49 protein-coding genes and 1 pseudogene (1 of these 50 running past the window's edge) are annotated in these 56,389 nt (G+C 69.3%); 9 read left to right on the top strand and 41 right to left on the bottom strand.

The genetic code is table 11. The annotated features are described in order from the left end of the window. Positions 1-600: the 5' portion of a cystathionine beta-lyase gene (gene metC, locus ACFPN9_RS23725; protein WP_066723329.1), read on the bottom strand. Its footprint begins 585 nt before the window's first position; only the first 600 of its 1,185 coding nucleotides appear in the window; the start codon lies at positions 598-600; its stop codon lies beyond the left edge, outside the window. Between the two features lie 111 nt (positions 601-711). Continuing rightward, positions 712-1,590 carry a LysR substrate-binding domain-containing protein gene (locus ACFPN9_RS23720; RefSeq protein WP_066723332.1) on the bottom strand — a complete coding sequence of 293 codons (879 nt, stop codon included), beginning with the start codon at positions 1,588-1,590 and terminating at the stop codon, positions 712-714. Between the two features lie 124 nt (positions 1,591-1,714). On the opposite strand from ACFPN9_RS23720, the gene ACFPN9_RS23715 reads away from it, so the two are divergent. From ACFPN9_RS23715 to ACFPN9_RS23705, 3 genes are read left to right on the top strand one after another with little or no spacing between them, the layout of a single operon-like run. Next, the gene (locus ACFPN9_RS23715) at positions 1,715-2,788 is read left to right on the top strand and encodes an ABC transporter ATP-binding protein (protein WP_066723335.1); all 1,074 of its coding nucleotides are present in this window, start codon (positions 1,715-1,717) and stop codon (positions 2,786-2,788) included. Beyond that, on the top strand, positions 2,785-3,771 hold the full coding sequence (locus ACFPN9_RS23710; RefSeq protein WP_066723338.1) for an ABC transporter ATP-binding protein: 987 nt from the start codon (positions 2,785-2,787) through the stop codon (positions 3,769-3,771). The genes ACFPN9_RS23715 and ACFPN9_RS23710 overlap by 4 nt, the downstream gene beginning before the upstream one ends. A gap of 37 nt (positions 3,772-3,808) precedes the next feature. Next, positions 3,809-5,284: an alkaline phosphatase family protein gene (locus ACFPN9_RS23705; RefSeq protein ID WP_066723341.1), complete on the top strand. Its 1,476-nt coding sequence runs from the start codon at positions 3,809-3,811 to the stop codon at positions 5,282-5,284. A gap of 51 nt (positions 5,285-5,335) precedes the next feature. Here ACFPN9_RS23705 and ACFPN9_RS23700 read toward each other — a convergent pair whose 3' ends face one another. The 12 genes from ACFPN9_RS23700 to ACFPN9_RS23645 form a co-directional block, all read right to left on the bottom strand. Next, the gene (locus ACFPN9_RS23700) at positions 5,336-6,898 is read right to left on the bottom strand and encodes an ABC transporter substrate-binding protein (protein WP_066723343.1); all 1,563 of its coding nucleotides are present in this window, start codon (positions 6,896-6,898) and stop codon (positions 5,336-5,338) included. A gap of 64 nt (positions 6,899-6,962) precedes the next feature. Then, positions 6,963-7,730, bottom strand: a complete 768-nt coding sequence (locus ACFPN9_RS23695; protein ID WP_066723346.1) for a glycerophosphodiester phosphodiesterase — start codon at positions 7,728-7,730, stop codon at positions 6,963-6,965. A 2-nt stretch (positions 7,731-7,732) separates the two neighbouring features. Beyond that, the gene (locus tag ACFPN9_RS23690) at positions 7,733-8,611 is read right to left on the bottom strand and encodes an ABC transporter permease (RefSeq protein WP_066723348.1); all 879 of its coding nucleotides are present in this window, start codon (positions 8,609-8,611) and stop codon (positions 7,733-7,735) included. Then, complete coding sequence (locus ACFPN9_RS23685) at positions 8,611-9,552, bottom strand: ABC transporter permease (RefSeq protein ID WP_066723350.1); 942 nt, start codon at positions 9,550-9,552, stop codon at positions 8,611-8,613. The genes ACFPN9_RS23690 and ACFPN9_RS23685 overlap by 1 nt, the downstream gene beginning before the upstream one ends. 88 nt (positions 9,553-9,640) lie before the next feature. After that, positions 9,641-10,453 carry a sulfur oxidation c-type cytochrome SoxA gene (gene soxA, locus ACFPN9_RS23680; protein WP_066723353.1) on the bottom strand — a complete coding sequence of 271 codons (813 nt, stop codon included), beginning with the start codon at positions 10,451-10,453 and terminating at the stop codon, positions 9,641-9,643. 245 nt (positions 10,454-10,698) lie between these two features. Further along, entirely contained in the window at positions 10,699-11,022 is a 324-nt protein-coding gene (gene soxZ, locus ACFPN9_RS23675; protein ID WP_066723356.1) for a thiosulfate oxidation carrier complex protein SoxZ, read from the bottom strand. A gap of 11 nt (positions 11,023-11,033) precedes the next feature. After that, positions 11,034-11,528, bottom strand: a complete 495-nt coding sequence (locus ACFPN9_RS23670; RefSeq protein ID WP_066723360.1) for a thiosulfate oxidation carrier protein SoxY — start codon at positions 11,526-11,528, stop codon at positions 11,034-11,036. Beyond that, the gene (gene soxX, locus ACFPN9_RS23665) at positions 11,491-11,943 is read right to left on the bottom strand and encodes a sulfur oxidation c-type cytochrome SoxX (protein ID WP_245282480.1); all 453 of its coding nucleotides are present in this window, start codon (positions 11,941-11,943) and stop codon (positions 11,491-11,493) included. The genes ACFPN9_RS23670 and soxX overlap by 38 nt, the downstream gene beginning before the upstream one ends. Continuing rightward, a complete protein-coding gene (locus ACFPN9_RS23660) occupies positions 11,940-14,138 on the bottom strand; it encodes a xanthine dehydrogenase family protein molybdopterin-binding subunit (RefSeq protein WP_066723371.1) in 2,199 nt (732 codons plus the stop codon). Before ACFPN9_RS23660 ends, soxX begins: the two co-directional genes overlap by 4 nt. A gap of 89 nt (positions 14,139-14,227) precedes the next feature. Further along, entirely contained in the window at positions 14,228-14,695 is a 468-nt protein-coding gene (locus ACFPN9_RS23655; RefSeq protein WP_066723373.1) for a (2Fe-2S)-binding protein, read from the bottom strand. A 300-nt stretch (positions 14,696-14,995) separates the two neighbouring features. After that, positions 14,996-15,235 (bottom strand): DUF2934 domain-containing protein, encoded by a 240-nt coding sequence (locus ACFPN9_RS23650; protein ID WP_066723375.1) that lies wholly within the window; start codon positions 15,233-15,235, stop codon positions 14,996-14,998. Positions 15,236-15,368: 133 nt separating this feature from the next. After that, positions 15,369-17,936, bottom strand: coding sequence for a bifunctional acetate--CoA ligase family protein/GNAT family N-acetyltransferase (locus tag ACFPN9_RS23645; protein WP_465247897.1), 2,568 nt, complete (start codon positions 17,934-17,936; stop codon positions 15,369-15,371). A 140-nt stretch (positions 17,937-18,076) separates the two neighbouring features. Between ACFPN9_RS23645 and ACFPN9_RS23640 the strand changes: the two genes are divergently transcribed. Further along, positions 18,077-19,531 carry a protein adenylyltransferase SelO gene (locus ACFPN9_RS23640; protein WP_066723380.1) on the top strand — a complete coding sequence of 485 codons (1,455 nt, stop codon included), beginning with the start codon at positions 18,077-18,079 and terminating at the stop codon, positions 19,529-19,531. Positions 19,532-19,679: 148 nt separating this feature from the next. Further along, a complete protein-coding gene (locus ACFPN9_RS23635; RefSeq protein ID WP_377817712.1) occupies positions 19,680-21,278 on the top strand; it encodes a gamma-glutamyltransferase family protein in 1,599 nt (532 codons plus the stop codon). 9 nt (positions 21,279-21,287) lie between these two features. On the opposite strand, the gene ACFPN9_RS23630 is transcribed toward ACFPN9_RS23635, so the two are convergent. The 9 genes from ACFPN9_RS23630 to ACFPN9_RS23590 all read right to left on the bottom strand — a co-directional run bounded on the left by ACFPN9_RS23630 (position 21,288) and on the right by ACFPN9_RS23590 (position 29,630). Next, complete coding sequence (locus tag ACFPN9_RS23630) at positions 21,288-21,632, bottom strand: Rid family hydrolase (protein WP_066723384.1); 345 nt, start codon at positions 21,630-21,632, stop codon at positions 21,288-21,290. Between the two features lie 118 nt (positions 21,633-21,750). Next, positions 21,751-22,878, bottom strand: coding sequence for an NAD(P)/FAD-dependent oxidoreductase (locus tag ACFPN9_RS23625; RefSeq protein WP_066723387.1), 1,128 nt, complete (start codon positions 22,876-22,878; stop codon positions 21,751-21,753). After that, positions 22,875-24,323 carry an FAD/NAD(P)-dependent oxidoreductase gene (locus ACFPN9_RS23620; protein WP_066723390.1) on the bottom strand — a complete coding sequence of 483 codons (1,449 nt, stop codon included), beginning with the start codon at positions 24,321-24,323 and terminating at the stop codon, positions 22,875-22,877. Before ACFPN9_RS23620 ends, ACFPN9_RS23625 begins: the two co-directional genes overlap by 4 nt. Then, positions 24,320-24,616, bottom strand: coding sequence for a (2Fe-2S)-binding protein (locus ACFPN9_RS23615; RefSeq protein ID WP_377817768.1), 297 nt, complete (start codon positions 24,614-24,616; stop codon positions 24,320-24,322). The genes ACFPN9_RS23620 and ACFPN9_RS23615 overlap by 4 nt, the downstream gene beginning before the upstream one ends. After that, positions 24,609-25,742: an NAD(P)/FAD-dependent oxidoreductase gene (locus ACFPN9_RS23610; protein WP_066723396.1), complete on the bottom strand. Its 1,134-nt coding sequence runs from the start codon at positions 25,740-25,742 to the stop codon at positions 24,609-24,611. The genes ACFPN9_RS23615 and ACFPN9_RS23610 overlap by 8 nt, the downstream gene beginning before the upstream one ends. Positions 25,743-25,747: 5 nt before the next feature. Next, positions 25,748-26,548: an ABC transporter permease gene (locus tag ACFPN9_RS23605; protein ID WP_066723403.1), complete on the bottom strand. Its 801-nt coding sequence runs from the start codon at positions 26,546-26,548 to the stop codon at positions 25,748-25,750. Next, positions 26,545-27,411 (bottom strand): ABC transporter permease, encoded by an 867-nt coding sequence (locus ACFPN9_RS23600; protein ID WP_066723406.1) that lies wholly within the window; start codon positions 27,409-27,411, stop codon positions 26,545-26,547. Before ACFPN9_RS23600 ends, ACFPN9_RS23605 begins: the two co-directional genes overlap by 4 nt. Further along, entirely contained in the window at positions 27,408-28,451 is a 1,044-nt protein-coding gene (locus tag ACFPN9_RS23595; RefSeq protein ID WP_066723409.1) for an ABC transporter ATP-binding protein, read from the bottom strand. The genes ACFPN9_RS23600 and ACFPN9_RS23595 overlap by 4 nt, the downstream gene beginning before the upstream one ends. Before the next feature lie 141 nt (positions 28,452-28,592). Next, positions 28,593-29,630: an ABC transporter substrate-binding protein gene (locus ACFPN9_RS23590; protein ID WP_066723411.1), complete on the bottom strand. Its 1,038-nt coding sequence runs from the start codon at positions 29,628-29,630 to the stop codon at positions 28,593-28,595. 121 nt (positions 29,631-29,751) lie between these two features. On the opposite strand from ACFPN9_RS23590, the gene ACFPN9_RS23585 reads away from it, so the two are divergent. Then, positions 29,752-30,669: a LysR family transcriptional regulator gene (locus tag ACFPN9_RS23585; protein WP_066723415.1), complete on the top strand. Its 918-nt coding sequence runs from the start codon at positions 29,752-29,754 to the stop codon at positions 30,667-30,669. On the opposite strand, the gene ACFPN9_RS23580 is transcribed toward ACFPN9_RS23585, so the two are convergent. The 3 genes from ACFPN9_RS23580 to ACFPN9_RS23570 are packed head-to-tail and all read right to left on the bottom strand — an operon-like array spanning position 30,663 to position 36,536. Beyond that, on the bottom strand, positions 30,663-32,141 hold the full coding sequence (locus ACFPN9_RS23580; protein ID WP_082733188.1) for an efflux transporter outer membrane subunit: 1,479 nt from the start codon (positions 32,139-32,141) through the stop codon (positions 30,663-30,665). The genes ACFPN9_RS23585 and ACFPN9_RS23580 overlap by 7 nt on opposite strands. A 10-nt stretch (positions 32,142-32,151) precedes the next feature. Next, positions 32,152-35,295 (bottom strand): efflux RND transporter permease subunit, encoded by a 3,144-nt coding sequence (locus ACFPN9_RS23575; protein WP_066723421.1) that lies wholly within the window; start codon positions 35,293-35,295, stop codon positions 32,152-32,154. A 5-nt stretch (positions 35,296-35,300) separates the two neighbouring features. After that, positions 35,301-36,536: an efflux RND transporter periplasmic adaptor subunit gene (locus tag ACFPN9_RS23570; protein ID WP_082735066.1), complete on the bottom strand. Its 1,236-nt coding sequence runs from the start codon at positions 36,534-36,536 to the stop codon at positions 35,301-35,303. A gap of 90 nt (positions 36,537-36,626) precedes the next feature. Here ACFPN9_RS23570 and ACFPN9_RS23565 point away from each other — a divergent pair, with 90 nt between their 5' ends. Next, a complete protein-coding gene (locus ACFPN9_RS23565) occupies positions 36,627-37,292 on the top strand; it encodes a TetR/AcrR family transcriptional regulator (protein WP_066723424.1) in 666 nt (221 codons plus the stop codon). Between the two features lie 21 nt (positions 37,293-37,313). On the opposite strand, the gene ACFPN9_RS23560 is transcribed toward ACFPN9_RS23565, so the two are convergent. The 6 genes from ACFPN9_RS23560 to ACFPN9_RS23535 form a co-directional block, all read right to left on the bottom strand. Further along, complete coding sequence (locus ACFPN9_RS23560) at positions 37,314-38,747, bottom strand: amidohydrolase family protein (protein ID WP_067254938.1); 1,434 nt, start codon at positions 38,745-38,747, stop codon at positions 37,314-37,316. 37 nt (positions 38,748-38,784) lie between these two features. Then, positions 38,785-39,567: an ABC transporter permease gene (locus ACFPN9_RS23555; RefSeq protein ID WP_066723434.1), complete on the bottom strand. Its 783-nt coding sequence runs from the start codon at positions 39,565-39,567 to the stop codon at positions 38,785-38,787. A gap of 13 nt (positions 39,568-39,580) precedes the next feature. After that, positions 39,581-40,450 (bottom strand): ABC transporter ATP-binding protein, encoded by an 870-nt coding sequence (locus ACFPN9_RS23550; protein ID WP_377817710.1) that lies wholly within the window; start codon positions 40,448-40,450, stop codon positions 39,581-39,583. Next, entirely contained in the window at positions 40,447-41,901 is a 1,455-nt protein-coding gene (locus ACFPN9_RS23545; protein ID WP_066723437.1) for a dihydroorotase, read from the bottom strand. Before ACFPN9_RS23545 ends, ACFPN9_RS23550 begins: the two co-directional genes overlap by 4 nt. An 8-nt stretch (positions 41,902-41,909) precedes the next feature. Further along, on the bottom strand, positions 41,910-42,704 hold the full coding sequence (locus ACFPN9_RS23540; RefSeq protein ID WP_066723440.1) for an SDR family NAD(P)-dependent oxidoreductase: 795 nt from the start codon (positions 42,702-42,704) through the stop codon (positions 41,910-41,912). A 184-nt stretch (positions 42,705-42,888) separates the two neighbouring features. Further along, positions 42,889-43,941, bottom strand: a complete 1,053-nt coding sequence (locus tag ACFPN9_RS23535) for an ABC transporter substrate-binding protein (protein WP_066723442.1) — start codon at positions 43,939-43,941, stop codon at positions 42,889-42,891. A 127-nt stretch (positions 43,942-44,068) separates the two neighbouring features. Between ACFPN9_RS23535 and ACFPN9_RS23530 the strand changes: the two genes are divergently transcribed. Next, positions 44,069-44,992, top strand: a complete 924-nt coding sequence (locus ACFPN9_RS23530; RefSeq protein WP_066723445.1) for a LysR family transcriptional regulator — start codon at positions 44,069-44,071, stop codon at positions 44,990-44,992. Here the strand turns inward: ACFPN9_RS23530 and ACFPN9_RS23525 are convergent. Further along, a complete protein-coding gene (locus ACFPN9_RS23525; RefSeq protein WP_082735067.1) occupies positions 44,970-45,548 on the bottom strand; it encodes an LOG family protein in 579 nt (192 codons plus the stop codon). The two genes, ACFPN9_RS23530 and ACFPN9_RS23525, sit on opposite strands and share 23 nt — an antisense overlap. 158 nt (positions 45,549-45,706) lie before the next feature. On the opposite strand from ACFPN9_RS23525, the gene ACFPN9_RS23520 reads away from it, so the two are divergent. Continuing rightward, positions 45,707-46,648, top strand: a complete 942-nt coding sequence (locus tag ACFPN9_RS23520; RefSeq protein ID WP_066723448.1) for an acetamidase/formamidase family protein — start codon at positions 45,707-45,709, stop codon at positions 46,646-46,648. Positions 46,649-46,723: 75 nt separating this feature from the next. Here the strand turns inward: ACFPN9_RS23520 and ACFPN9_RS23515 are convergent, their stop codons facing one another. The 8 genes and pseudogenes from ACFPN9_RS23515 to ACFPN9_RS23480 form a co-directional block, all read right to left on the bottom strand. Further along, on the bottom strand, positions 46,724-47,173 hold the full coding sequence (locus tag ACFPN9_RS23515; RefSeq protein ID WP_066723451.1) for a Ros/MucR family transcriptional regulator: 450 nt from the start codon (positions 47,171-47,173) through the stop codon (positions 46,724-46,726). A 201-nt stretch (positions 47,174-47,374) separates the two neighbouring features. Further along, positions 47,375-49,171 carry a coiled-coil domain-containing protein gene (locus ACFPN9_RS23510; RefSeq protein ID WP_156446615.1) on the bottom strand — a complete coding sequence of 599 codons (1,797 nt, stop codon included), beginning with the start codon at positions 49,169-49,171 and terminating at the stop codon, positions 47,375-47,377. Between the two features lie 9 nt (positions 49,172-49,180). Beyond that, positions 49,181-50,266, bottom strand: a complete 1,086-nt coding sequence (locus tag ACFPN9_RS23505; protein WP_066723456.1) for a protein-glutamate methylesterase/protein-glutamine glutaminase — start codon at positions 50,264-50,266, stop codon at positions 49,181-49,183. Then, a complete protein-coding gene (locus ACFPN9_RS23500) occupies positions 50,263-51,150 on the bottom strand; it encodes a CheR family methyltransferase (protein ID WP_068072702.1) in 888 nt (295 codons plus the stop codon). The genes ACFPN9_RS23505 and ACFPN9_RS23500 overlap by 4 nt, the downstream gene beginning before the upstream one ends. Position 51,151: 1 nt before the next feature. Next, entirely contained in the window at positions 51,152-51,634 is a 483-nt protein-coding gene (locus ACFPN9_RS23495; protein WP_066723734.1) for a chemotaxis protein CheW, read from the bottom strand. Between the two features lie 63 nt (positions 51,635-51,697). Further along, positions 51,698-53,626, bottom strand: a complete 1,929-nt coding sequence (locus ACFPN9_RS23490; RefSeq protein ID WP_377817709.1) for a methyl-accepting chemotaxis protein — start codon at positions 53,624-53,626, stop codon at positions 51,698-51,700. 79 nt (positions 53,627-53,705) lie between these two features. Continuing rightward, positions 53,706-55,898, bottom strand: coding sequence for a HAMP domain-containing methyl-accepting chemotaxis protein (locus ACFPN9_RS23485; protein WP_377817708.1), 2,193 nt, complete (start codon positions 55,896-55,898; stop codon positions 53,706-53,708). 91 nt (positions 55,899-55,989) lie between these two features. Then, a pseudogene (locus ACFPN9_RS23480) lies at positions 55,990-56,389 on the bottom strand (methyl-accepting chemotaxis protein); the annotation flags it as partial.

The raw sequence follows: 56,389 nt of genomic DNA, 5'->3' as shown, positions 1-56,389 counted from the left end.
CTCGCAGGCGAAATCGGCGCCATGAGCCAGCGGCTTGAAGATCAGCGGCGTCGCCCAGGTGTTGTCGCAGCCGACGAGACAGCCCTTCGCCTTGGCGGCCTTCACGATGGCGGGCACGTCCTGCACCTCCATCGTACCGGAGCCCGGCGACTCGACCCAGACGAGCTTCGTCGTCTCGTCGATCAGATCGGCGATGCCGGCCCCGATCAGCGGATCGTAGACGCCGTAATCGATGCCGCGCGGCTTCAGGTAATCCTCGCAGAAGCTGCGCACCGGCGGATAGACATGGTCGGGGATCAGCACCCTATCGCCGGGCATCAGCACGGCGAGCATGACCATGGTCACGGCCGCCTGGCCCGAGGGCACCAGCACGGTCCGGACCCCGCCATGCAGTGCGGTGAGCTGCGCTTCCAGAGTGCGCGTCGTCGGCGTGCCGTGCAGCCCGTAGGTGTAGCCGTCGAAGCCGCGATATTTGCGCGCCGCGAAGCTCGCCGCATCCTTGTAGACGATGGTCGAGGCGCGGTGCGTCGGCACGGCCAACGAGGCATAGCCCTCCTCGTTGACGGCCGGGTGGTGAACGCAGCGGGTCAGGTCGTGCATGGAAAATCCCTCTCTGGACCCATGCGTAAGCCATCGCCCCTTCGCCGCAATCAGGCGGCGGGCATAAGACGATGCCTGGTTGTTATGCCTCGAGCCGCCGAGACGGCCGGATCATCGCTCGGCCATCAGACAGTCGATGAAATCCCGCACCAGCTGCGATTTCGGCCGGTCGGCCGGCAGCAGCAGCACGCTCTTGCTGTGCACGGCGGGTTCGAAAGGCCGCAGCACGATCCGCGATTGATCGAAGCCCGCGATCGCATAGGGGCTGACAAGGCCGACGCCGACCCCTTCGGAAATCAGCGCGAAGACGGTGGCGGCGTAGATCGTCTCGACGACGATGCGCGGCGGCGCAGCGCCGGCCTCTGCGATGGCGAGGTCGAGCCGTTGGCGCGCCCGGTCTTCCGGCACATAGGCGACGAAATCGAGCCCGGCGAGATCATGCGGCGTCACCAGGCTGTGCTCGGCGAGCGGGTGGCCGAGCGGGATCGCGCAGAGCGCGCGCGGCGACACGAAGGGCTGGTGGACCAGGCCGCTGACATCGACCTCGTCGGCGGCGAGACCGAGATCGAACTCGCCGGAGACGACGCCGTTGCGGACATCGCGCGAGGGCAGCACCATCAGCGTCACCGCCGTATCCGGGCGCCGGTCGCGGAAGCGCCTGACGGCTCGCGGCACGAGCGAGGAGCCCAGTGCCGAGAGCGAGGCGACCCGGATCTGGCCGGCGCCATGGTCGCGGATGCGGGCGGCGGCGGAGCGGATCTTGTCCATACCGCGAAAGGCGGCCTGGACCTCGTCATAGAGCAGACGGCCCTCCGGCGTCGGCACGATGCGGTTGCGCACCCGGTCGAACAGCAGGAAACCGACGGAGGCTTCGAGATCGGCGATGGTGCGGCTGACGCCGGGCTGGGTGACGCCGAGCAATTCGGCCGCGCGCGAGATCGTGCCGGCCTTCATGACGGCGACGAAGATCTCGATCTGGCGGCTGTTCACGGCACGGCTCCGTCGGTCCCGCTCGCGCGGTTCGCTCCACGCAAACCACAGGCGGCGGCGCGCGGCAAATGCGGGATGGCCACCGTCACGAGACGGTCATGGAGCGGGCTGTATCTGCGGCGTCATGACGGTGTTTCCGCAGCCCGCTTCCGATCCTCGCCAGGCTGGCGCCCACGACCCGCTGCTCGAGCTGCGGGATTTCGGCGTCGCCTTCCCCGGTCGCGACGGGCCGGTCGACGTCGTGCGCGGCATCGACCTGACGCTGTCCCCCGGAGAGGCGCTCGGCATCGTCGGCGAATCCGGCTGCGGCAAGAGCGTGACCTGGCTCGCGGCGCTGCGCCTGCTCGGCCGCGGCGTCGCCACACGGGGCGCGGTGCGGCTGCAGGGCATGGATCTCACCCGTCTCGGCGAGCGAGAGATCGCCCGCGTCCGCGGCGGTCGGATCGGCCTGATCTTCCAGGACCCGACCAGTTCGCTCAACCCGGTGCAGCGGATCGGGACGCAGCTCGGCGAGGTGCTGGCGCTGCATCGCGGCCTGCGCGGGGCTGCGGCCCGGGCCGAGGCGCTGCGGCTGCTCGACCGTGTCGGCATCGCCGACGCACAGCGCCGGCTGGGGCAGTATCCCCATGAATTCTCCGGCGGCATGAACCAGCGCGTGATGATCGCGCTCGCCCTCGCCGGGCAGCCCGAAGTGCTGGTCGCGGACGAGCCAACGACTGCGCTCGACGCGACCATCCAGGCCCAGATCCTCGACCTGATCCGCGACATTCGCGCCGAGACGGGCATGGGGCTGGTGCTGATCTCGCATGATCTCGGCGTGGTCGCCGATCTCTGCGACCGGGTGGCCGTGATGTATGCCGGCCGCATCGTCGAGACGGCGCCGACGGCGGAATTGCTGTCGCGGCCGCGTCACCCCTATGCGCGCGGGCTGCTCGCGGCGCTGCCGACGCTGACCGGCCCGCGCCGGCGCCTGACACCGATCCCCGGCACCGTGCCTTCGCCGGAGGCCATGCCGGAAGGCTGCGCCTTCGCGCCGCGTTGTCCGATCGCGGCGGAGGCCTGCCACAGCGAGGTGCCGGCGCTGACTTATGCCGGGCAGGACCGCCGGGCGGCCTGCCTGCGGCTGGCCGAAACGGCGCTGGCCGACGCGGTGCTCACGCCACCCGCCATGTCCGCCCTGGCCGAGGCCCTGTCATGAGCGCGCTGCTGGAAGTCCGTGATCTGGCCCGCCAATACCCGGTGGCGCTCGCGGACGGCCGTCGCCGGCTGCTGCATGCGGTGGACGGGGTCAGCTTCTCGCTCATGGGCGGGCGCACGCTCGGCATCGTCGGCGAGTCGGGCTGCGGCAAGTCGACCACCGCGAAGCTCGTTCTCGGCCTGCTGCCGGCGACGCGCGGGACGATCCGCTTCGAGGGTGGGCCCGTCGGTGCGCAGCGCGACCGGGCCTGGCGGGCGCTGCGGCAGCGCATGCAGATGGTGCCTCAGGACCCGCTCGCCGCGCTCGACCGCCGCCTGCCCGTCGGCGATCAGGTCGTCGAGCCGCTGGCGATCCATGCGCTGGAGGTGAATGTCGAAGCCCGTCGCGAGAAGGCGCTGGCGCTGTTCGAGGCGGTGGGGCTGCGCCGCGACCTGTTCGCGCGCTATCCGCACGAACTCTCCGGCGGGCAGCGGCAGCGGGTGGTCCTTGCCCGCGCCCTGGTGCTGAATCCCGGCCTGCTGGTCTGCGACGAGCCGATCTCCGCGCTCGACGTCTCCGTCGCGGCACAGGTCATCAACCTGCTGCAGGATCTCCAGGCCCGTTTCGGCACGGCCTATCTCTTCATCAGCCATGATCTCAAGGTCGTGCGGCAGATCGCGGACGAGGTCGCGGTGATGTATCTTGGCCGGATCGTCGAGCAGGGCCCACCCGAGGCGCTGTTCCATGCCCCGGCGCATCCCTACACCCAGGCGCTGGTCTCGGCGGTGCCGAAGGCATTGCGCGGGACGCGCGAGCGCATCATCCTCCAGGGCGACCCGCCGAATCCGGTCGACCGGCCGGCCGGCTGCGCCTTCCATCCGCGCTGCCCGCGCGCCGTCGCCCGCTGCCGGGAGGAGCAACCCGCCCTGCGCCCGAGCGCCGACGGCCGGCTCGCCGCCTGCCATCTCGTTCCCGCCGCGCCCGCCGTCGCGGCGGCCGCCTGACCGCCTCGTCTCCTCTCCCCGCCGGAAGCCTCTGCCCATGAACCCGCACGATACTCCTCCCGCCGACCGAGTCGTCGTCGCGGTCTTCGACGGTCTTCGTCCCGACATGCTGAGCCCCGAGGTGACGCCGAACCTGCTGCGGCTGGCCGCGCGCGGCACCTGGTTCCGCCGGGCACGCAGCGTCTTCCCCTCCGTGACCCGTGTCGCCACCACCTCGATCGCCACAGGCGCCCCGCCCGGCGTCCACGGCATCGTCGGCAACGCCTTCCACCATCGCGAGGCGATACCCGAGCGGATCTTCGACACCAGCGACGCCGCGATGCTGCGCCGTGCGGAGGCCCATCACGAGGGCCGGCTGGTCGATGTCGAGACCCTGGGCGACCGGCTGGCGCAGGCCGGCAAGCGCCTTGCCGTCGTCCATGTCGGCTCGCCGGGTTCGGCGCACTTCATCAATTCCCGTGCCCGCGCCAACGGCCACTGGACGTTTTCCGTCCATGGCACGGGCGCAACCCAGACGCCGGAAGCGGTCGAGCAGGCGCTCGCCCTTCTCGGCCCGCTGCCGCCGCGGGAGATGCCCCGGATTTCCGAACTCGCCTATGGCGGCCGGCTGATGAGCGAGCATGTGCTGCCCGTGCTGGCGCCCGATGTCGCGCTGATCTGGTTCAACGAGCCCGACACCACTTTCCATTACCGCGGCCTCGGATCCCCCGAGGCGAAGGCCGGGCTGAAGGAGGCCGATCGTGCCTTCGGGACCATCCTCGACTGGGTGGAGGCGCAGCGGGAAGCCGAGCGCATCGCCGTGATCGCCGCCTCCGACCACGGCCAGATCTCGACCGGCTCGGTCGAGCCCCTGTTCGACGCCGCTGTCGCGGCCGGCTTCAGCCTCAGCGCCACAAAGGAGATCGGCGAAGCCGCGCTCACCGCCACCGGCGGTATCAGCGGTGAGATCCGCCTGCGCGATCCCGCCGACCGCGCGACGCTCGCCCGCATCGCGGCCTGGCTGATGGAGCAGCCCGCCATCGGCCATGTTCTCTCGGCCGACCGCAACGGCGTCGAAGGCCAGGTCGAGGGCACGCTCTCGCTCGGCCTGATGGGGGCGGGCCATGCGCGCCAGCCCGAGCTGATGTTCATCCTGAAATCCGGTCTGGAGGCGGACCCCTACGGCCTGCCCGGCCTGGGCGCGATGACGCCCGGCGATGTGCCGCTGGGCGGCGGCATGCATGGCGGCATCAACCCGCACGAGCTCAACACGGTGCTGATCGTCGCCCGGGGAGACGCGGATCAGCCCGGCACTGTTTCGCAGGAGCCGGCCGGGATCATCGACATCGCCCCGACGGTGCTGGGCCTGCTCGGCGTCGCGCCGGCGGCGACCATGGTCGGCCGCAACCTGGCGAAGCCGGCGCGCGAGGAGGCACATGCCCAGTCCTATTCGGCCGGGCGCGGCGCCTTCAGCCAGACGGTCGAGATCGTCGAGCAGGACGGCCGCCGCTTCATTCTGGGCGGCGGGCAGTGAGGGTAGACGGGCGGCCCCGCGGCCGCCCGTCCCCGTCGGCCGGAACGGTTCTCAGCTCTTGGCGAAGGCGAGATTGTCCGGCCGCAGATCCATGAAATAGAAGGTGGTCGGCCGCCAGGCGATCGAGCGCTTGATCGCGTAGGCCTCACTCGGCTGGTAGAGGATGGTGGCCGGTGCCTCGTCCTCGAAGATGTCGAGCATCTGCGTGAACAGCGCCTTGCGGCGGGTCGGATCGGTCTCCGCCTCGAGCGCGGTCCCGGCGGCGTTGAAGGCGGCGGTCGAGGTCCAGAATTTCGACACCTGGACCTCTCCGGCCGGCCCCCAGGCAACCCAGATCGCGCCGAGCGGATCGGGCAGGCGCGTCGAGTTCGACCAGTTGAAGATCTGGACGCCCGGCCCGCGCATCTGCGCCGAGTTCTCGACGACCTGCAGCGAAGCGTTGAGACCGACCGCCTTCCACTGCTCGACCAGGATCTGCGCCGCCTCCAGCGCATTGGTGTAGTAGTTCGCCATGGTGCGGTAGACGATCGGCTCGCCCTTGTAGCCGGCCTCCTGCAGCAGCGCCCTGGCCTTGGCGGGATCGTAAGCGAGCTTGCGGCCTTCGACGAACATCTGCCCGTATTCGGGGTAGTTGTGGCCAGCCGGCACCTGCGCCGTGCCCTGCCACAGCGTGTCGACCAGCTTCTGACGGTCGATCGCCAGCGACAGCGCCTGACGGATGCGCTTGTCGGCCAGCACCTTGTCCTGCTCGTTGAAGGCCAGCACATGGACATTGGCCAGCACCACGGAACGGACCTCGATGTCCTTGTAGGCGCCGACGACGCTCATCTGGTCGGGCGGGATGTTGGTGATCAGGTCATAGTCTCCGGCGACGAGCCCGGCGACACGCGCGGCCAGTTCGGGCACGCGCCGGAACGTGACGCGGCGCGCCGTCGGCTTGCCCATGAAGTAGTCGTCGAAGGCCTCCAGCACCGTCGCTTCTGCGGCGGCATGCGACACGACGCGATAAGGCCCGGTCGCCACCGGCTTGCGCGAATAGGCCTCGAAGCCCATCGCCTCATAGGCGCGCTTGTTGACGATCCAGGCGCACCAGGAGGCGAGCCTCTGCTCCAGCAGAACGTCGGGCACGCGGGTGCGGAAGCGCACCGTGTAGCGGTCGATCGGCTCGACGCCGGCCAGCACGCCGAAATAGGCCCGTCCGCCCGGGATCTGCGCCTTCTCGCCCCAGAGGCGGCCGTCACGGAAGGTGTAGGCGACGTCCTCCGAGGTCAGCTCGTCGCCATTGTGGAACTTGACGCCCTGGCGCAGCGTCACCACCAGCTCCTGCGGCGAGACCCGCTCCCATGTCGTCGCCAGATGCGGCTTGAGCTGCGAGCCGCCGCCATCGGCGGCGCCGAGGAAGTCGCGCCGGATCAGCGTGTCGAAGATGGAATAGGTGACGCGGGTCCCGACATTGGACAGCTCGCGAGCCGGTTCCAGCGTCGCCGGCAGATCGGCGACGGCGACGGTGAAGTTCGGTCGCCTGTCGGCCTGGGCGAAGGCGAGCGGCGAGCCGGCGAGCACCGGCGCGGCGGCGGCGGCCTCCAGGAAGCGGCGGCGGGAGATCAGGGTCATGGCGGTCCTCGCAGGGGCTGGCGCAGGCCGCCGGCGGCCGCCTGCGCGCTGGTGTCCGCTTGCCTCAGCTTGACGACAGGCCGGTGACAGGCCGGGCCGCCAGAAGCACGCGCGGGTCGTCGAGCATCACGGCATCGGGGCGCAGGGCCAGCACCTGCTCAAGGCCTGCCGCATCAATGCCGCCGACGCCGAAGGGCGGATAGCCAGGCTCCGGCCGCGTGCGCGGCTGGCCGACCATGATCGCGACCTTCAGCCCCACCGCTCTGGCGGCTGCGATGCGCCGGGCGCTGGCCTGGCCCTGCCAGAGCCGGAACCAGCCGGCGCCGGCCCGGCGGGCCGCCTCGGCGCCGTCCGGATCGGCCAGCAGGCCGAGGATCGCGATGGCAGGATCGAGCGCCCGCGCCGCCGCGATCTGGCCAAGGTCTCGGAGCCCGAGGACCGCGCGTCGCCGTGCCCCGCCCTCCTCCAGCGCCGCCAGGATCTCGGGGACAAGCGCGGGATCGGCCGTCTTCACGTCGAGCAGGAGCCCGAGCGGGGCGGACGCGGCGATCGCCTCCGGCAATGTCATCAGCCCCGGCACCAGGAGGCGCAGCGTTGCCAGATCCGTCTCGGCGACGCGGCGCGGGTCCCCCGCGAGCCGCAGCAGATCCGCATCGTGCAGGCAGACGAGCGAACCGTCTCTGCTCCGGCGAAGGTCGGTCTCGACCCAGTCGGCCCCGATGGCGGCGGCGCGTGTGAATGCTGCCGCCGTGTTCTCGGCTGCGAGCAGGGCGCCGCCGCGATGGGCGATGGCGAGCGGGCGGGACGGCGGCGCCGCGACGGAAGACGGCATGGTCAGGTCCGCTGGGTGGTGGGGTCGAACCGGTCGCGCAGCCAGTCGCCGAACAGGCTCATCGACAGCGTCGTCAGGAAGATGGCGAGGCCCGGAAAGACTGCGATCCACCAGGCATTCAGCAGGTAGCGCCGTCCCTCGCCCAGCATCAGGCCGAGCGATGTCTCCGGCGGCTGGACGCCGAGGCCGAGGAAGGACAGCGAGGTCTCGAGCAGGATCGTACCGGGGAAGTTCAGCGTCGCCTGGACGACCAGCGCCGCGACGATGTTCGGCAGGAGATGACCGAGCATGACGCGTGCCGTCGAGGCGCCCAGCCCCTCGACGGCGTTGATGTAGTCGCTCTCCTGCTCGGAGATGACGAGACCGCGGGCAAGGCGCGTATAGCGGTCCCAGCCGTCGATGCTCACCAGCACGATGAAGAGCAGGATGTTGTTGCCGAAGAAGGCGAGCATGGTCAGCGCCAGGAACAGGGCCGGGATCGCCGCCTGGGCATCGACCGCCATCATGATCGCCTGATCGACGAGGCCGCGGCAGCGGGCCGCGAGGAAGCCGAGCAGCGTGCCGAAGACGGCACCGATCAGCGTGCCCAGCACGGCGATCAGGATCGAGGTGCGGATCGCGAAGATCAGCCGGCTCAGGATGTCGCGGCCGAGCTGGTCCGTGCCGAGCCAATGGGTGACGCCACCGCTCTCGAACAAGGGAGGCTTGAGCCGGGCTGCGAGGTTCTGCGTGGTGTAGTGGATCGGCGCCAGCCAGTCGGCGAGCAGCGCGACGACCACCACGGCCGCGAGGAAGCCGGCCGACAGACCGACGACGGGGGACATCGGACGGTGCAGACGGCCCCCGGAGGCCGGGAGGGAGACGGCGTCGAGGCTCGCCATCAGGCCGGCTTTCCGGTGACGCGGGCGAAGCCGCCGAGGCGCGGATCGATCAGGATGTGAAGGATGTCGACCAGCAGATTGGCGGCGACCATGATGACCGTCACCGTCAGGATCACCGCCTGCACGACGGCGAGATCGCGCGTCGAGACCGAATCGACCAGCAGCCGGCCGATGCCGGGCCAGGCGAAGATCGTCTCGACCACGGCGCTGCCGGCGAGGATGCCGCCGATCTCGATGCCGAGGAACATCAGAAGAGGCACGGCCGCATTGGGCAAGGCGTGGCGCAGGATCACGGCAAGCGGCATCACGCCCCGGCCGCGGGCGGCGCGGATGAAGGGCTTGCCGAGGACCTCCAGCGTCGAGGTTCGCGCGAAGCGCGCCAGGCGCCCCGCCAGCGGCAGCGCCAGCGTGACCATGGGCAGCACCAGATGCCAGGCCGTCTCCGAGCCCGCCGAGGGCAGCACCCGCAGCTTCAGCGCAAACAGCAGGATCAGCAGGATGCCGAGGAAGAAGACCGGGATCGCATAGCCGAAGACGGCGGAGGCCATGGCCAGCCGGTCGATGGCGCTGTTGTGCCGTAGCGCCGCCAACACGCCGAGCGGCAGGCCGATCAGCAGCGCCAGCAGCAGGGCCGACCCGCCGAGCAGAAAAGTCTTGGGCAGCGCCTCGCGCACCGCCTCGAAGGCCGGGCGGTCGTCGCCGAAGGAGAGGCCGAAATCGCCCTGCGCGACGGCGGCGAGATAGCGCCCATACTGCTCGATCAGCGGCCGCTCGAGCCCCCAGAGCTCGCGGTAATGGGCGCGCACATCGGGCGGCGTGTCGATCGAGAGCATGATGTCGGCCGGGTCGCCCGCCAGCCGCAGCGCGAGGAAGACCGCGGACACGCAAATCAGAACGGTCAGCAGCGCACGGGCAGCACGCAAAGCGAGGAAACGCAGCATCGGCCGGGGAAACCCGCTGAAACAGGATCGTCACCGCTTGTGACGACCGGTCCATGACAGGGCGATGACGGGACCCGGGCTAGACCGATCAGCGCCGCATGGCTGGCGTCTCGACGGGAAGGCCTCTCGCGCGGGCGGCGAGGAAGAGCTCCAGCGCGAGATATTCCGGCCCGCCCGCGTCGAACTGCGTCGCGCGCACGCCGAGCGAGCAGGCCCGCAGGCGCCGGTGCAACGAGCCGACCTCGTTCCATTCCAGCCGGTAGGCGGGATAGCCGGTGCCGGCGCCATGGCTGATCGTGTCGCCGCGCAGCTTCTGGCCGACGAGCCCGTCATGGCATTGCTGGCAGGAGAGGTTGAGCTGGCCCTGACGGCGCTCGAAGAAGGCCCTGCCGGCCTCGTAGAAATCCTTCGCCGGCCCGTCGGTCGTGACCTGCATCGGCAGGCCGCGCGAGAGCGAGGCCAGATAGGCGGTTAGCGAGAGCAGTTCCGGCGTCTCGTAGCCGAAGGCGGACTGCGCCTGCCGCTCGACCCGGCACTGCTCGATCCGGCCTTCGAGATTCAGCAGCCGGCCGGTGGCGGCATCGACCTGCGGGTAGCGCGTGGCAGCCCCGCGCAGACTCTGCTGCGGCTCGACATGGCAGGCGATGCACGCCTGCCCCTCGCCCGCCGGCCGTCGCGTGAACAGTTCGCGCCCCTGCTCGACCCAGAAGAAGCCGGGATTGCGCGTCTCGTCGGCCTGCTGCCGGCGCAGTTCGGGCGAGAGGAAGTCGGAGCCGGATTTGATCTCGGCGCGGGTGGGCGCGGCCTGAAGGAGGAGGCCGACGAGCGCGACCACGAACCCGATCGCGCCCCAACCCAGCGGGTCATCCCGGACGCAGCGCAGCGGAGATCCGGGATCCATGCCTGAGCCCATCCGAGACAGCGTTCCGGAATGGATCCCGGGTCTCCCTTCGGTCGCCCGGGATGACCCGCGGGTTATCGGGACCAGGTTCGCAACCAGTGTCCTCGAACCACAACCCTCATCCTGAGGAGCAAGCGAAGCTTGCGTCTCGAAGGATGCTCCAGCGCGCTCTGGACCATCCTTCGAGACGCCGCTGGCGCGGCTCCTCAGGATGAGGGCCGGGAACAATCGCAAGCCGGCGAAGCTCACGTCACGGTCAGCCGGGCGGTGCGGGTGTAGGTCGCGCCGCCGTCCTCGCGCCACTCGAAGACGATGTCGCCGGTTTCTATCGCCCGCGTCGTGAAGGAGACGAAGGGGTTGGCGGCGACGCCGGTATGCATGTCGAGGCGGAAGATCGTCTCGCCGGCATAGGTTGCGGTCAGACGATTCAGGATCTTGCGCGGCACCGTGCCGCCCTTGCCGTCGGACTGGCCGCCGCGGTCCATCGGATGGCGGGTGAGGACCTTGATCTCGACGATCTCGCCGGCCTTGGCCTGGGCCGGCAGGCTGATGCGGGCATTGAAGCTCATGACCCGCCTCCTCAACCGCCGTCGATGCAGGCGCTCAGCGTCACCACGATATCCGCCTCCGCGAGGAGGAAGCGGCCGTCGCTCAGAGCGGCCACCGCCGCGACCTTCTGCGACTGCGCGATCCGCAGCGTCGTCGAGACATCGGCGCGGCCCGCGCGGGGGCCGAGATGGAAGCGCGCCATGTCGGGGAACGGGTTCTTCTCGGCGATGAGATGAATCCAGCGGACATGGTTGGCCTGCGTCATCGGGCTATCGACGCGGATGCGGGTATCCACCGCATTGCCGTTTTCGGCGAGGGCCGGGATGTCGAGGGTGATGCGGGCACGCTCCGGAACCGCGCCTTCGGTTACGCGGGCAATGAGCTGTGCGAGCTCCGGCGGCGTGTCGGCGACAGCCGGGAGCGGAAGCCCGGCGGCCAGCAGCCCGGCCGCCGTGCCCGCCATCAGGCTGCGCCGGTCGATCCCGGCATCACTGCGCGCGGAGCGTGGCGAGATAGCTGACGACATCCTCGATCTCCTGGGCCGAGAGGGCCGGCTTGCCCCGGAAGGCCGAGGCGACATCCTGCAGGTTTTCCGTCCGGAAATAGGGCGGCATCACGGTCTGCGGGTTCACAAGCGAGGCATCGACCAGCCGCAGCCGGATCTGGCCGGCCTCGAGACGAGCGCCGACGCCGGCGAGCGGCGGGCCGATCGAGCCCTGGAAGGGCTCTGACGGGTCCGCGCCCCGGTGGCAGATCAGGCAGTTGCCGCGCTCGCGATCCCGCACCAGAGTCTCGCCGCGCCGGACATCGCCGGAGAGGCCGCCGAGCGGCGCTGGAATGGCGTCGCCGACGACCGCGAAGGGTTCGAGCGCGGTGGCGGGTGAGACGGCCAGCAGCGCTGCGCCCAACCCGAGCCGCGCCCGCATGCCGGCCCTGCTCACGCCTTCTTCAGGTCGGCGTTCTTGAGCGGCAGGTTGCGGATGCGCTTGCCGGTGGCGGCGAAGATCGCGTTGAGCACGGCGGGCGCCGCGACCGCGATCGTCGGCTCGCCAACGCCGCCCCAGAAGCCGCCCGACGGCACCAGCACGGTCTCGACCGCGGGCATCGCCTCCAGCCGCATCACCTCATAGGTGTCGAAGTTCTCCTGCTCGACGCGACCGTCCTTGATGGTGATCTCGCCGTAGAGCGCGGCCGAAAGCCCGTAGACGAAGGAGCCCTCGATCTGGCGCTCGACCTGCGCCGGGTTGACGACATGGCCCGGATCGGTCGCCGCGACGATGCGGTGGATCTTCAGCTTGCCGTCGTCGCTGACCGAGACCTCGGCCACCGCCGCGACATAGGCGCCGAAGCCCATGGTCTGGCAGATGCCGCGGAAGACGCCGGCCGGCAGCGGCTTGCCCCAGCCCGCCTTCTCGGCCGCGGCATTGAGCACGGCGAGATGCTTGGGGTGGTTCTTCATCAGGCCCCGGCGGAACTCGAGCGGGTCCTTGCCCGCCGCATGCGCCAGCTCGTCGATGAAGGATTCGAGATAGATCGCATTCTGGTTCAGGTTGACGCCACGCCAGAAGCCCGGCGGCACATGCGGGTTGCGCATGGCGTGGTCGATCAGGAGGTTAGGGATGGTGTAGCCGATCGAGGCCTCCGGCCCCGAGGCGTTGAGCCCCTGGAAGACGACCGGGTCGCGGCCGTTCTGGATGTTCTGCGGGAAGATGCCGGCGACGATGGACTGGCCGGAGATGCGCATGTGCAGGCCAGTCAGATTGCCGTCCTTGTCGAGCGCGCCGGTCATCTTGCACTGGGTCAGCGGGTGGAAGCGGCCATGCAGCATGTCCTCCTCGCGCGACCAGATCAGCTTCACCGGGGTTCCGGGGATCTGCTTGGCGATGGCGACGACCTGGCGGACCCAGTCATGCACAGCGCCGCGCCGGCCGAAGCCGCCGCCGAGATCGATCTTGTAGGCCTCGCATTTCGCGATCGGCAGGCCGGAGGCTTCCGCGGCCGCGGCCAGCGCCGCCTCGCCGTTCTGCGTCGGCGTCCAGACCTCGCATTTCTCGGGCGTGTAGAGCGCCGTCGCGTTCATCGTCTCCATACAGGCGTGGTTCTGGAACGGGTAGGAATAGACCGCCTCGATGGTGCGCGCGGCACCGGCGATCGCGGCCTTCACATCGCCGTTCTGGTTGCCGACGACGGCCTGGGGCGCATCGAGCCCCTCCTTCAGCCAGGCGGCGAGGCTCTCGCTCGTGACATTGGCGTGCTGGCCTTCGTCCCAGACGATCGGCAGCGCGTCGAGCGCGGTCTTTGCACGCCACCAGGTATCGGCCACGACGGCGACAGCGCTGTCGCCGACGGGCAGGACATGCTTCACGCCCGGCATGTCCTTGATCTTGGCCGCGTCGAAGCTCTTCACCTTGCCGCCGAAGACGGGGCAGTCCTTGATGGCGGCGTTGAGCATCCCCGGCAGCTTGAAGTCCATGCCGTAGATCTTGGCGCCATTGGTCTTGTCGACGGTGTCCAGCCGCGGCAGCGGCTTGCCGGCGATGATCCAGTCCTTGGGATCCTTCAGCACCACATCCTTGGGCGCCTCGAGCTTGGCCGCCGCGGCGGCGACCTGCCCGTAACGCAGCGAGCGCCCGGAGGCCTTGTGGGTGATGACGCTCTTCTCGGCGGTGCATTCGGACGCCGGCACCTTCCACTCATTGGCGGCCGCCTGGATCAGCATGGTGCGGGCCGCAGCGCCGCCCTTGCGGACATATTCGTGGCTCTCGCGGATGCCGCGGCTGCCGCCGGTCGAGAAATTGCCCCAGATGCGGTTGCGGGCGACGTTCTGGCCGGGCGTCGGGTATTCGGTCGTGACCTTCGCCCAGTCGCAGTTCAGCTCCTCGGCGACGAGCTGGGCGAGGCCGGTCAGGGTGCCCTGCCCCATCTCGGAGCGGGCGATGCGGATCACCACCTTGTCGTCGGGATGGACGACGACCCAGGCGTTGATCTCCGGCACCGCGCCCTGCGCGTTGGCCTCGCCGAAAGGAATGGCGAAGCCGAAGCTGAAGGCGCCGGCTGCGGCGGCGGAGCCGGCGAGCAGGCTGCGGCGGGAGAGCGCCGGACCGTTGGAAGGCTGATGGGCAGAGAGGGTCGTCATGTCGTCCTCCGGATCAGGTTGGCGCGAGGGAGGCGGCGGGCGATGATCGCACCGGCCTCGACCCCGCGGGGAAGGGAAGCGAGGCGAGGTCAGCCGCGGCCGAGGGTTCCACCCGCGACGACGTCGAGGATCGCGGTCTTGACCCGCGCATAGGTGCCGCAGCGGCAGATATTGGTGATCTCCGCGGCGATGTCCGCCTCAGTCGCCTTGGGGTTGGCCTGCAGCAGCGCGGCCGTCGCCATGATCATGCCGCTCTGGCAGAAGCCGCATTGCGGGACGTCGTGCTTGATCCAGGCCTGCTGCACCGGATGCGTGCCGTCGGGGGAGAGGCCCTCGATGGTGACGATCTTCTGCTCGACGGTGACGGAGTCGAGGGGCAGCGCGCAGGAGCGTGTCGCGACGCCATCGATATGCACCGTGCAGGCACCACACTGGGCCACGCCGCAGCCATATTTCGTGCCCGTGAGCCCGATCTGCTCGCGGATGACCCAGAGCAGCGGCGTGTCGCCGGCCGCCTCGACGTCGATGATCTTGCCGTTCACATTGAGCTTCGCCACCGTCGACCTCCCGGTTCGGATCAAGAAGGGCGGCGAGAGTGCCCACGCGCCTCGCCGCTGGACCGGCGAAGCGCCCTTGGCACACCGGTCAGACTTGAATTGGAAGAGAGTGAAGCTCAGTTGCGGCCGCAAGCCAACCGCGACCGCAGCCCCGATCACGCGGCGTGAGGGGGCGATCGTTCGTGCATCTGGCACCGACACAGCCGATTTTCCGTGTCGGCGCTTGATTTGGGAGAACGAAACGTCGGCGCGAACCGAAGGGCGAACCGCGCCGGAATCACGGCAACGTGATCCTCTTCGTCAGCCGCCAAGGCCCGGCGCCGGAAGGCCGCGCGAGCCGCGACGGCGCGAGGGCGTCGTGGACCGCTGCGGCTGTGTCTCCGTCTCCATCGCTGCAGGATCCTCACCGGCATGCTCGAAGGCCCAGATTTCCTTGGCGCGATCCCAGTGGCGGCGATCCTCGCCATCCGGGCGGCCATCCTCCATCCAGAGGCGATAGGCGATCTTCCTGATCTCACCGAGGGCTTTGTCGTCTTCCATGGGGACTTCCTCCATCGCGGATCGGTCAGGCCCGCGATATGGCGGCGGGCCTTTCGGGTGAACCGCGATCCGTCGCGAGCGTTCCCTGCCTTCGCGCCCGAAAATCAGGCAGCGACCGCGCTGAGGGGCGGATTCAGACCGGTTCGACCGGCAGGGTGACGACGCGGATCGCCGTGTCGTCCGGGTCGTTGGCGATGTCGAAACCGAGCTGGCGGCAGAGCGCGAGCATGCGCGTGTTCTCGGCCAGGACCTGGCTGCGGATGACCTTCAGCCCCTCGGCCCGCGCCCAGTCGATGATCAGCGTCATCAGGCTCCAGCCGAGCCCCAGCCCCTTCATGTCGGAGCGCAGTAGAATCGCGTACTCGGCCTCCTCATGGGCGATGTCGGCATGGAGACGCACCACGCCAGCAACCTCCCCCGCCTCGTCCAGCGCCACGAAGGCCATAGCGCGGGCGTAGTCGAGCTGCGTCAGATGGGCGAGGAAGGCATGGCTGAAGGCCTTCACCGGCGCGAAGAAGCGCAGGCGCAAATCCTCCGGCGTAACCTTCTTCAGCATCTCGGCGATGGCGCCCTCGTCGTCGGGCCGGATCGGCCGCACATCGAAGGTCCGGCCGCCGCGCAAGGCCATCGCCCTGGCCCAGGCAGCGGGATAGGGCCGGATCGCCGGGCGGCGACGCTGCTCGGGCCTGCGCTCCAGCATGATGCGGGCATCGACGGCGATGACGCCGGTCTCGTCGGCGAGCAGCGGGTTGAGGTCGAGCTCGCGGATTTCGGGCAGATCGACCGCCATCTGGCCGACGGCGACGATGGCAGCCGCCACCGCCTCCAGCTTCGCCGCCGGAACATCGCGATAGGCGGCCAGCACGCGCGACACCCGTGTCCGGGCGATCAGTCGCTCGGCGAGGCCGAGGTCGAGCGGCGGCAGGGCGGCGTGGCTGTCGTCGATCAGTTCGGCGGCCGTCCCGCCGCGGCCGAAGACGACGACCGGGCCGAAGCAGGGATCGGTGGCGAAGCCGACGATGAGCTCGCGCGCCTTGGCGCGCTGCGCCATGGGCTGCACGGCGAGACCGGTGATGCGCGCGCCCGGCCGCTCCTGCGCCACCCGCGCCAGCATGCGCTGCGCCGCCTCGCGGATCGCGGCTTCGGTCGCCAGATCGAGCGCGACGCCGCCGACATCGGATTTGTGGACGATGTCGGGCGAGACGATCTTCAGCGCGACCGGGCGTCCCGATGACAGGAAGGGTCGGGCGACGACCAGCGCCGCCTCGACATCCGTCGCCAGCACGGGCTTCAACTCCGGAACGCCATAAATCGCCAGCAGCGCCGAGACCTCGCCGGCATCGAGCCAGTCGCGCTCCTCGGCCAGGGCCCGCGCGACGATGGCCCGCGCCTGGGCGAGGTCGGGCGGCGGCACCTCGCCCGCGGCCGGCGGCGTCGCCATCAGCTCCGTCTGCAGGCGGGCATGGCGCAGCAAATGCTGGAAGCCGACCACCGCTTCCGCGCCGGTGGCAAAGGAGGGCAGCCCGGCTGCGGCGAAGCGCGCGCCCACCGCCTCATCACCGCCGATCCAGGCCGCCAGGACGAGCTTGCCGCGTCCGGCCTCCTGCGCAGCAGTGACGACCGCCTCCGCACAGGCTTCCGCCGCGGCGAGGCGATGCGGCGCATGGACAGCCAGAACCGCGTCGACGCCGCCATCCGCGAGCAGGGCGGTGATCGTCTTGGCGTAGTCCTGCGCCGTCGCGACCTCGACGATAGCCTCTTGTCCGGCCTCGGCGGCGTCGGTGCCGCGCAGGGCGAGGCGCCCCCCCAGCTGTCTCAGGCGGCCGGCCGCCAGCGCAGCCAGCCCCGCGCCATTACTGACGATCGCCAGCCGCCCGCCGACGAGCTGGCGGCTGCGGCCCAGCGTTTCCGCCGCGGCGAAGAGCTCGTCGAGATCGTTGACGCGCAGCAGGCCGGCGCGGTGGAAGGCCGCGTCATGGGCCCGGTCGGAGGTCACGATCAGGCCGGCATGAGTCAGCCCTCCGTTCCGGATGGAAGGCTGCCAGGCCTTGAGCACCAGCACCGGCTTCAGCCGCGCCGCGGCCCGTGCCGAGGAGAGGAAGCGCGCCGCATCCTCGACCTCGTCGAGCGCGAGCAGGATCGCACGGGTGCGGCCGTCCTGGCCGAAATGGTCGAGCGCATCGGCGAGGTCGACATCGGCGGCGGCGCCGAGCGTGACGACGCCGGAAAAGCCGACCTCGCGCCGCGCCGCCCAGGCGAGGATGCCCGCGGCGATGGAGTTCGACTGAGCCACGAGCGCGAGGCTGCCGGCGCCCGGCACGAAGGGGGCGAAGCTCGCATTGAGGTGGAGACGCGGCGCGACGAGGCCCATGGAATCGGGGCCCAGCAGCCGCACGCCCGCCTTGCGCGCCCCCTCCGCCAGGACGGGCGCGTCCCTGCGGTCTCCGTTCACCACCAGCACACCGGCGCAGCCGCGCCGACCCGCCGCGGCGATGGTCTCGGCCGCGCTATCGACGGGGGCGATGACGAGATCGACGGGCTCCGGCAGATCATCGAGCGCTACCACGGGCTCGAAGCCCGGCACCGACCGGCCGATGATGAAGCGGCGGCCGCCATAGCCTTCGGCCGCGAGCGCTTCGAGAAGCGGCCCTGTCGCGGCGCCCGGCGGGGCGACGACCGCCAGCGAGCCAGGTTCCAGCATGCGTTTCAGTCGATCCGTGGCCATATGCGCAACGTAGCCGATTCGGATGCGGGCGTGTGTGACGGCCGCCATGGCGGGAACCCTCGCTCCCGATCCGGCTTTTCGACCAGGGGGCGCGACGCCCCGAAACAGGACACGCCATGCCCATCGCCTTCGATAATTCCTATGCCAGGCTGCCGGAGCGCTTCTTCGCGCTGACTCCACCGACACCCGTGCCGCAGCCGCGACTGGTGAGGCTGAATCAGGGGCTGGCGGAAGAACTCGGGCTCGATCCGGTCTGGCTCTCGGGGCCGGAGGGCCTCGCCATGCTGGCCGGCAATGCGGTGGCCGAGGGCTCGACGCCGATCGCCACTGCCTATGCGGGCCACCAGTTCGGGAACTTCGTGCCGCAGCTCGGCGACGGCCGGGCGATCCTGCTCGGCGAGGTGATCGACCGCTTCGGCCGGCGCCGCGATATCCAGCTCAAGGGCGCCGGCCGCACGCGCTATTCGCGCGGCGGGGACGGGCGCGCCGCCGTCGGGCCGGTGATGCGCGAATACATCGTCAGCGAGGCGATGGCGGCGCTCGGCATTCCGACGACGCGGGCGCTCGCCTTCGTGCTGACCGGGGCGCCGGTGATGCGCGATGAAATCTTGCCCGGCGCGGTGCTGACGCGCGTCGCCGCCAGCCACATCCGCGTCGGCACCTTCCAGTTCTTCGCCGCGCGGCAGGACACCGAGGGCCTGCGGGCGCTCGCCGACCATGTCATCGCGCGCCACCATCCGCAGGCGGCGGAGGCGGAGAACCGCTATCTCGGCCTGCTCGAGGCGGTGATCGCGGTGCAGGCAGATCTGATGGTGCGATGGCTGCTGGTCGGCTTCATCCATGGCGTGATGAACACCGACAACGTCTCGATCGCCGGCGAAACCATCGACTACGGCCCCTGTGCCTTCCTCGACGCCTACGACCCGGCCACCGTCTTCAGCTCTATCGACACCGGCGGGCGCTATGCCTATGGCAACCAGCCGACGATCGCGCTTTGGAACCTGACGCGCCTCGCCGAGGCGATGCTGCCGCTTTTCGCTGAGGAGACCGAGGCGGCCGTGCAGAAGGCGCAGGATGCGCTCGCCAGCTTCGCCCCGCGCTTCCAGGCCGGCTACGACGCGGGCATCGCGCGCAAGCTCGGCCTCCCCGGCGACAGCGAGGCGGACACCGTGCTCGGCGCCGAGTTCCTCGGCCTGCTCGGCGCGCGCGAGGCGGACTTCACCCTGACCTTCCGCCACCTCGCCCGGCTCCAGGCCGGCCGCGCCGACGAGGCGCCGCTGCGGGCCGCGCTCGCGGACGATCCCGCGCTGGAGGGCTGGCTGGCGCGCTGGCGCGAACGCAGCGCGGAGACCGCGCCGGGCGGGCTGCTGCACTTCAACCCGGCCTATATCCCGCGCAACCACCGCGTCGAGGCCGCCATCGCCGCCGCGCAGGAGCGGGACGACTTCGGCCCCTTCGAGGAGTTGCTCGCGGTGCTGGCCGAGCCCTTCGTCGAGCACCCCGGCTATGCGGATTACGAGAACCCGCCGAAGCCGGAGGAACGCGTGCTGCGCACCTTCTGCGGCACATGACGCTGCGCGGGGCGGGGCGGCCGCGGCGCCATGCGCACCGCGCCGGCCCCGGCTCGCGCAGCGCAGGCCCGGGGGTCTGTCGCGCCCGGCCCCCGTCATGCTCTGATCGCGCGCCGGCCACTCAAGAGCCGCTGCGAGGAGACCGACGATGGATGGCCGCCGCCCGACGATCCAGTCCCGCCACGGCATGGTTGCCGCGGCCCACCCGCTCGCGGCCCAGGCGGGCGCGCGGCTGCTGATCCAGGGCGGCAACGCGTTCGATGCGATTGCCGCCACCGCGGCGGCGCTGACCGTGGTCGAGCCCTTCATGTCGAGCCTGTCGGGCATGGGCTCGGCGACGCTCTGGTCGGCGGCGGAGGGGCGCGTCAGCGTGCTCGACTTCGTGCCACCGATTCAGAGGAGCTTCCCGGCCGAGCGCTTCACGCAGCGCAGCGATCTCGAGCGCGGCCCCCATGCGGTGGCGATGCCGGGCAACCTCGCCGGTTGGTGCGAACTCGTCTCGCGCCATGGCCGCAAGACACTGGCTGAGGTTTTCGCGCCCGCGATCGCGCTCGCCCGGGACGGCTTCGCCCTGTCGGAGTTCGGTGTCGCCGAGTTCAACGAACAGGCGCCGCTGCTGCAGGCCTGGGCCGAGCTCTACTCTGGTTTCGCGGCGAATTATCTGCCGGAGGGCGGCCCCGTGCGCGTCGGCCAGGTGCTGCGCCAGCCCGATCTCGCGACGACCTTCACCGCCATCGCGGCGGAGGGGCCGGATCATCTCTATCGCGGCGCGCTGGGCCAGCGCATCGTGGCCCATCTGCGTTCGCTCGGCGGGCTGATGACGATGACGGATCTCGCGGCGGTCAAGCCGCGCTGGCGCGAGCCCTTCGCGGCCACTTATCGCGGCCTGACGGTCCATGTGCCGCCGCCGCCCTGCGAGGCGTTCCAGTTCCTGCTCAGCCTGAAGATCCTCGAGGGCTGCGATCTGGGCGGCCTCGTCAAGGACGGGCCGGAGCATCTCGACCTCGTCTTCCGGGCGATCCGGCTGGCAGCGGGCGTCCGGATTGCCGCGAACAATCCCTCGCTTGAGCGGCTGGCCGCGATCTTCGCGGAGGATGCGCTCGCCGCGCTGCGCCGGCGCCTGACCGACGGCGTGCCGGTCGAGGGGCCGACGGAGCAATGGACGCCGCAGCTGGCTGAGGACCCCGCGCATACGACCTCCTTCTCGGCGTCGGATGCGGAGGGCAATCTGGTGTGCATCACCAACAGCCTCGGCAGCCCCTTCGGCAGCGGGATCGTGGTCCCCGGCACGGGCGTCTGCCTCAACAATTTCCTGTACTGGTCGGACGTCCAGACCGGCAGCCCGAACCGCTCTAAGCCCGGCGACGAACTGCCGATGTGCATGTCGCCTAGCCTGTCGACGCGGGACGGCCGCCCCGTGCTCGCGCTGGGGACGCCCGGCAGCTATGGCATCATGCAGACGCAGACCCAGGCGATGGTGCAGCATCTCGATTTCGGCCTGCCGCTGCAGGACGCGATCGAGGCGCCGCGCGCGCGGCTCTGGGACGGGCGGGCGATCGAGGCCGAGAACCGGATCGCGCCCGAAACCCTGGCCGAGCTGCGCCGGCGCGGCCATGCCATCACCGCCTTCGACACCGGCTGGACGATGCGCTGCGGCGGCATGCAGGCGGTGGCGGTCGACCCCGTCACCGGCGTGATGACCGGCGCGGCTGATCCGCGCCGGGATGGCTATGTCGTGGCGGTGTGAGGGGCTGCCTCAGCCGCGGCTGGCGGTGCAGACGATCTCGATCAGCGCGCCGCCGAGATCGGCGACGCCGACCGTCGCGCGGGTCGGCAGGGCGTCGCCGAAGAAGCCGGTCCAGACCGGGTCCATTTCCTTCTTGGCCGCGAGATCGGTGACGAAGATCGTCGCGGCGACGATCGCCTTGCGGTCGAGCCCGACCTCACCGAGATAGCCCTCGATCTTGGTCAGGATGTTCTGAGTCTGCGGACCCATCGACTGGGTGATGTCGTCGGCGATGCAGCCGCCGACGAAGACGAGATTGCCGGCCTCGACGACGCGGTTCTGGATCGGGGTCTTGATGCTGCGCTTGATGGTCATGGTCTTCTCTCCTGGGGTGAAAGCCTGGGGTCGTCATTGCGAGCGCAGCGAAGCAATCCAGGGCCGCAGCGCTCGACGATCTGGATTGCTTCGCTGCGCTCGCAATGACGGGTGGATGTCATGAGGGCGCCGCAAACCGCGCGATGCCGAGCCCGTCGATGGGCACATTGCTCGAGCCGGTGGCGATGATCTCGGCCATCACGGCCCCGGCCCCGGGGCCGAGCTGGAAGCCATGGGCCGAGAAGCCGAACTGGTGATAGACGCCCTCGTGTTTGGCGCTCTTTCCGAAGACGGGCAGGTCGTCGGGCATGCGCGCCTCGATGCCGGCCCAGGCGCGCAGGATCGGCGCCCCGCGCATGATCGGAAACAGGTCCCAGACCGTCTTCGCATTGGTGGCGAGCTTGCCCCAGTCGAGCACGGTGCGGTTCTCGTCGCGGATCGCGCGGCCGAGATAGCCGCCGCCGATGAGCACGGTGCCGTTCTCGAACTGCTTGAAGGAGAGCTTGCGCTTGCGCAGGATCACCACCGGCTTGATGAAGGCCGGCATCCGGGCGGTGATCATCAGCATCGGCGCGATGACCTCGAGCGGCACCGGCTCGCCGAGATCGGCCGCGATGCGATCGGCCCAGGCGCCCGCGGCATTGACGATGCGTGGCGCGAGAAAGGCGCCGTGGTCGGTCTCGACGCGCCAGTTGGCACCGTCGCGGACGAGGCGGGTGACGCGCACGCTCTCGCGGATGTAGGCGCCCAGGCTCTGCGCCTTGCGCTTGAAGGCCTGCGTCGCCCGCAGCGGGATCGCCGCGCCGTCGCGGCGCGAGACGACGCCACCGGGGCAGGCGTCGGAGACGGCCGGCACGAGGCGGCGCAGTTCGGCCGCGTCGATCAGCTCCTCATGGTGGAAGCCGCGCAGGGTCAGGTCCTCGACGCGGGCGCGGCAATTGCCGAGGTCCTCCTCGTCCTCCGCGACCAGCACCTGCCCGTCTGAGGTGAAGCCGCAATCATCGTCGACGAGGTCGCCGATGCGGTGCCAGAGCGCCATCGAGGTGTTGGAGAGCGGGATCTCCGCGACATGGCGGGCGAGCTGGCGCACGCCCCCGGCATTGACGCCGGAGGCATGGCGGCCGGCATGGTCCTTCTCGATCAGGATGACCGAGAGCCCGCGCATCGCGCAGTGCAGCGCCGTCGAGCAGCCATGGATGCCGCCGCCGATGACGATGACGTCGGCGCTGCGGCGCCCTTCGCTCACCGCACCACCGCTTTGATGGCGGCGTCCGTCGGCGGCAGGGCCGCAAGTTCGGCGAGCGTCACCGGCTTCACTGGCGGGCGCAGCCGGTAGTAGCCGGTCTCTTCCGGCGATGCGCCGCGCTCCTGCGCGATCAGCTCGACCACGGTCGGGCCGCAGAGGCGACCCTGGCAGGGGCCCATGCCGCAGCGCAGGAAGGCCTTCATCTGGTTGGGGCCGGTGACGCCGAGGCGCCGCGCCGTATCGCGGATCTGGCCGGCCGTAACCTCCTCGCAGCGGCAGACGATGGTCTCGTCCGCCGGAGGCGCAAGGAATTGCGGGGCCGGGCGATAGAGCAGGTCGAGGAAGCGCCGCCCGCGCAGGCTGCGGGCCAGTTCGGCCTGCGTGGGGGCTGCCTTTTCGTTGCGCTCGGCTTCCGAGAGCCGGCCGAGCCGGCGCGCGGCGTCGAGCGCCGCGATCTCGCCGCGCAGAGCCGCGCTTTCGGCACCGCCGATCCCGGCCCCGTCGCCGGCGATGGCGATGCCGGGGATCGAGGAGGCGAACCACTCGTCCACCGTCGGCGTCCAGCAATGCTGGACGATATCGAAGTGCTGGGCGCAGCCGGCAGCGTTGGCGAGGTTGATGCCGGGGATGACGCCCTGATGCAGCAGCAGCGCGTCGCAGGAAATCGTCTCGGTCGCTCCTCCACGCGTCACCGCCACTCCCGTGAGCTTGTCCGAGCCCGCGGCCGCCAGCGCGGTGACGCCGGCTTTGAAGGGCAGCTTGCCGCGGGCGGCCGCCATGAGCTTCAGCCCTTTGGCGAGATAGGGCGAGCGCAGGAAATCGGGAAGCGCGGCGACGGCGGCGAGCCAGTTGCGGCGCGGCGTGGTGTCCAGCACCGCGACGATGTTGGCGCCCGCAGCCGCGAGCTGGCCGGCGAGCAGATAGAGCAAGGGCCCGCAGCCGGCGATGACGGTGCGTCCGCTCGGCACAAGGCCCGAGGCCTTGAGCGCGATCTGGGCGGCGCCGGCGGTCATCACGCCCGGCAGGGTCCAGCCGGGAATCGGGAAGGGCCGTTCCTGCGCGCCCGTCGCCAGGATGACCTGACCGGCGGCGATCAGCCGGGCCTGACCTCCGAGCGAGAGCCCGAGCTCGAAGCCGCCGGCCTCGTCGGGCGCGACCGACCAGATGGTGCAGCCGGGCGCATAGGCGGTCTTCGTCGGCCTGAGCCGGTCGACCAGCGCCCCGCCCTTCCAGTATTCCTCGCCCAGGACGGCGCGCGGCGTGACCGGCGTCGTGGTGACGGCGCGGTAGATCTGGCCGCCGGGCGCCGGGTTCTCGTCGGCCAGCAGCACGGAAAGGCCGAGTTCGGCCGCGCGCGCCGCCGCGGCGAGCCCGGCCGGGCCGGCGCCGACCACGGCGATGTCGTAATGCTCGGCGACCTGGCCGATCGTCTCGATCGCGATCATGACCGGGCCCCGTCGGGATGGCGGCGCCCGGCCTGGGTTTCGATCCGCATGCCCTCGCGCAGCGGCACGAGGCAGCCCTGGCGGTTGCCGACGCCGTCGATGACGACGAGGCAGTCGAAGCAGACGCCCATCATGCAATAGGGCCCGCGGGCGGCGCCCGAGACCGGCGTCTGCCGGCAGGCCTGGATGCCATTGGCGAGCAGCGCGGCCGCGACCGTGTCGCCGGCGCGCGCCGTGAGGGCACGCCCGTCGAAGGTGAAGCCGAGCGCATCGGCCGGCTTGCCCTCATGCATGGGCCGGAACATGGAACCTCCGTGCGGAAAAGGCATCGAGCGTGTCGGGCAGGCCGCCCGCGAGAATGGCGGGGGCGAGCGTCAGGACATGGTTGGCGGCCAGCGTCACGCCGGAATGGCAGGTGACGACGAAGGCGCCGGGATGGCTGAGCGACTGGTCGTAGATCGGGAAGCCGTCCGGGCTCATCACCCGCAGCGCCGACCAGGAGCGGACGACGTTGAGGCCGGCCAGCCGCGGGAACATCCGCACCGCGCGCTCGGCCATGACCGAGAGGATGGGCTGGCCGACCACGGTGTCGAAGCCGCGATCCTCCTGGCTGTCGCCGATCATGATGCCGCCCTCGTCGGTCTGGCGGATCGTCACCATCGGGTTGTGCAGGAAGGGGTCAGTCTTCTCGGTGACGATGATCTGGCCCTTGCTCGGCTTCACCGGCGCATCGAGCCCGACCATGGGCGCGAGCCGCGCATTGCCGAGGCCGGCCGCGAGCACGACCTTGCCCGCCGCGATCTCGCCGAAGGCGCCCTTCAGCCGGAAGCCGCCGGCGTCCGAGGTGATGCTGTCGACCGTGCAGTTGGGGCGATAGTCGACGCCGCGCCGCGCGCTGGCGTCGCGCAGCGCCCGGAACAGCTTGAGCGAGTTCACATGGCCGTCGAGCGGGCTGTAGACCGAGCCGACCACATCTTTCCCGATGTCGGGCAGGCGGCGCTTGGTCTCGTCATGGTCGAGGATCTCATAGGGGAAGTCGCTCAGCGACATCTGGTTGTGCAGACGCTGCATGGTCTGGCGGCGCTGCTCGAGCTCGGCCTCGGACAGGCAGAGCATGAAGCCGCCGGGCTGGCTGTGGGCGACGTCGATGCCGGTGTCCTCGTGCAGCACCGCGGCGAGCTCGTGCCATTGCTCGGCCGAACGGCGCGACCACATGGCATAGTCGGGCATACCGAGCCCCTTGGACTGGACCCAGACCAGCGCGAAATTGCCGCGCGAGGCGCGGAAGGCGACGTCCCCCTCGTCGAGGACGGTGACGCGCGCACCACCGCGCGCCAGGCCGAGCGCCATCGCGCCGCCGACGACGCCGCCGCCGACGACGACGATGTCGGCTTCCGATACGGAGTTTTGCGCAGTCACGTCTGTCAGCCCTTTCCGGATCCGACGAAGAGGCGGTCGAGCCCGAACAGGCGGTCGAGCGCGAAAAGCAGGATCGCGGTCATGGCGATCAGGCAGGCGGAAACCGCCGCGATCAGCGGGTCGATGTTGTCCTGGATGTAGAGGAACATGCGCACCGGGAGCGTCACGGTGGCGGGCGAGGCGATGAACACGGTCATCGTGACCTCGTCGAAGGAGTTGATCGCCGCCAGCAACCAGCCGGAGACGACGCCGGGCAGGATCAGCGGCAGCGTCACGCGGCGGAACACCGTGGCCGTGCCGGCGCCGAGCGAGATCGCGGCATGCTCGATGCGCCGGTCGATGCCGTAGGAGGCCGCCAGCACGAGCCGCAGCGCGAAGGGGATGACCACGATGATGTGGCTCAGCACCAGCCCGACGAAGGTGCCGGAGATGCCGATCTGCGTGAAGAAGCGCAGGAAGGCGATGCCGAGCACGACATGCGGCACCATCAGCGGCGACATGAACAGCGCCGTGATCGCCTCGCGTCCGGGGAAGCGGTAGCGCGCGATGGCGAGCGCCGCCGGCACCGCAAGCCCGATCGCGATGGTCGAGGACAAAGCCGCCAGCCAGAGCGAATCGCGGAAGGCCCGAATGAACTCGGGATAGTCGAAGATCGCCCTGAACCACCGCAGGCTCGGGCCGCGCGTCGGCAGCGAGAGATAGCCCTCGGGCGTGAAGGCGACGACGCAGACAATCAGCAGCGGCGCCAGCATGAAGACGACGAAGAGCCCATGGAAGATCAGGGCGGGGATGCCGTTTCGTCTCATTCGAACACCTGTGCGTAGCGGCGCTCGACGAGGCGGTTGGAGCCGACGGTGATCAGCACCAGCGCGACCAGCAGCAGCGTCGCCACCGCGGCGCCGAGCGGCCAGTTCAGCGTGTTGAGGAACTCGTCATAGGCCAGCGTCGCGGCGACCTTGAGTCGGCGCCCGCCGATGATCGCCGGCGAGGCGAAGGCGCTCGCGGCCAGCGCGAAGACGATGATCGAGCCCGAGAGGATGCCCGGCACGATCTGCGGCAGGATGACCCGGCGCCAGATCGTCAAGCGGCCGGCGCCGAGCGAGAGCGCCGCGTTCTCGATCTGGGGGTCGAGCCGCTGCAGCGAGGCCCAGACCGCGAGGATCATGAAGGGGATCAGCACATGGATCAGCGCGATGACGACGCCGGTCTCGGTGAACATGAACTCGAGCGGCGTCTTGATCAGACCGAGCGCGATCAGGCCCTGGTTGACGAGGCCGGTCGAGCCCAGCAGCAGGGCCCAGCCGAGCGTGCGCGACACGACCGAGACCAAAAGCGGGCCGATGATCACCAGCAGGAAGGCGCTGCGCCAGGCGGGCGACATCCGGTTGAGGATGTAGGCCTCAGGCACGCCGATGAGGATGCTCGCCAGCGTCACCAGGACCGCGATGCGGAAGGTCCGCAGGAAGATCTCGAGGAAATAGGAGTCGCTGAAGACCTCGATCCAGTTCTTCAGCGTGAATTCCGGGACGATGCCCTTGTACTGCCCCCAGTCGTAGAAGGAGAGCAGTACGGTCATGCCCAGCGGGATGATGACCAGTCCGAGAAAGACCAGCAGCGCCGGGCCGGTCAGCAGGAAGGGCGCGCTGCGCTGCGTGACGACGCCGCTCATGCCGCCGCTCCGGCGGGCAGGATGGCGGCGTCGGCGGCCGAGAACCGAAGCCGCACGGTTTCGCCTTCGCCCGGCACGGCCGCACCGTCATTGCCGCGCATCAGGATCAGCGCGCCGGCGGCGCTCTGGGCGCTGAACTGCCAATGCGCGCCCTGGAAGACCCGGCCGGTGATGCGCGCCTCGAGTCCGGGCTCGCCGGCCGCGGCGAGCATCAGTCGCTCGGGCCGGACGGCGAGCTGCAGGGGCCCCTTCCCGGCTCCCGGCAGCGGCAGAACGAGGCCACCGACGTTGACGGCGCCCTGCCCGTCGCCGGTCGCGGCGAGCACATTGGTCTTGCCGAGGAAGCTCGCGACGAAGGCGCTGGCGGGCCGGTCATAGACTTCGTGCGGCGCGCCGATCTGCTCGATGCGACCCTGGTTCATCAGCACGATGCGGTCCGAGAGCGCCATCGCCTCGTGCTGGTCATGGGTGACCAGGATCGTGGTGGTGCCGATCGAGCGCTGGATCTGGCGCAGCTCGCTTTGCATCTCCTCGCGCAGCTTGGCATCGAGATTGGAGAGCGGCTCGTCGAGGAGGAGCAGCGCCGGCTTGATCACCAGCGCCCGCGCCAGCGCCACGCGCTGCTGCTGGCCGCCCGACATGCGGCGCGGATAGCGATCGGCGAAGCCCTTGAGGCCGACCAGTTCCATCGCCTCCTGCGTGCGCCGGTCGCGGTCGGCCTTGGGCACGTCGCGCATCTCGAGCCCGAAGGCGATGTTCTCCGCCACCGTCATATGCGGAAACAGCGCATAGCTCTGGAAGACGATACCGAGTCCGCGCTTGTTGGGAGCGACCGAGACCAGATCCGCGCCGTCGAGCCGGATGCCGCCCTGGTCGACATCGACGAAGCCGGCGATCATCTGCAGCGTCGTCGTCTTGCCGCAGCCCGACGGGCCGAGCAGTGAGATGAACTCGCCACGCTCGACGGAGAGGTTCATGGCGTCGACGGCGGTGAAGCCGCCGAAGCGCTTGGTCAGGCCATCGAGGACGAGATGGGACATGGGACTTTCGAAGGTTTCAGCTCAAAGATCGGGCGTCATGGTCGGGCTTGACCCGACCATCTCAGGACGTCTGGGACGAGATGCTCGTCACGAGCTTCTCGGGTCGCCACGTCGCGGCGCCCGAGAATGACGGCTGGCGCCTTACCGCTCGATCTCGCGGTTCCAGCGCTTGGTCCACTCCTCGCGCTTGGCGTTGACGATGTCCCAGTCGACCGCCTTGAGCTTCTTCACCTCGTCGCCATAGGGCAGGCCCTTCTGCTCGTCCTTGGTCAGCGTCACGGTCGTATTGGCCGGGCCGAAGCCGGCGCCGACCGCCATGATCTTCTGGATCGCGGGCGAGAGCATGAACTGGATGAAGGCGTTGGCCTCGGCCGGGTTCTTGGCGCCCTCGACCGGACAGGCCGCGACGCCAAGCGCGAAGCTGCCCTCCTTCGGATAGACGAACTCGACCGGGAAGCCGGTGTCGGCGAAGGCCTTGACGCGGCCCGAGCCCCAGACGCCGAGCACCGCCTGGCCGTTCTGGAAGAGCTCGGTCATCTTCGCCGGCGAAGGCTCATAGGCGACGATGTTGGGGTTGATCTCGTCCTTGAAGGTCTTGAAGCCCGGCTCGATGTTGCTCTCGCCGCCGCCGCCGATCTGCGCCATCGCGATCAGGGCATGCAGGCCATAGGTGTTGTTGATCGGCGGGGTGACGATCTTCTTGCCGTAGGTCTTCGACTTCAGATCGTTCCAGGAGGTCGGCGCCGGCCACTTGTTCTCGGCGAAGACCTTGGTGTTGTAGAACAGGCCCGTGGCGACCAGGCCGAGGCCGACGCCCTTGTTGGACTTGAACTTCATCACCGGAGCGACGTCCTTGTAGACGGGGCCGTCGGTCAGCGTGCCGCAGAAGCCGAGCGCGACCGCCTGATAAGCCGGGCCGTCATCGACGATGGCGACGTCGATCTGCTGGTTGCCCTTCTGGGCCTGGAGCTTGGCGAGGGTGTCGGTCGAATTGCCGGCGACGTATTCGATCTTGACGTTGGCCTGCTTCTCGAAGACCGGGATGACCTCCTTGCGCATGGTCTGCTCATACGAGCCGCCATAGCCGGCGACATACATCGTCTTCTGCTGTGCCATGGCGGCACCGGACGCGGCGAGCGCGGTCGTCGTCAGCAGCAGTCCAACCCAAGAGACTTTCATGAACCCCTCCTCGTTTTTGTGAGCGATGGGTGAAGGTTCTGCGACAGATTGTAACGGGTCAAATCGAATGATTCGTTCATTCGATACCCAAATGTTATGATCGGGCTTTTCGGGACAATCGATGCTGAACCCGCGCCAGATCGAAGCCTTTCGGACCGTGATCGTGGCCGGAGGCGTCACAAATGCCGCCCGCGCCCTGAATATCAGCCAGCCGGCCGTGACGCGCCTGATCCATGATCTGCAGTATGTCCTGGGCCTGACGCTGTTCGAGCGGCGCGGAACGCGGCTCGTGCCCACCAATGAGGCGCTTTCGTTATACCGCGAGGTCGAGCGTCAGTTCGTCGGTCTCGAGCAGATCGAGAACACGGCCCGCAACCTGCGCGAGGGGCTCGCGGGCAGCCTCCGGATCGCGGCGCTGCCGACCTTCAATGTCGGCTTCCTGCCGCGGCTCGTCGCCGCCTATATGAAAGACAAGCCCGGTCTCGAGATCGCGATCTACGGCAGCATCTCCTCCCAGGTGGTGGACTGGGTCGCGACCGGCTTCTGCGACATCGGCTTCGCGCAGTATCCGCTCGACTTCCCGCATATCGTGGCCGAGCAGCTGCCTTCGGTGCCGGCGGTCGCGGTGCTGCCGGAGGGCCACCGGCTGTGCGAGAAGCCCGTGCTGGAGCCGGCCGATTTCGCGGGCGAGCCCTTCGTCTCGCTCGCCGGCTCGACGCAATGGCGTTATCGCACCGACGCGCTGTTCTCGGCCGCGCGCGTGAAGCGTGCGATCCGCGTCGAGACGCCGCTGTCGATGATCGCCTGCTCGCTGGTCGCCTCCGGTGCCGGGGTGGGGATCGTCGATCCCTATACCGCGGCCGAATACCGCGGTCGCGGCATCGTCACGCGCCCCTTCCGTCCCGAAGTGCTTTACGATCTCGGCGTGGTCTGGCCGGTCGGCCGGCTCCGCTCGCCGCTGGCGCTGGGCTTCGTCGAAACGGTGACGGCGGCGATCCGCGATTTGGCCGCCGCCAGCGAAGGGCCTGAGCCTCAGTAGGCGGCGCGCAGATGCGGGCCGGTGTTCGTGTCGACGACGCGCTTGCGTTCGACCTCGACCGGCCGGTCCCAGCCGCCGCCCAGCGCCTTGTTGAGCGCGACGAAGTTGGAGGTCGCGGTGACGCGGCTCTGCAGCAGCGTGTCCTCGGCGCTGTAGAGCGAGCGTTCGGCGTCGAGCACATCGAGGAAGCTCGCCGCGCCGGACTGGTAGAGCGTGCGCGAGAGCCTCGCCGCCTCGCGATAGGAGGTGGCGGCGGCCGAGAGCTTGCCGGCCCGCTGACGCTCCTTGGCGAGGTTGACCAGCGAATTCTCGACATCCTGCAGCGCGGTCAGCACCGCGAGCCGCAGCGCCGCGTCGGACTGGTCGCGCTGCGCCTCGGCGACCTCGACAGCCGCGCGCAATTCGCCGCCATTGAAGATCGGAACGCTGAGCGTCGGGCCGAAGGACCAGCCGATCGAGGAGTTCTTGGCGAGGTCGCCCGTCTTCAGCGCGGTGGTGCTGATCTTTCCGGTGAGGCTGACGCTGGGATAGAGTGCCGCCTCTGCCTGGCCGATCTTGGCCGTCGCCTGGGCGAGCTGGCGTTCGGCGCGGCGCACGTCCGGCCGGTTGACCAGCACGTCCGCGGGGATGCCGGCCGGCGGCGTGCCGCGCGCAGCGGGGATCGGACCGCCCGAACCAAGGAGTCCCGCGAGCGCGGTCGGCGCCTCGCCGGTCAGGATGCCGAGCTGGTGCAGGCTCTGGGCATAGGAGGCCTCGAGCGTCGGGATCGCGGCCTCGGTGGTCGCGGCCTGGGCGGCGGCGCGCTCGACGTCGAGCGCCGAAGCGGTGCCCGCCGTGAAGCGGTTGCGCGTCAGCTTCTCGGTCTCGCGCTGGGAGGCGGCGGTGCGGCGGGCGAGCGCGATGCGGGCCTGCGCGCCGCGGGCTTCGGTGTAGTTCGTCGCGACATCGCCGATCAGCGTCAGCAGGGTCGCGCGCAGATCCTCGTCCGCGGCATCGACGCCATAGGTCGTCGCCTCGACATTGCGGTAGTTCGCGCCGAAGAGATCGAGCTCGAAACTCGCATCGAAGCCGGCCTGATACAGGTTCGAGGTGATATTGGTGCCGCTCGAGGAGGTCGCGGCGGAGGAGCGCGAGCGCGTCGCCGAGCCCTGGCCGTCGATCTGCGGGAGAAGCGCTCCGATCGCCTGACGGCGCGTGGCGCGCGCCTCGCGGATGCGCGCCTTGGCGGAGGCGACGTCGAGATTGCCGGCGACCGCGCGCTCGACGATCTCGTTCAGCCGGCGATCGCCGAGCTTCTTCCACCAGCCGCCGAGACGGGCCGCGTCCAGCGGCTTGGTCGTCTTCGGAGCGTTGCCCCACTGGCCAGGCAGCAACTGGCCGGGCGTCGCATAGTCCGGCCCGACGGCACAGCCGGCGAGCGTCATCGCGACAAGGCCGATGCCGGCCCAGCAGGCGAGAGGCGTCTTGGTCATCCGTTTCATCTCAATGCGCCTCGATCGTCGCCTCGACAGGCTTCGCGGCCGGAGCCTTGCGCCAGCGCCGCACCGTTCCGGCGACGATGACATAGAGCAGCGGCACGAAGAACACGCCGAGCACGGTGGCGGCAATCATGCCGCCCATGACGCCGATGCCGATGGCGTTCTGGCTGCCGGAACCGGCGCCGGTCGCGATCGCCAGCGGCAGCACGCCGAGGATGAAGGCGAAGGACGTCATCAGGATCGGGCGCAGGCGCTGGCGGGCGGCGTCGACCGTCGCCTCGATCAGGCTCTTGCCCGCCGCCTCCTGCTCGATCGCGAATTCGACGATCAGGATCGCGTTCTTGGCCGCCAGCCCGATGGTGGTGAGCAGGCCGACCTTGAAATAGACGTCGTTGCTCTGGCCGAAGAGGGTCGCCGCAGCGAGCGCCCCGAAGATGCCGATCGGCACCGAGAGCATCACCGCGAAGGGCACCGACCAGCTCTCATAGAGTGCAGCCAGACAGAGGAAGACGACCAGCATGGCGAGCGCGTAAAGCGCCGTCGCCTGGCTGCCCGAGAGCCGCTCCTGATAGGAGAGGCCGGTCCACTCATGGTTGAAGCCGGGCGGCAGCTTCTGGGCGATGGCGTCGATCTGGTCCATCGCAGCGCCGGAGCTGATGCCGGCCGCCGCCGCGCCCTGGATGTTGACGGCGGACGCGCCGTTGTAGCGCTCGAGCCGCGGCGAGCCATAGGTCCAGTGGCCGGAGGCGAAGGCCGAGAACGGCACCATCGCGCCGCCGCTGTTGCGGACATACCAGCGGCCGATGTCCTCCGGCTGCATGCGGAACGGCGCATCGGCCTGGACATAGACCGACTTCACGCGGCCGCGGTCGATGAAGTCGTTGACATAGGCCGAGCCCCAGGCGGTCGAGAGCGTGGTGTTGATGTCGCCGAGCGAGAGCGTCAGTGCGCTCGCCTTCTCCTGGTCGATCTCGACGGAATACTGCGGCGTGTCCTCCTGGCCGTTCGGACGCGTGCCGGAGAGCGCCGGGTTCTGCGCGGCCATGCCGAGCAGCTGGTTGCGCACCTCCATCAGCCGGGCATGGCCGGCGCCGGCGACATCCTGCAGGTAGAATTCAAAGCCCGCGCTATTGCCGAAGCCCTGGATCGAGGGCGGCGCGAGCGCGAAGACCATGCCGTCCTTGATGCCGCGGAAGACGCCCATGGCGCGCCCGGCCACAGCCTGCGCCGTCGCCTGCTTTCCGACGCGCTCCTCGAAGGGCTTGAGGCGCACGAAGGCGATGCCGACATTCTGGCCCGCGCCGCTGAAGCTGAAGCCGGTGACGGTCAGCACGCCCTCGACGAGGTCCTTCTCCTGCTCCTGATAATGCCGCCGGACCTGATCGAGCACGGCCAGCGTGCGGTCCTGCGTTGCGCCGGCAGGCAGCTGGACGATGGTGAAGAGGACGCCCTGGTCCTCGTCCGGCAGGAAGGAGTTGGGCAGCCGCGCAAAGAGATAGGCCATGCCGCCGCCGATCAGCAGGAAGACCAGCATGAAGCGCAGCGGCCGCGCGATCATCGCCGCGACGCCGCCGGTGTAGCCGTTCAGCGTCCGGTCGAAGCCGCGGTTGAACCAGCCGAAGGGGCCGGTGCGCGCGGCATGCTCGCCGGCGGGCTTGAGCATGGTGGCGCAAAGCGCCGGTGTCAGGATCAGCGCCGTGACCACCGACAGCGCCATGGCGGTGACGATCGTGATCGAGAACTGCCGGTAGATGACGCCGACCGAGCCGCCGAAGAAGGCCATCGGCACGAAGACTGCCGCCAGCACGGTGGCGATGCCGACCAGCGCGCCAGTGATCTCGCCCATCGACTTGATGGTCGCCTCCTTGGGCGAGAGCTTTTCCTCCTGCATCACGCGCTCGACATTCTCGACGACGACGATGGCGTCGTCGACGAGCAGGCCGATGGCGAGCACCATCGCGAACATGGTCAGCGTGTTGACGGAGTAGCCGGCGACCGCGAGCACGCCGAAGGTGCCCAGCAGCACGACCGGGACGGTGATCATCGGGATCAGCGTCGCGCGGAAGTTCTGCAGGAAGACATACATCACGATGAAGACGAGAATGATCGCCTCGAACAGCGTGTGAACGACCTTCTCGATCGAGACCTGGACGAAGGGTGTGGTGTCGAAGGGGTAGACGACGTCGATGCCCTCCGGCAGCGTCGGCTTGAGGCGGTCGATCGTCGCCTTGACCGCCGCGGCGGTGTTCAGCGCGTTGGCGCCAGTTGCGAGGCTGACGGCGAGGCCGGTCGCGGGCGCGCCGTTGTAGCGGGTGGCGGTGGTGTAGTCCTTGGCGCCGAGCTCGACGCGCGCGACGTCGTTGAGCCGCACGATCGAGCCCGACGAGCCGCTCTTGAGGATGATGTTCTCGAACTGCCCGACCGTCTGAAGGCGGCTGACGGCGGTGACGGTGGCATTGAGCTGCTGGCCCTTGACCTGCGGCAAGCCGCCGAGCTGGCCGGCCGAGACCTGGACGTTCTGGGCCTGGATCGCCGCGACAACGTCGCTCGGCATCAGCGCGTATTTCTGCAACCGGTCGGGATCGAGCCAGATCCGCATCGCATAGCCAGCGCCGAACAGCTGAGTCGAGCCGACGCCGGGCACGCGCTTGAGCGTGTCGTTGAGGGTGGAATCGACATAGTCGGCGAGGTCGTTGGTCGACATCCGCCCGTCGCGCGAAACGAAGGCGGCGACCAGGAGGAAGCCGGTCGAGGCCTTGGCGACCGTGATGCCGGTGTTCTGTACCGTCTGCGGCAATTGCGCGGTGACGAGCTGCAGCTTGTTCTGCACCTGCATCTGCGCGACGTCGGGATCGGCGCCGCTGGTGAATGTCAGCGTGATCGTCGCCTGACCCGAGGAGGTCGAGGTCGCAGACATGTATTGCAGGTTGTCGACGCCGGTCATGCCCTGCTCGATGACCTTGGTCACCGAGTTCTCGACCGTCTGGGCGTCGGCGCCGGGATAGCTCGCGCTGATGCTGACCGTGGTCGGCGCGATCTGCGGGTATTGCGAGACCGGCAGGGTGCGCAGGGCGAGCAGGCCCGCCAGCATGATGACGATGGCCACGACCCAGGCAAAGATCGGGCGCTCGATGAAGAAACGGGACATGGCGCTCAGTTCTTCGCGGTCTGGCCGGGAGCCTGGCCCGCGGGCAGCGCAGCCTGGCGGTTGGCGGCCTTGAGCTCGCCGCTGGCCTCGTCGATCGTGACCTCGTTGCCGGTCACGGTCTGGCCGGCGCGCACGAGCTGGGCGCCCTCGACGATCACCTTGTCGCCGTCCTTCACGCCCTGCTCGACCAGCCAATTGTTGCCGACATTGCGCGACGTCGCCAGCACGCGCTCCTCGACTTTGCCGTCAGGGCCGACGAATTTCGCCGTCGCCTCGCCCTTCGTGTTGCGGCCGACCGCGCGCTGCGGGACCAGGAAGCTGTTCTCGGCGATGCCCTCCTGGATGACGGCGCGCACGAACATGCCGGGCAGCAGGAGGCGGTCGGGATTGGGGAACTCGGCCCGCACCGTGAAGGTGCCGGTGGTCTCGTCGACATTGGCCTCGGCGAATTCGAGCTTGCCGGTCTGGGCGTATTCGGCGCCGGTATCGAGCTTGAGCTTCACCGCGACGTTCGGCCCTGTGAAGCGTAGCCGCCCTTCGGCCACCGCGCTGCGGAACTTGAGCAGGTTCGTGCTGGACTGGATGACGTCGACATTGATCGGGTCGAGCTGGCGGATCGTGGTCAGGGCCGTCGTCTGGTTGGCGGTGACCAGCGCGCCCGGTGTCAGCGTCGAACGGTCGACACGGCCGCCGATCGGGGCCGTGACCTTGGTGAAGCCGAGATTGATGCGGGCGGTGTCGAGGCTCGCGCGGGCGGAGGCGACGTCGGCCCGGGCCTGGGCGAGCGCTGCGACGGCGTCGTCGTTTTCCTGCTTGCTGATCGCATTCTGGCGGATGAGGTCGCGGTAGCGATCGACCTTGGCCTGGGCGTTGGGGACCGCAGCCTCCGCCCGGGCGAGGGCGGCTTCCGCGCTGTCGAGCGCCGCCTGATAGGGCGCGGGGTCGATCTCATAGAGCAGATCGCCGGCCTTGACCTCGCTGCCCTCGCGGAACTGGCGCGACTTGATCAGCCCGCCGACCTGCGGGCGCACTTCGGCGACGAGGCTGGCCGCGACGCGGCCGGGCAATTCGGCACTGATGGCGACCGGCTTCGAACGCAGCACGACGACGCTGACCTGCGCCTGCTGCTGGGGCGGCGGTGCCGCGGCCTTCTCGCTGTTGCAGCCCGCGAGCGCAGCGCCCAGCAGGACGACCCCCGCCATTGGGAGCTGACGGATGGTGACGGGGCGAGGACGGGACATGGATCGTCTCTTTTTGGAAACTCTCGGGTTTCTTAACGCTTGATTTCTTGGCCTGTCAAACCCAAAGATGTTTCCCGGGAGTGGCGGTTAATGATTGATCACGACATCGGGACGAGCACCGACGGCGCGGCGCGGTCGCGCGGGCGGCCGAAGCAGCGCCCAGATTCAGAAGAGCGCCAGCGCATTCTCGGCATCGCCTGCGATCTGTTCCTCGATGTTGGCTATGGCGGCACGACGATGGATGCGGTCGCAGCCCGCTGCGGCATTTCGAAGAAGACGCTCTACCGTCTGTTCCCGGCGAAGACCGACCTGTTCAAGGCGATGGTTGCCGACCACCGTCGGACGATGCTCGCCCTGCCCCGCCCCGACGACGCCCTGCCCACGGCCGAGGCGCTGGCGGCGATCTTCCGGCTCGACATCGACGAGACCGAGAACCGACAGCGTCTCGCCTTCATCCGGCTCGCCGTCGCCGATGCCGACCGCTATCCGGAGATCGGCGAGGCCATCGCGCTGGAAGGGGCGCAAGCGGCGCTGCGTCTGCTGGCGCAGTGGCTGGCGGTCCAGCAGGCACGCGGCGCTTTGCGGCCCTTCCCGCCCGAGGCGGCGGCCCGCATGCTGATGGACATGGTGTTCAGCGTGATGGTGAAGCGCTACCCGGGCGATGCGCTGATGACCAGCGAGCAGCGGGTCGGCCACGCCAGGCGCTGCATCGAGGTGTTCCTGACGGGGCTGGCGGAGCGGCGCGAGGCTGCCTGAGCGCGTCGGCTCGGCCTGGCGTCAGCAGCAGCCCAGCCGCGTGACGTAGTGCCGGGTCACGGCGCTCTCCAGCGCGGGAAGCGCCGCGGCGAGGCCGGCGCGATCGGCGATGCCGGCGCGGTAGATGCCGCGCAGCTCGTCATGGACCGCATCGAGATCGACACCCAGCACGCGGCCATGGGCGACGATGCTGCGTCCGTCGACGATCAGCTCGCGGATCTGGCGGCGGGTGGCGCGGGCGAACATCAGCTCGAGCGGATCGACCGGCATCAGCGCGTCCTCGTCGAGCGCGGCGCGGTCGAGGATCAGGAGATCGGCCGCCTGCCCTTCCGCGAGCTGGCCGCCGGCGGGCGCGCCGAGCGCGATGCGCCCGGTTTCCAGCGCCATCGCGAGCGCGTCGCGCGGGCTGAGTGTCTGATCGAATCCCCAGCCGCCATGCAGCGACCAGAGCAGGCGCAGTTCGCGCAGGGCGTCGTCATCCTCGTCGAAGGCCTGGCCGTCAACGCCGAGCGCGACCTTGCAACCGCGCGCCGCCATCTCGGCGACCGGCGCCAGCCCCGAGCGCAACGCCAGGTTGGAGGAGGTGTTGGTGGCGATGACACAGCCGGCCTCGGCGATCATCTCCAGCTCGTCGGGCCGCGCCCAGACGCAATGCGCCAGTGTCAGCCGCGGCGAGAGCAGCCCGATCTCCTTCCAGCGCTTGACCAGCCCGCTCGGATAGGTCCTGTCGGCCCAGTCGCGCTGATACTTCGTCTCGAAGAGATGGGTGGTGACGCGGCGCCCGGTACGGGCGGAGGCCTCGGCGATCGCCTCCCAGAGCGCATCCGAGCCCCATTGCGGGCCGTTGGGGGCGTATTGGACATCGACCATTGGGCCGGCGATGGCCGCCGCGACGGCGTCGACGCGGGCGATCTGCTCGGCGACCGGCAGCATCGGCGCCAGATAGCGCGCCTCGATCTCGGCACGGGCGACGGGGTCGAGATCCTCTAGCACCGGGGCGTGGTCGCCGTAGACCAGCGGGTTCTGGTCGCGCATGCCGACGCCGAAGGCGATGCGCACGCCGATGTCGCGCGCGGCGCGGGCCATGGCCGCGGCCTCGGTCGGAAGATCGGTCAGACCCATTGGCCGGACATGGTGGATCATCACGGCGCCCTGGCCGCCGAGCGCGGCGCGCCCCAGCGGCGCCAGCGTCGCGAGATAAGGGTCGACCGGGGCAAACAGCGCCAGCCGGTGCAGCCAGAGTTCGAGCGGCCGGGCGAAGCCGCCGACCGAGCTGGTGCGGATCGGGCGGGCATGGTCATGGGCGTTGACCAGCGCCGGCAGCACGACGACGTCGTTCGCGGTTCCGGCCGGCCCCCCCGTGATCGCGGCGATGCTGCCGCCCTCGATCGTCAGCGCGGTGTCCTGCAGGCTGCGGCGGGCATCGAAGGCGTGGCCGGCGGTGATCTGGCGCATCATCGGTCTCCGTCGCGAAAGCGCCCCTCGCCCCGGCTCAGGCCGAGGCGACGTCGGTCTTGCGGTGGGCCCAGCCGGTGACGCGCCGCTCGATCAGAGAAAACAGCACGTAGAGCGTGACGCCAAGCCCGGCCAGGACGAAGAGCCCGGCGAAGACCAACGGCACGTTGAAGCTCGACGAGGCGATCATCATCATGTTGCCGATGCCGCGGTTGGAGGCGACCGTCTCGGCCACCACCGAGCCGACGAAGGCGAGCGTAATCGCGACCTTCAGCGCCGCGAAGAAATAGGGCATCGCGCGCGGCAGGCTGACATTCCAGAGAATGTCGGTCTTCGAGGCCTTGAGCGTCTTCATCACGTCTTCCAGCTCGGGCTCGACGGTGGCGATGCCGGTGGCGACGTTCACCACGATCGGGAAGATGCAGATGATCATCGCGGTCAGGATCGCCGGCACCGTGCCGGCGCCGTACCAGAGCACGAAGATCGGCACGACCGCGACCTTGGGGATCGAGGAGAAGCCGACGAGCAGCGGATAGGCGGTGTCGTAGGCGAGCTTGGACGAGCCGATCAGGATGCCGAGCAGGAGCCCGATCACGACGCCGATGCCGAAGCCGACGATCGTCGTGTAGAGCGTCTGCCAGGTGTGCGGCCAGATCGCCGGCCAGTACTGGATCAGCGCCTTGATGATCTGCGACGGGCGCGGCAGCAGGATGTCGGAGATGCCCGCCATCAGGCAGAACAGCTCCCAGAACACGAAGACGCCGATGATGAGCGCCGTCGAGGCGCCCTTCTCGCGGATGATCTCGCCGAGACGGTCCATCAGGGTCCCTTCCTCACGCCGCGCCGGGCGCGTGGTTGACGATGCCGGTGCCGCCACGGGCGCCGACGATCATCGCCCGCAGGCGCTGGTTCAGCGCCACGAAATCCGGTTCGAAGGTCATGTCGATGGTGCGCGGCCGCGCCAACGCGACGGGTGAATCGTCGAGGATGCGGCCGGGCCTGGCGCTCATCACGCAGATGCGGTCGGCGAGATAGGCGGCCTCCTTGAGGTCGTGCGTGACCAGCAGCACCGTCAGTTTCTTGGAAAGCCAGAGGTCCTGCATGATCGCCCAGAGCTCCTCGCGGGTGAACTGGTCGAGCGCGCCGAAGGGCTCGTCCAGCAGCAGGAGGTCGGGATCGTGGATCAGGGCGCGGCAGAGATTGGCGCGCTGCATCATGCCGCCGGAGAGCTGCCAGGGATATTTGTCGCCGAAGCCGCCGAGGCCGACCTGCGTCAGCAGCGCCTCGACGCGGTCGCGATACTCGGTCTTGCGCTTGGCCCGGTAGTGCTGCCGGAAAGGCGGCACGATCTTGAGCGGCAGCATGACGTTGTCGCGGATGTTGAGCCAGGGCAGCAGGGTCGGGTTCTGATAGGCCATGCCGATGCGGATCGGCGTCGCGCCGATCTCGCGGCCGGCGACGAAGACATGGCCGGTCGAGGGCTTCAGCAACTCGCCGACCATCTTCAGGATGGTCGATTTGCCGCAGCCCGAGGGGCCGACGAGGGCGACGAAATCGCCCTCCGCGATCTTCAGCGAGGTCGGCGCCAGCGCCTGCACCGCCTTGGGCCCGCGGCCATAGGTGATCGAGGCTTGCTCGAACTCGATGAAGGTCGCGGCCGGGGCGGTCTCGCCCGGCCGGATATCGGTGAGGATGGCGTTCACGAACCCGCTCCCTTGGCGCTGCCGGCCGGCCCTTGCAAGCAGGCGGCCAGCGTCTGGTCGGCGTTGCGGATGGTGGGCTTGGGCATGGCCTGGATCGCCGTGACCTGCCGGCCCCAGCCGCTCGTCTCGGGCACGAGTTGGCGGTCGCGCTGGACGAAGCGGCCGCGCACCAGCGTGTGGACGGGGATGCCGGTGACGGAGACGCCCTCGAAGGGGGTGATCTTGCCGCGCGAGTGCAGGGCCTCGGCCCGGATCGTCTCGGTCCGGTGCATGTCGACGACGGCGATGTCGGCTTCCGCGCCGGCCTCGATGCGCCCCTTATGGGGCCAGAGGCCGAAGGCCTTGGCCGGCTTCTCGGCCGAGACCGTAACGTAGTGCTCCAGCGTGATGCGCCCTTTCGAGACCTCGTTCAGCATCAGCGGCATCTGCGTCTCGACGCCGGGGAAGCCGCAATCGGCCTGCCAGATCACGTCCTTGGTCTTCTCCTCGACCGTATGGGGCGCGTGGTCGGTTGCGATCATGTCGACCACGCCCGATTGCAGCGCCGCCCAGATGGCCTCCGAGTCCGAGGCATCCCGCACCGGCGGGTTGACGCGGATGATCGAGCCGAGCCGCGCATAGTCGCGGGAGTCGAGCAGGAGATAGCAGGGGCAGGTCTCGCCGGTGATCTCGACGCCGCGCGCCTTGGCTTCGGCCAGCGGGCGCAGCTCGGCTGCCGAGGAAATGTGCAGGATGTGAATGCGCGCACCGGTCCATTCCGCCAGTTCCGCCGCGCGGCCGACGGCTTCCGCGGCGACGATGGCCGGGCGCGCCGCGATATGGGCGAGCGGGTCGTTGCGACCGGCCTCCATCAGGCGCTTCTGGCGCCAGGCCATGATGGAAGCGGTCTCGGCATGCAGCGAGATGCGCAGGCCAGAGGGCGCGATGATCTCGAAGCCCTCCAGCATCGCCCCCGTCGAGGGCGAAGGCAGATTGCCGAAGGTGTTGCCCATGAAGCATTTGAAGGCGTTGACGCCGCCGTCGATGAGACCCTGGAGCTCGTCGATGTTGTCCTCCGCTAGCAGGCCGTAGATGCCGTAGTCGACATGGGCCTTGGCGGCAGCCTCCTGCTTCTGGCGCAGTTCCCTGACCGAGCGCGTCGGCGGGTTGGTGTTGGGCATCTCGAAGACGGTGGTGGTGCCGCCCATCGCGGCGGCAGCACTGCCCGTGCGCCAGTCTTCCTTATGGGTGTAGCCGGGCTCGCGGAAATGGACATGCACGTCGATCGCCCCGGGCAGCAGGAACTGGCCGGACACATCGACCGTCTCGCGCGCCGCGGGCATCGCGGCCGGCGCGCCGACCAACGCGATGAGCCCGTCCTTGATCGCGACGTCGGCGCGGTAACGCGTCTGGCCGGTGACGACGGTGCCGCCTGCGAGGACGAGATCGGCGATGAAGGGCGTGTCGGTCACGGCTTCCCTCACAGCATGGCCCAGCCGCCATCGACCGGCAGGTCGACGCCGGTGATCTGGCGGGAGACGTCGGAGGCGAGGAAGAGGCAGGCATGGGCCACGTCCTCATCGGTCGAGACGCGCTTCAGCGCATAGTCCGCGGCATGCTTCTCGAAGGCGGCCTCCTCCGAGATGCCGAGGCGCTTCGCCATCTCGGGGACGACCTTGCCGCGGAAGCGCGGCCCGTCGACCATGCCGGGCGCGACGCAGTTGACGTTGATGCCGTAGGGGCCGGCTTCCAGCGCGAAGCTCTTGGTGATGCCGCGAAGGCCCCATTTCGAGGCCGAATAGGCCATGCGCCCGGCCCGGCCGCGCATGCCGAAGGTGCCGCCGACATTGACGATCTTGCCGCCCTTCTGCGCGATCATCGTCGGCAGGCAGGCGCGCATGGTGTTGAAGCAGCCGCGCATGTTGAGATCGACGATCTCGTCGAACTCCTCCTCCGTGGTCTCCCAGCCGGTCTTGCCGATCGGCCCCGAGCCGCCGGCGACGTTGACGAGGATGTCGATGCGCCCGCCATAGGCGTTCTTGGCCGCGCGCACCGCGTCGTCGCACTCACTGCCCTTGGTGATGTCGCACGGCATGACGATGGCCTCGGCGCCGGCCGCCTGGATTTCGGTGGCGACCGTTTCGATCGCCGCAATGTCGCGGCCGATCAGAACGAGCCTGCAGCCCTCGGCGGCGAAGGCCCGGGTGACGGCGGCGCCCATGCCCTTGGCCGGGCCGGTGATGACCGCGACGCGGCCGGTGAGGTTCAGATCCATGCTTATGTTCTCGGCAATCGGGCAGGTGTTCGCGGGGGCTCTTGGGTTTGCTGTCATTCCGGGGCGCCCCGCAGGGGCGAACCCGGAATCCACGGGCGAGGTCGCGGCCGTTTCCGACCCTCAGGGCTCACCCGATCGTGGGTTCTGGGTTCTCGCTGCGCGAGCCCCGGAATGACGATGAGGCTCACCCCAGCTTGGTGACGCGGTCGGCGAGGGGCGGCAGGAAGGCGCGGCTGAAGACCTCGTCGGGCGCCGGCACACGCGGCAGGCCGTCGGCCTCCACGACGATCGCGATCGACTTCCTGAAGCGTGCGTCGTCGATGTCGCCGATGCCGAGCTTGGCGGCTTCGGGATGGCTCATTTCGGAGGCGAGCGTGGCGACGAGGCGCTCCTTCTCGACGGCCCGGTTGATCAGCGGCTCGCGCTTCGCCACCGCCTCGATCGCCGCGTCGTTGTCCTTCAGCGTGTCCTTCAGGCCGCGATTGATGGCACGCAGCAGGCCTTTCAGCGCATTGGGGTTCTCGGTCGCGAGCTTGCGCGAGGCGATCATGGCGTTGGAGTAGAGGTCCATCCCGTAATCGCCGAAATTGATGAAGCGGAAGTCCTTGGCGGGGTCGATGCCGACGAGCTTGGCCGAGAAGGCGATGGTGTTGACGAAGCCGAAGACACCGTCGACCTGCCCGCGCTGCAGCATCTGCTCGCGCAGATTGGGCTGCATATTGGTGATGGCGACCTTCGACGCATCGATGCCGGCGAGCTTGGCGAAGGCCGGGAAGAGCTTGAGCGCGCCGTCATTGGCGGGGCCGCCGATGGTGCGGCCTTCGAGATCCTTCGGCGTCTTGATCGGCCCGTCGGCCTTGACCGCGATGGTGAAGGGCGGGCGGTTGTAGAGCGCCGAGATCGCGAGCGGTGTGGCGGCGCCCGGCTGGCTGCGCGCGACCAGCTGGATCAGCGCGTTGATGTCGCCGAAGCCGATATCGTAGGAGCCCGAGGCGACCGCCCCGACCGCCGCACCCGAGCCGTTGCCCTGGTCCATGACGATCTCGAGCCCTTCCTCGCGGAAATAGCCCCGGTCGTCGGCCAGGAAGAACCAGCCCTGCGGGCCCTGGTAGCGCCAGTTCAGGATCATCTTCAAGCGCGTGGGTGTCTGCGCCAGCGCCGGTCGCGGCAGGGCGGAGGCCAGTACGGCGGCGCCCGCGGCGAGAGTGAAACGGCGTCGGCTGATCGCGTGCTTCATGCGAACTCTCCCATCGCGGCCTCATGCCGCTGCCATGGGAGAAGCCTAGGACGGCTTGACCGGTGCCGTCTTGTGCTGACTTCTTGCACGATCTGTTCGCAAAACGCATCGGTCGGAACTGTTCGCCATGAGGCATCTGCGCCTGCTGAACTATATCGACGAGGTCGCCCGCGTCGGCTCGATCCGCAAGGCGGCGGAGCGGCTGAACATCACCGCCTCGGCGCTGAACCGGCGCGTGCAGGACGTCGAGGACGAACTCGGCACCAAGATCTTCGAGCGGCTGCCGCGCGGGGTCCGGCTGAACGCGGCCGGCGAATTGCTGATCCGGCACATCCGCAGCCAGCTCGCCGATATGGGCCGGGTGCGCTCGCAGATCGAGGATCTGTCAGGGTTCCGCCGCGGCACGGTCGCGATCGCCTGCAGCCATGCGCTGGCGCATGATTTCCTGCCGGTCGAGATCGCCGCCTATCGCAGCGCCTTTCCGCTGGTCGAATTCGACGTGCGCGTCGCCAGCCATGGCGAGGCGCTGCGGGCGCTGGCGAATTACGAGGTCGATCTCGCCCTGATCTTCCGGCTCGACACTGGCATCGGCTTCCAGATCATCGCCTCCGCCGAGCAGAGGCTCGTCGCGATCATGCGGCAGGACCACCCGCTCGCGAAGGAGGGCAGCATCCGCCTGCGCGAATGCAGCGGCTTTCCCCTGGCGCTGCCCGACCGCAGCTATGGCGGGCGCCAGCTGCTCGACCAGGCCGTCGCCCGCAGCTCGTTCAAGCTCGTGCCGGTGATCGAGTCGAACTCCTTCGAGTTCCTGCGCAATTACGTCCGGCTGGAGGACGCCATCACCTTCCAGATCGAGATCGGCGCGCCGGCCAGCCTGAAGCAGCGCGACGGCCTGATCTCGCGCCCAATCGACGAGCGCGACATCCAGCCGGCGCGCTTCGCGATGGGCCAGCTCCATGGAAGGCCGCTGCCCGTGGCGGCGGCGAAATTCGCCGAGCAACTGGCGGCGCGCCTCGAGACCGGCCGGTCTAGAGCCATTTCGGAACGGTGACGCGCTCGAAGGCGGTGAGCCCGTCGATCAGCCGGGCCGGATCGGGCTCGACGACGATGCCCTGCCGATGGGCCGCGGGCAGGAAGCCCTGGGCGATCATGTGGTCGATGAAGCCCATGAAGAGCTGGTAGTAGCCTTCGATGTCGAACAGGCCGGCCGGCTTGTCGAACTCGCCGAGCTGGTTCAGCGTCCAGGCCTCCATGAACTCCTCGAGCGTGCCGATGCCGCCGGGCATGGCAATGAAGCCGTCGGCGAGCTCCGCCATCCGCTCCTTGCGGGCGCGCATGCCGTCGACGATCTCGTGCCGGGTCAGGCCCTCATGGAGATGGCCGAGATCCGCGAGGCGGCGGGTGATGACGCCATGGACCGCCCCGCCCTGCGCCAGAACCGCGTCGGCGACGATGCCCATCAGGCCCTTATGCGTGCCGCCATAGACCAGCGTCAGCCCGCGCCGGCCGATCTCGGCGCCGAGCCGGGCCGCGCCCTCGCGATAGGTTTCGCCCTGCCCGGTGTTCGAGCCGCAGAACAGGGCGATGGCTTTCAGCTCTCGGGACATCGGGTCGCTCTCTTCGTCGTGCGGCGGGCATGCGCCGCCCTCCCATCGCAAAAGCGGGACCGGCCCGGCAAGCGGGCGCAGCCGAGGGGCGCGATATTTGCACTCGACAGTCTCTCCGGCGGCAACCCATCCTGCCGCCACGACGCGCGGGAGCGATCATGACCCATCATCTCAAGGCTTCGCCCGAGACCTGCCACTGGGGCTATTTCGATGCGCGCGTGCCGCCCGCTCTCACCATCGCGAGCGGCGAGAGCGTCACGATCGAATCCGTCAGCGGCACGGTCGAGACCCTGCCGCCGGCCGGGTTCCACGTCCCGCCCGAACTGCACGCGATCCATGCGGCGCAGAAGGGCCTGCCCTTCGGCCCGCATATCCTGACCGGAGCGGTCGCGGTCGAGGGCGCCTGGCCGGGCGACGTGCTGCAGATCGACATCGAGGCGGTCTCGCTGCGGCAGGACTGGGGCTACAACCTCAACCGGCCGCTTGCCGGCACGCTGCCGGACGATTTTCCGCATTTCCACATGATGAACATCCCGCTCGACAAGGCGCGGATGGTCGGCACCCTGCCCTGGGGGCTGGAGCTGCCGCTGTCACCGTTCTTCGGCGTGATGGGCGTGGCGCCGCCGCTGGAATGGGGGCGCTGCACCTCGATCATTCCGCGTGCCTTCGGCGGCAATCTCGACAACAAGGAGCTGGTGGCCGGCACGACGCTCTATCTGCCGGTCTTCGTGCCGGGCGCGCTGTTCTCGGTCGGCGACGGCCATGGCGTGCAGGGCGACGGCGAGGTCAACGTGACCGCGATCGAGACCGCGCTGTCGGGCACCTTCCGCCTGACGGTGCGCAAGGATCTGAGCTTCACCTATCCACGGGCCGAGACGCCGACCCATGTCATCACCTGCGGCATGGACCCGGATCTCGACCGCTGCGCCGAGAAGGCGCTGCGCGACATGATCGTGCTGATCGTCGAGCGCACCGGCATCACGCGCGAGCAGGCCTATGCGCTCTGCTCGATGGCGGCCGATCTGCGCGTCACCCAGACGGTGAACCAGCACAAGGGCGTGCACTGCATGCTCAGGAAGAGCCTGCTCGGCGGCCATTGAGTGCCGCGGCGCCGGCCGCTGACCGGCCGGCGAGCGAGGCGGAGGGCTGCGAAGCCCGCCGCAGCCTTGTCCGTCTCAGGCCTTTGCGCGGGGGCCGCGCTTGGCCTTGGGAGCGGCGGCCGGCGTCGCGGCCTTGCGGCCCAGACCCATCGACTTCGCCAGAGCGGAGCGCGCCTCGGCATAGGCGGGGGCGACCATCGGGTAATCCGCCGGCAGGCCCCATTTGGCGCGGTACTGCTCAGGGGTCAGATCGTATTTGCTGCTGAGGTGACGCTTCAGCGATTTGAAGGACTTGCCGTCCTCGAGGCAGATGATCGCCTCCGGCGTCACCGACTTGCGGATCGGCACGGCCGGAACGAGCGGCGCGGCCGGAGGAGCCTCGGGCTCACCACCAAGCTTGGCAAGTGACGCATGGACACTCGCGATGAGATCGGCAAGGTCCGTCCGCGGGACGTTATTGCGGGCGACATATGCCGAAACAATGGAGGTCGTCAGATCGAGCAGCTCTTCTTTGTTGTCTGCCATTTGGTGTTCCGATCACGGGAGAAGTTGAAATCTGCTGTAGCGCAGATTCGGACTTAGGACGAAGACACGGGCTTGTCTATCCGCGCCAGGGCGAAATCTGGCGCAAAAGGTTGACGTTGTGCTTCTTCATCGCGAGAAAAGAGGGCCCACACACGCCTCGCGTGCAGGGTGCGATGCCTTCGCGGCCGAAACGCGGCGGCGTCAGAAGAGGAAGTCGTCGGCCTCGTCCTGCGCCGGAGCGGCGACGACGACCGGGGCGGCCGCGCCGGCCTGGGCGGGCAGAAGGGCGCCGACGATGGCCTGATGGATCGTGCGCTCGCCGACCATGGTGTAGTTCGGCCAGACCTGCCGTTCGATCAGCTGTGCGGCCGCCGCAGCCGCCGCCGGATCGTCGGGCATCGCGGCCTCGGCGACGGAGCGCTCGAGTTCGGCCGCGCCGGATGCGATGAGGTCGCTCATCGCCCCCGCATTCGAGAAGGACAGCCGGGCCTGGGCCACCACGGAGGCGAAGCCGCCGCCCTCGCGCGTCAGCTGGTCGAGCGTCGCCGCCAGGCGGTCCCCCGTCTGGCGCAGCGCGGCTAGGGACTCGCTCATCGCCTGGTCGAGCGCGGCGAAATGGGCCGCGTCGAGCCGCCCGCCGGATTTCAGTCCGACCGAGGTCTCCTGCATCTGCGCGAAGGTCGGAGTCAGCTGCGCGGCGTCGGCCGCGACCTGGTCGGCGGCGAACTTCAGCTCCTGCGCGATGACGACGAGGCTGCGGCCGCCGGTGCCGATGCGGGCTGCGCGCAGGCCGGCATTCATCCCGATCAGGACGATGCTGGAAACGGTGCCGGCCAAGGCCGCCACAGTCTGCTGGCAGGTGTCCAGCACCGTCGACATGGCGCTGGTGACGCGGTCCACGCCGGCGCGGGCGCGGTCGCATTTGGCGAGCAGGTCCGAAGCCTCGGCGAGATCCGCCTCGAGATCGGCGAGGAAGGAGCCGCTGCGGCCGCCATCGCCCTGGTAGAGCGAACGCACCAGGTCGAGCAGGCCGGCGGTGTCGCCCGCCAGCAGGGCGAGCGCCGCCTCGATGGAGTCGGCATCCTGAGCGAGGCTGCGGGCGCTCTCTTCGAGTTGGGCCGCCTCGAGACGGCGAAGCACGATCCCGGCGGCGGTGCGGGCCTCGGCGTCGAGGGCAGCGCCCTCCCCGGTGCCCGCGGTCACGGCGGCGAGCAGGCGCAGCGCCTTGATCGCATGTTCGAGCTGCTGGCGGATGCTGTCGCCCGATTGCAGGGCGATGATGGCGCCGCCGGCGGCCATGGCGATCTTGCCGGAATGGGTCGCGGCATCGCTCGTCAGCGCGACGCTGCGCTGCTGGCGTCCGGTGACCTCGACCAGGGTCTGTTCCAGCTTGGCGGCGAGCGCGGAGAGCGCCTGGCCGTAGCGGCCCTCGAAATCGCGCTGGGCTTCCAGCGCGGAGCCCAGCAGCGCGCTGAGATGGTCATGGTCGCGGGCGCAGTTCTGGATGGTGCGCTGGGCCTGAGTGGTGAGAGCGACGATCTCGCTGGTGAAGTCGCCGAAGTCTCGTCCGGCGGCCTGCACCGAGACCGCCTCGATACGGGCGCTGCGGGCCAGGATCGTGATCAGGCGCATATGCTCGAGCAGGCGCTCAAGCACCTGCGAGGCGTCCTTGCTGTGGGCGGCGAGCTGCTGCAGCACGCCGGTTTCCTGGAGCAGCCCGTCATTGATGGCGCGCAGCTCGCCGGCAAGGCCCGACAATGTCGTGCCGGCGCGCGCAATCTCCGGTCCCGACAGATCGGTCGACAGCGTCGTCAGGCGCTCCTTCAGCCCCTCGAACAGCCCGAGCCCCTCGCCGAGCTGGCTGCCGGCGCGGGCGAAGGTGACGTCGATCTCGCGGGCGGTGCCCTCCAGCGCCTCGACCAGTCGCGCGAGGCCGGTTTCCTGAGCCAGCATCACAGTCGTTCCCCCGACGCCACCCATCTCAGACGCAACGCGCATCACTCGTCCTCAACCCGACCCTGGCGTGGATTGCGGCCAGGCCATGATCTCCTGTGGTACACGAGAGAGCTTGACGATCCGTTCCGCTGCGCCAAGGTCGATCGCCTCTTTCGGCATGCCGAAGACGACGCAGCTCTCGGCGTCCTGCGCGAGCGTCCGGGCGCCGGACTTGCGCATCTCGAGCAGGCCGCGCGCGCCGTCGTCGCCCATGCCGGTCATGATGATGCCGAGCGCATTGGCGCCGGCATATTGCGCGGCGGAGCGGAACAGCACGTCAACGGAGGGGCGGTGGCGCGAGACATGAGGCCCGTCCTTGATCGCGACGCGATAGCCCTGCCCGACCCGCTGAAGCAGCATGTGGCGGTTGCCGGGCGCGATCAGGACGCGGCCGGTCGACACTTCGTCGCCATCCTCAGCCTCCTTGATTTCCATCGCGCAGATGCCGTTCAGCCGGCGCGCGAAAGCGAGCGTGAACTTCTCCGGCATGTGCTGGACGACGGCGATGCCCGGGCAGTTGGCCGGAAGCTGCTCCAACACCTCGCGCAGGGTCTCGGTACCGCCGGTGGAAATGCCGATGCAGACGATCTTGTCGGTCGAATGCCGGACACGGCCCAGCACCGGCGGCGGCAGGATGGCGTCGGCGGTGAGCTTCTTCTCGACCTGCATGCGCGGCTCGCGCGGGCGCAACTTCGCCTGGGCCGCGGCGCGCACCGCATGGCGCAGGCGATCGGCGGTCTCCATCAGCGCGGCGCGGGTATCGACGCGGGGCTTCGGAAGCACGTCGACCGCCCCGGCCTCGAGCGCGTCGAAGAGCGCGCGGGAGCCGGCCTCGGTCAGGGTCGAGCAGATGATCACGGGGATCGGACGCTGCGCCATGATCTTGCGCAGGAATGTCAGCCCGTCCATCCCCGGCATCTCGATGTCGAGGATCATGACGTCGGGCAGTTCGTTCTGCAGACGCCGGGCGGCGGCGAAGGCATCGGCCGCCGTGCCCATGACCTCGATGCCCGGATCCTCGGTGAGGATCGTCGTCAGCACCTGCCGCACCGAGGCGGAATCGTCGACGATCAGGACACGGATCGGTTTGCGGTTCATGCGGCTGTCCTCGAGCCGGCGGCCGGCGCCGCCTGATAGACCGTCGGGACGACCTGGCGGAGCGGCTCCACGCCGCTGCCGGCCATCGACTCGGAGTGCCCCAGCATCAGGTATCCACCCGGCCGCAGATGCGAGGCGAGCCGAGACAGCACAGCCTGCTGGGTGGGCTTGTCGAAATAGATCAGCACGTTGCGGCAGAAGATGACGTCGACGTCGCGGTCGAACGGATAGGACTCGTCCATCAGGTTCAGCCGCTCGAAATGCACCGTGCGGCGCAGTTCCGGCGTCACCCGCACCACCTCGTCGCGAGGATCGCGGGAGCGCATCAGATAGCGCTGCTGCATCGCCGCCGGAACGGGCGCGACGAAGGCGCGCGGATAGATCGCGGTCCGCGCCTCGCGCAGCACTTCGGTGGAGATGTCGGTGCCCAGGATCGAGAAGCGCGCGACCTTGCCGGCGGCGACGAGGTCCTGCAGCACCATCGCGGCCGTATAGGCCTCGGCCCCCGTCGAGGAGGCCGCGCTCCAGACCTTGAGCTGCGGCGGGCGCCCGCCATGGCGTGCCGTGAGCTGAGGTATCGCGACGTCGCGCAGGAACTCGAAATGGCTCGGCTCGCGGAAGAAGTCGGTCTTGTTCGTGGTGACGCAGTCGATGAGATGGATGGTTTCCGCCTCGAGCCCGCCCTTGTCGAAGAGATGCGCGCCATAGGCGTTCAGCCCCGGCAGCCCCAGTGCGCGGACGCGCTTGCGCAAACGGCCCTCGACCATGGTGCGCTTGGTCTGCGGCAGCTTGATGCCGACCCGCGACTCGATGAACTTCGCGATCGCGCTGAAGTATTTGTCAGAGAGATGGCCGTAGGCTTCGGTGTCCTGCTGGTTGCTCACGTCACGCGGCCCTTTCCGGTGCCATTGCGCTGAGCTGGGGCAGATCGTCGGATTCCATCAGGCGCTCGAGATCGAAGACGACGATGAAGGATTCGCCCTTGCGGCCGATGCCGGCGATGTAGTTCGACTGCCAGCGGCCGCCGACATCGGGCGCGGCCTCGGTCTGGTCGTCGTCGAGACCGGTCACCTCGAAGACACGGTCGGCGACGAAGCCGACGCCGAGCGTGCGGCCCTTGACCGGCACGTCGAGGATGATGATGCGCGTCGCGTCGGTGGGCTCGGCGCGCGGCAGGCCCAGCTTGGTCCGCAGATCGACGATCGGGTAGCCGGCGCCGCGGACGTCGATCATCCCCAGCAGGAAGCTCGGCGCATGCGGCAGCTTCGAGATCGGCCGCATGTCGAGAATCTCCCGGACATTGCGGATGTCGATCCCGAACAGCTCCTGATCGATGCCGAGCGTCAGATATTGGGCGGTGTCAGCCATGGCGACCTCGTTGTGAACGACGTGTGAGAGCGGCCGGCCCCTGCCTCCAGGGGCCGGTCCAGATCAGTTGCGTTGAAAGGCGGAATCGTCCTGATCGTCGCCGCCGGCGAGATCGAAGGCGAAGCCGCCATTGGCGACCTTGCGGGCGGGACGGGCGGCGGCAGCCTTCTTCGGCTGCGCGGCCGCAGCCATGCTCGCGGCCTTGCCGCGCAGCTGCTTGACCGCCCGCTCGACGGGCTCCTCCGCGCGCGGCTTCGGGCTGCCGTCGCGCACGCGGAAGAAGGCGATGGTGGCCTGCAGCTGCTCGGCCTGGGAGGCGAGTTCCTCGGAGGTAGCGGAGACCTCCTCGGAGGCTGCGGCGTTCTGCTGCGTCACCTTGTCGAGCTGCTGGATCGCCTGGTTGATTTGGGTCGAGCCGACATCCTGCTCGCGGCAGGCGGCGGTGATCTCCTCGACCAGTTCGGCCGTTTTCTTGATATCCGGCACGAGCTTCGCCAGCATCGAGCCGGCTTCCTGCGCGACCTTCACCGTATCGGTCGAGAGCGTGCCGATCTCGGCCGCGGCCGCCTGGCTGCGCTCGGCGAGCTTGCGCACCTCGGAGGCGACGACCGCGAAACCCTTGCCGTGCTCGCCGGCCCGCGCCGCTTCCACGGCGGCGTTGAGGGCGAGCAGATCGGTCTGGCGGGCGATCTCCTGCACGATGTTGATCTTCTGCGCGATCGTCTGCATCGCCTCGACCGCCTTGCCGACCGCCGCCCCGGAGGCCTCGGCGTCCTGGGCGGACTGGGTCGCCATCTTCTCGGTGGTCTGCGCGTTCTCGGCGTTCTGCTTCACATTCGCGGCCATCTCCTCCATCGAGGATGAGGCCTCCTCGGTCGACGAGGCCTGCTCGGTCGAGCCCTGCGAGAGCTGCTCGGCGCTGGCCGAGAGTTCCTGAGAGCCCGAGGACATGTTCTCGGCGGCGGCGGCCAACTGGGCGACGACCTCGCGCAGCTTGATCACCATGTTCTCGAGCGAAATGCCGAGCGTGTCTTTCTCGGAGAGCGGCTTGGCGTCCACCGTCAGGTCGCCGGAGGCGATCGCATCCGCAACCGCCGCGGTGGCGTTGAGGTTGGCGGTCATCTCGGCCAGGCCCTTGGCGACATCCTGGCTGAGCCCGCCATAGTCCTTCTCGACGGACTGCGAGAGATCGCCGACCGAAACGGCCGCCACGACGCGGGAGATGTCGCCGAAGGCGTTCTCGACAGCCAGCGCGCAGCCCTCCATGCGGCCGATCTCGTCCCGGCGACCGGTCTCGACGGGAGCGGCCAGCGTGGCCAGCTTGGCGGTGACGCGGGTGATCGGCCGGGCGATGGTGCGGGTCAGCAGCACGCCGATGCCGAGCGCGATGAGGATGTTGAGAATGACGCTGCCGTAGACGACCTTCTCGGTGATGTCGAAGGCGGTCTCCTGAGCCTTCAGCCGCGGGATCGAGAGCGTCTTCTCGTGGCTGAGGACTTCGGCGACCTTGGCGCGGAGCCCGTCCATCGCGGCCTTGCCGGTGCCGGAGATCTCGATCTGGCGGGCCGCCTCGCGCGTCTCGGGCTTCGCCATCAGGGCGATGGCGCGGTCGGCCGATTCCCGATGCCAGGTCTCGGAGAGCTTCTGGATCTCGCCGAAGCGCGCCTGCTGAGCGGCATCGTCCGTGGTCAGCTGCCGGGCCTTGGCGATCCAGCGGTCGAACTCCGCGGCGCCAGCGCGATAGGGCGCGAGGAAGGCGTTGTCGCCGGAGAGCAGGAAACCGCGCAGCCCGGTCTCCTGATCGACCATCGCCGACAGGAGGTGGTTCGACGCCTCGACGACCTCGTCTGTGTGGTCCGTCCACTTCGTCGTCTGACGAATCTGCGAGGACTCGATGTGGGTGATCACGCTCGCGCCCACCATGACCAGGATCACGACGGACAGCGCCGTCACGATCTTGCTGCGGATCGAGAGGTTGTCGAAGAACGTCATGGCGGATCTCCGGAGGTGATGGCCGGTCGCCCGGCCGGACCCGACGCAGGCTCGCGTCGGATCGTGGCGGGGTCAGCGGTCAGTTGCGGTGAAAGGCGGCGTCGTCCTGGTCGCCGCCATCGGCGAGGTCGAAGGAGAAGCCGCCGGCGGCAGCCTTGCGGGCGGGTTTCGCTGCGGCCGGCTTGCGGGGCTGGATGGCCGCAGCCATCGTCGCCCCCTTGCCGCGCAGCTGCTTGACGGCTTTCGCGACCGGCTGCGCGATCTCGACCGCGCCCGCCCGCTCGTCGAGCCGGAAGAAGGCGATGGTGTTCTGAAGCTGCTCGGCCTGGGCGGCGAGTTCCTCGGAGGTGGCGGAGACCTCCTCGGAGGCCGCGGCGTTCTGCTGCGTCACCTTATCGAGCTGCTGGATCGCCTGGTTGATCTGGGTAGACCCCACATCCTGCTCGCGGCAGGCGGCGGTGATCTCCTCGACCAGCTCGGCAGTCTTCTTGATGTCGGGCACCAGCTTCGCCAGCATCGAGCCGGCTTCCTGCGCGACCTTCACCGTGTCGGTCGAGAGCGTGCCGATCTCGGCCGCGGCCGCCTGGCTGCGCTCGGCGAGCTTGCGCACCTCGGACGCCACCACCGCGAAGCCCTTGCCATGCTCGCCGGCCCGGGCCGCCTCGACGGCCGCGTTCAGGGCGAGCAGGTCGGTCTGGCGCGCGATCTCCTGCACGATGTTGATCTTCTGGGCGATCGTCTGCATCGCTTCGACCGCCTTGCCGACCGCGACGCCCGACGCCTCCGCATCGCGCGAGGACTGGGCGGCCATCTTCTCGGTGGTCTGCGCGTTCTCGGCGTTCTGCTTCACATTCGCCGCCATCTCCTCCATCGAGGAGGAGGCCTCCTCGGTGGACGAAGCCTGCTCGGTCGAGCCCTGCGAGAGCTGCTCGGCGCTCGCCGACAGCTCCTGAGAGCCGGCCGACATGTTCTCGGCGGCCGAGGTAACCTGGCCGACGACCTCGCGCAGCTTGATGACCATGTTCTCGAGCGAAATGCCGAGCGTGTCCTTGTCGGAGAGCGGCTTGGCCGCCACCGTCAGGTCGCCGGAGGCGATCGCATCCGCCACCGCGGCAGTGGCGTTGAGGTTCGCGGTCATGGTGTTGAGCGAGGTGACGAGATCGCCGATCTCGTCATTGCTCTTGACGGTGATCGTCTGGCTGAGATCGCCGATGGCCACCGCATTGGCGAGGCCGACGGCGCTGGAGAGTCCACGGCTGATGCTGAGCGCGATCCAGGTGGCGGCGACGACGGCGATCAGCAGCGACAGGCCGAGGATGCCGAGCAGGAGCTGCTTGGCGAAAGCGGCGGCCTCGGCGGCGGTCGCAGCGGCCTCACCGGCCGCCTTCTCGACGTGATGCGCATAGTCCTCGAGCGTCTTCGTCAGAGCGGCAGCCGCATCGCGTCCCGTCGTCAGCGAGGCGGTCGTCGCCTTGATGGTGCCGGCCTCGGCGGCGATCGCGACCGTCTTGAGCACGGAGACGATGCCCTTGTCGAAAGCGGCGACCATCGCCGTGGTGGGGATGTCGAAGGCGGCCAGCTCCGCGGCCGATTTGGCCAGGCGCGCGCGGACCTGGGCGGCCTGCTGCTGGATGTCGACGTTAAGCTTCTCGATCTCGGCGACGCTCGCCATGTTGAAGGACAAGGCGGCGGTCCGCGTCATGCGGATCCATTCGAGCCGCGCCTCCTGGAAGCCAAGACCGGCGCGGAGCAGTTCGGCGGATGCGTCCGGACGGGTCACCTGCGCGATCACCGGGTTGGTCGTGGCGGTGACGCCCTGGATCAGGGGGACCGTCTCGGAGAGCCAGGCCTGGGTGGCGCGGTTGTTGGAGTTCAGCTTGGCGAAGGCCAGCGTCTCATCCTGCGCGCTCGCGAAGCGGTTGGCCTTGGCGACGATCTCCGCGATGCGGCGCTTGCCTTCTTCATCGGCGATCTGCGCCAGTTCATCCTTGCGCTTCATCGCGGCCTGCCGAAGCTCGCCGGCCGTGGCGATAAAGCCAGCGATGTCCTTGTCATCGGACGCCATCACGGCGTTCTTCTCGGCCCGAACCGAGTTGCTGACATGTTCGGCAATGTCGCCCAGCGCGTTGAGGCGCTGGGTCCAGGTGACCAGCTCCTGCTGGGTCTCCGTCATGTTCGACAGCTTCACATAAGCCAATCCTCCCGCTGCCATGGAGAGGGCGATGACGACGCCGAAGGTGGCGGCGAGCTTGGCTTTGATGGTCAGGCGCATGGCGAAAACTCACAGGTTGGTTGGGTGCTGTCCGAGACGGCAGGCCCGGCATGGTGGGAGCCTCCGCCGGGGCGGAGGCTCCGTGTCGTGGTCAGGAGGCCCGGCTGAAGGCCGCGTCTTGGTCGTCGCCGCCGTCATCGAGGGCGAAGTCGAAGCCGCCCTTCTTGGAGCGGGCGGGCGCCGCCGCCTTGCGGGGCTGGGAGGCGGCCTTCATCTGCTTGGCCTTGGCGCGGAGCTGGCCGACGGCCCGGTCGGTGGCGGCAGCGCTGCCATCCGTCTTGAAGAAGGCGATGGTGGCCTGCAGCTGCTCGGCCTGGGCGGCGAGCTCCTCGGAGGTGGCGGAGACTTCTTCGGAGGCCGCGGCGTTCTGTTGCGTCACCTTGTCGAGCTGCTGGATGGCCTGGTTGATCTGGGTCGAGCCGACATCCTGCTCGCGGCAGGCGGCGGTGATCTCCTCGACCAGCTCGGCGGTCTTCTTGATGTCGGGCACC

The sequence above is a fragment of the Allobosea massiliensis genome, assembly GCF_042655245.1.
Taxonomy (GTDB): domain Bacteria; phylum Pseudomonadota; class Alphaproteobacteria; order Rhizobiales; family Beijerinckiaceae; genus Allobosea; species Allobosea massiliensis.
The sequence above is the reverse complement of the archived record's forward strand: the minus strand, read 5'-3'. Positions and strand labels throughout refer to the sequence as shown.

Excerpts from the sequence above, each read along its gene's own strand:
- ACFPN9_RS23715 (WP_066723335.1), top strand. The coding sequence starts at position 1,715 with ATGACGGTGTTTCCGCAGCCCGCTTCCGATCCTCGCCAGGCTGGCGCC.
- ACFPN9_RS23540 (WP_066723440.1), bottom strand. The coding sequence starts at position 42,704 with ATGGATCTGAACCTCACCGGCCGCGTCGCGGTCATCACCGGCCCGGCC.
- ACFPN9_RS23630 (WP_066723384.1), bottom strand. The coding sequence starts at position 21,632 with ATGACCATCAAGCGCAGCATCAAGACCCCGATCCAGAACCGCGTCGTC.
- ACFPN9_RS23615 (WP_377817768.1), bottom strand. The coding sequence starts at position 24,616 with ATGCATGAGGGCAAGCCGGCCGATGCGCTCGGCTTCACCTTCGACGGG.
- ACFPN9_RS23570 (WP_082735066.1), bottom strand. The coding sequence starts at position 36,536 with ATGTCCCGTCCTCGCCCCGTCACCATCCGTCAGCTCCCAATGGCGGGG.
- ACFPN9_RS23690 (WP_066723348.1), bottom strand. The coding sequence starts at position 8,611 with ATGGCGAGCCTCGACGCCGTCTCCCTCCCGGCCTCCGGGGGCCGTCTG.
- ACFPN9_RS23660 (WP_066723371.1), bottom strand. The coding sequence starts at position 14,138 with ATGACGACCCTCTCTGCCCATCAGCCTTCCAACGGTCCGGCGCTCTCC.
- ACFPN9_RS23565 (WP_066723424.1), top strand. The coding sequence starts at position 36,627 with ATGATTGATCACGACATCGGGACGAGCACCGACGGCGCGGCGCGGTCG.
- ACFPN9_RS23595 (WP_066723409.1), bottom strand. The coding sequence starts at position 28,451 with ATGTCCCATCTCGTCCTCGATGGCCTGACCAAGCGCTTCGGCGGCTTC.
- ACFPN9_RS23490 (WP_377817709.1), bottom strand. The coding sequence starts at position 53,626 with ATGACGTTCTTCGACAACCTCTCGATCCGCAGCAAGATCGTGACGGCG.
- ACFPN9_RS23525 (WP_082735067.1), bottom strand. The coding sequence starts at position 45,548 with ATGTCCCGAGAGCTGAAAGCCATCGCCCTGTTCTGCGGCTCGAACACC.
- ACFPN9_RS23505 (WP_066723456.1), bottom strand. The coding sequence starts at position 50,266 with ATGAACCGCAAACCGATCCGTGTCCTGATCGTCGACGATTCCGCCTCG.
- ACFPN9_RS23535 (WP_066723442.1), bottom strand. The coding sequence starts at position 43,941 with ATGAAGCACGCGATCAGCCGACGCCGTTTCACTCTCGCCGCGGGCGCC.
- ACFPN9_RS23485 (WP_377817708.1), bottom strand. The coding sequence starts at position 55,898 with ATGCGCCTGACCATCAAAGCCAAGCTCGCCGCCACCTTCGGCGTCGTC.
- soxA (WP_066723353.1), bottom strand. The coding sequence starts at position 10,453 with ATGGATCCCGGATCTCCGCTGCGCTGCGTCCGGGATGACCCGCTGGGT.
- ACFPN9_RS23575 (WP_066723421.1), bottom strand. The coding sequence starts at position 35,295 with ATGTCCCGTTTCTTCATCGAGCGCCCGATCTTTGCCTGGGTCGTGGCC.
- ACFPN9_RS23585 (WP_066723415.1), top strand. The coding sequence starts at position 29,752 with ATGCTGAACCCGCGCCAGATCGAAGCCTTTCGGACCGTGATCGTGGCC.
- ACFPN9_RS23495 (WP_066723734.1), bottom strand. The coding sequence starts at position 51,634 with ATGGCTGACACCGCCCAATATCTGACGCTCGGCATCGATCAGGAGCTG.
- ACFPN9_RS23695 (WP_066723346.1), bottom strand. The coding sequence starts at position 7,730 with ATGCCGTCTTCCGTCGCGGCGCCGCCGTCCCGCCCGCTCGCCATCGCC.
- ACFPN9_RS23600 (WP_066723406.1), bottom strand. The coding sequence starts at position 27,411 with ATGAGCGGCGTCGTCACGCAGCGCAGCGCGCCCTTCCTGCTGACCGGC.
- ACFPN9_RS23555 (WP_066723434.1), bottom strand. The coding sequence starts at position 39,567 with ATGGACCGTCTCGGCGAGATCATCCGCGAGAAGGGCGCCTCGACGGCG.
- ACFPN9_RS23530 (WP_066723445.1), top strand. The coding sequence starts at position 44,069 with ATGAGGCATCTGCGCCTGCTGAACTATATCGACGAGGTCGCCCGCGTC.
- ACFPN9_RS23700 (WP_066723343.1), bottom strand. The coding sequence starts at position 6,898 with ATGACCCTGATCTCCCGCCGCCGCTTCCTGGAGGCCGCCGCCGCCGCG.
- ACFPN9_RS23710 (WP_066723338.1), top strand. The coding sequence starts at position 2,785 with ATGAGCGCGCTGCTGGAAGTCCGTGATCTGGCCCGCCAATACCCGGTG.
- ACFPN9_RS23515 (WP_066723451.1), bottom strand. The coding sequence starts at position 47,173 with ATGGCAGACAACAAAGAAGAGCTGCTCGATCTGACGACCTCCATTGTT.
- ACFPN9_RS23580 (WP_082733188.1), bottom strand. The coding sequence starts at position 32,141 with ATGACCAAGACGCCTCTCGCCTGCTGGGCCGGCATCGGCCTTGTCGCG.
- ACFPN9_RS23560 (WP_067254938.1), bottom strand. The coding sequence starts at position 38,747 with ATGCGCCAGATCACCGCCGGCCACGCCTTCGATGCCCGCCGCAGCCTG.
- ACFPN9_RS23635 (WP_377817712.1), top strand. The coding sequence starts at position 19,680 with ATGGATGGCCGCCGCCCGACGATCCAGTCCCGCCACGGCATGGTTGCC.
- ACFPN9_RS23670 (WP_066723360.1), bottom strand. The coding sequence starts at position 11,528 with ATGTCGTCAGCTATCTCGCCACGCTCCGCGCGCAGTGATGCCGGGATC.
- ACFPN9_RS23590 (WP_066723411.1), bottom strand. The coding sequence starts at position 29,630 with ATGAAAGTCTCTTGGGTTGGACTGCTGCTGACGACGACCGCGCTCGCC.
- soxZ (WP_066723356.1), bottom strand. The coding sequence starts at position 11,022 with ATGAGCTTCAATGCCCGCATCAGCCTGCCGGCCCAGGCCAAGGCCGGC.
- ACFPN9_RS23620 (WP_066723390.1), bottom strand. The coding sequence starts at position 24,323 with ATGATCGCGATCGAGACGATCGGCCAGGTCGCCGAGCATTACGACATC.
- ACFPN9_RS23520 (WP_066723448.1), top strand. The coding sequence starts at position 45,707 with ATGACCCATCATCTCAAGGCTTCGCCCGAGACCTGCCACTGGGGCTAT.
- ACFPN9_RS23645 (WP_465247897.1), bottom strand. The coding sequence starts at position 17,936 with ATGCTGGAACCTGGCTCGCTGGCGGTCGTCGCCCCGCCGGGCGCCGCG.
- ACFPN9_RS23510 (WP_156446615.1), bottom strand. The coding sequence starts at position 49,171 with ATGCGCGTTGCGTCTGAGATGGGTGGCGTCGGGGGAACGACTGTGATG.
- ACFPN9_RS23685 (WP_066723350.1), bottom strand. The coding sequence starts at position 9,552 with ATGCTGCGTTTCCTCGCTTTGCGTGCTGCCCGTGCGCTGCTGACCGTT.
- ACFPN9_RS23650 (WP_066723375.1), bottom strand. The coding sequence starts at position 15,235 with ATGGAAGACGACAAAGCCCTCGGTGAGATCAGGAAGATCGCCTATCGC.
- ACFPN9_RS23605 (WP_066723403.1), bottom strand. The coding sequence starts at position 26,548 with ATGAGACGAAACGGCATCCCCGCCCTGATCTTCCATGGGCTCTTCGTC.
- ACFPN9_RS23705 (WP_066723341.1), top strand. The coding sequence starts at position 3,809 with ATGAACCCGCACGATACTCCTCCCGCCGACCGAGTCGTCGTCGCGGTC.
- ACFPN9_RS23640 (WP_066723380.1), top strand. The coding sequence starts at position 18,077 with ATGCCCATCGCCTTCGATAATTCCTATGCCAGGCTGCCGGAGCGCTTC.